This window comes from Desulfitobacterium sp. PCE1, assembly GCF_000384015.1.
GTDB classification, from domain to species: Bacteria; Bacillota; Desulfitobacteriia; order Desulfitobacteriales; family Desulfitobacteriaceae; genus Desulfitobacterium; species Desulfitobacterium dehalogenans.
The window spans coordinates 2,970,617-3,028,287 of record NZ_KB913023.1 but is presented as its reverse complement, the minus strand read 5'-3'; the positions used below and the strand labels follow the sequence as shown (position 1 = coordinate 3,028,287).

59 protein-coding genes, 1 pseudogene and 1 other annotated feature (2 of these 61 running past the window's edge) are annotated in these 57,671 nt (G+C 46.5%); of the genes and pseudogenes, 58 read left to right on the top strand and 2 right to left on the bottom strand.

Features of this window, described 5'->3' with window-relative positions; genetic code table 11:
• The 25 genes and pseudogenes from ilvN to trxA all read left to right on the top strand — a co-directional run.
• A protein-coding gene (gene ilvN, locus DESPCE1_RS0115150) for an acetolactate synthase small subunit (RefSeq protein WP_014794809.1) crosses the window boundary here: on the top strand, positions 1–10 show its final stretch. 485 nt of this gene lie to the left of the window's left edge; the window shows 10 of its 495 coding nt (coding positions 486–495); the start codon falls outside the window, past its left edge; the stop codon is at positions 8–10.
• A gap of 174 nt (positions 11–184) precedes the next feature.
• On the top strand, positions 185–1,120 hold the full coding sequence (locus DESPCE1_RS0115145) for a polysaccharide deacetylase family protein (RefSeq protein ID WP_019850946.1): 936 nt from the start codon (positions 185–187) through the stop codon (positions 1,118–1,120).
• A 348-nt stretch (positions 1,121–1,468) separates the two neighbouring features.
• Positions 1,469–1,627: a hypothetical protein gene (locus DESPCE1_RS23385; protein WP_014794806.1), complete on the top strand. Its 159-nt coding sequence runs from the start codon at positions 1,469–1,471 to the stop codon at positions 1,625–1,627.
• A gap of 792 nt (positions 1,628–2,419) precedes the next feature.
• Entirely contained in the window at positions 2,420–2,851 is a 432-nt protein-coding gene (locus DESPCE1_RS0115125) for a hypothetical protein (protein ID WP_242831413.1), read from the top strand.
• 209 nt (positions 2,852–3,060) lie between these two features.
• Complete coding sequence (gene recJ / locus DESPCE1_RS0115120) at positions 3,061–5,469, top strand: single-stranded-DNA-specific exonuclease RecJ (protein WP_019850944.1); 2,409 nt, start codon at positions 3,061–3,063, stop codon at positions 5,467–5,469.
• A 21-nt stretch (positions 5,470–5,490) separates the two neighbouring features.
• Positions 5,491–6,012 carry an adenine phosphoribosyltransferase gene (locus DESPCE1_RS0115115; RefSeq protein ID WP_014794803.1) on the top strand — a complete coding sequence of 174 codons (522 nt, stop codon included), beginning with the start codon at positions 5,491–5,493 and terminating at the stop codon, positions 6,010–6,012.
• Between the two features lie 29 nt (positions 6,013–6,041).
• Positions 6,042–8,222 carry a bifunctional (p)ppGpp synthetase/guanosine-3',5'-bis(diphosphate) 3'-pyrophosphohydrolase gene (locus DESPCE1_RS0115110; RefSeq protein ID WP_014794802.1) on the top strand — a complete coding sequence of 727 codons (2,181 nt, stop codon included), beginning with the start codon at positions 6,042–6,044 and terminating at the stop codon, positions 8,220–8,222.
• Between the two features lie 2 nt (positions 8,223–8,224).
• On the top strand, positions 8,225–8,674 hold the full coding sequence (dtd, locus tag DESPCE1_RS0115105) for a D-aminoacyl-tRNA deacylase (protein ID WP_019850942.1): 450 nt from the start codon (positions 8,225–8,227) through the stop codon (positions 8,672–8,674).
• A 55-nt stretch (positions 8,675–8,729) separates the two neighbouring features.
• Positions 8,730–9,347 carry an MBL fold metallo-hydrolase gene (locus DESPCE1_RS0115100; RefSeq protein ID WP_014794800.1) on the top strand — a complete coding sequence of 206 codons (618 nt, stop codon included), beginning with the start codon at positions 8,730–8,732 and terminating at the stop codon, positions 9,345–9,347.
• Positions 9,344–10,903 (top strand): coproporphyrinogen dehydrogenase HemZ, encoded by a 1,560-nt coding sequence (gene hemZ / locus DESPCE1_RS0115095; RefSeq protein ID WP_019850941.1) that lies wholly within the window; start codon positions 9,344–9,346, stop codon positions 10,901–10,903. Before DESPCE1_RS0115100 ends, hemZ begins: the two co-directional genes overlap by 4 nt.
• 499 nt (positions 10,904–11,402) lie before the next feature.
• On the top strand, positions 11,403–11,876 hold the full coding sequence (locus tag DESPCE1_RS0115090) for a ribonuclease H-like YkuK family protein (RefSeq protein WP_019850940.1): 474 nt from the start codon (positions 11,403–11,405) through the stop codon (positions 11,874–11,876).
• Positions 11,877–11,896: 20 nt separating this feature from the next.
• Positions 11,897–12,487, top strand: a pseudogene (locus tag DESPCE1_RS0115085) (PIN domain-containing protein); the annotation flags it as partial.
• Positions 12,488–12,504: 17 nt separating this feature from the next.
• Positions 12,505–12,729: a phosphatase PAP2 family protein gene (locus DESPCE1_RS21510; RefSeq protein ID WP_019850938.1), complete on the top strand. Its 225-nt coding sequence runs from the start codon at positions 12,505–12,507 to the stop codon at positions 12,727–12,729.
• Positions 12,730–12,898: 169 nt separating this feature from the next.
• Positions 12,899–13,423, top strand: coding sequence for an RNA polymerase sigma factor (locus tag DESPCE1_RS0115075; protein ID WP_014794796.1), 525 nt, complete (start codon positions 12,899–12,901; stop codon positions 13,421–13,423).
• Positions 13,420–14,733: a DUF4179 domain-containing protein gene (locus DESPCE1_RS0115070; protein ID WP_019850937.1), complete on the top strand. Its 1,314-nt coding sequence runs from the start codon at positions 13,420–13,422 to the stop codon at positions 14,731–14,733. Before DESPCE1_RS0115075 ends, DESPCE1_RS0115070 begins: the two co-directional genes overlap by 4 nt.
• Positions 14,734–14,875: 142 nt before the next feature.
• Positions 14,876–16,702 (top strand): MutS family DNA mismatch repair protein, encoded by a 1,827-nt coding sequence (locus tag DESPCE1_RS0115065; RefSeq protein WP_019850936.1) that lies wholly within the window; start codon positions 14,876–14,878, stop codon positions 16,700–16,702.
• Positions 16,703–16,820: 118 nt separating this feature from the next.
• Complete coding sequence (locus tag DESPCE1_RS0115060; protein ID WP_019850935.1) at positions 16,821–18,029, top strand: EAL and HDOD domain-containing protein; 1,209 nt, start codon at positions 16,821–16,823, stop codon at positions 18,027–18,029.
• A 169-nt stretch (positions 18,030–18,198) separates the two neighbouring features.
• On the top strand, positions 18,199–18,879 hold the full coding sequence (locus tag DESPCE1_RS0115055) for a response regulator transcription factor (RefSeq protein WP_014794792.1): 681 nt from the start codon (positions 18,199–18,201) through the stop codon (positions 18,877–18,879).
• Positions 18,876–20,618: a cell wall metabolism sensor histidine kinase WalK gene (locus tag DESPCE1_RS0115050; protein ID WP_019850934.1), complete on the top strand. Its 1,743-nt coding sequence runs from the start codon at positions 18,876–18,878 to the stop codon at positions 20,616–20,618. Before DESPCE1_RS0115055 ends, DESPCE1_RS0115050 begins: the two co-directional genes overlap by 4 nt.
• An 82-nt stretch (positions 20,619–20,700) precedes the next feature.
• Positions 20,701–21,819: a hypothetical protein gene (locus tag DESPCE1_RS0115045; protein ID WP_019850933.1), complete on the top strand. Its 1,119-nt coding sequence runs from the start codon at positions 20,701–20,703 to the stop codon at positions 21,817–21,819.
• Between the two features lie 24 nt (positions 21,820–21,843).
• Entirely contained in the window at positions 21,844–22,302 is a 459-nt protein-coding gene (locus tag DESPCE1_RS0115040; protein WP_014794789.1) for a DIP1984 family protein, read from the top strand.
• A gap of 931 nt (positions 22,303–23,233) precedes the next feature.
• Positions 23,234–24,511, top strand: a complete 1,278-nt coding sequence (hisS, locus tag DESPCE1_RS0115030) for a histidine--tRNA ligase (protein ID WP_019850931.1) — start codon at positions 23,234–23,236, stop codon at positions 24,509–24,511.
• Positions 24,508–26,286: an aspartate--tRNA ligase gene (gene aspS, locus DESPCE1_RS0115025; protein WP_019850930.1), complete on the top strand. Its 1,779-nt coding sequence runs from the start codon at positions 24,508–24,510 to the stop codon at positions 26,284–26,286. The genes hisS and aspS overlap by 4 nt, the downstream gene beginning before the upstream one ends.
• Positions 26,287–26,415: 129 nt before the next feature.
• Positions 26,416–26,694 (top strand): metal-sensitive transcriptional regulator, encoded by a 279-nt coding sequence (locus DESPCE1_RS0115020; protein WP_028305591.1) that lies wholly within the window; start codon positions 26,416–26,418, stop codon positions 26,692–26,694.
• A gap of 72 nt (positions 26,695–26,766) precedes the next feature.
• Complete coding sequence (trxA, locus tag DESPCE1_RS0115015) at positions 26,767–27,096, top strand: thioredoxin (RefSeq protein WP_014794784.1); 330 nt, start codon at positions 26,767–26,769, stop codon at positions 27,094–27,096.
• An 87-nt stretch (positions 27,097–27,183) separates the two neighbouring features.
• Here trxA and DESPCE1_RS0115010 read toward each other — a convergent pair whose 3' ends face one another.
• Positions 27,184–28,482 (bottom strand): replication-associated recombination protein A, encoded by a 1,299-nt coding sequence (locus DESPCE1_RS0115010; protein ID WP_019850929.1) that lies wholly within the window; start codon positions 28,480–28,482, stop codon positions 27,184–27,186.
• 359 nt (positions 28,483–28,841) lie between these two features.
• Here DESPCE1_RS0115010 and DESPCE1_RS0115005 point away from each other — a divergent pair, with 359 nt between their 5' ends.
• From DESPCE1_RS0115005 to DESPCE1_RS0114870, 27 genes are all read left to right on the top strand, one after another.
• Positions 28,842–29,282, top strand: a complete 441-nt coding sequence (locus DESPCE1_RS0115005) for an Rrf2 family transcriptional regulator (protein ID WP_014794782.1) — start codon at positions 28,842–28,844, stop codon at positions 29,280–29,282.
• Between the two features lie 60 nt (positions 29,283–29,342).
• Complete coding sequence (gene nifS, locus DESPCE1_RS0115000; protein ID WP_019850928.1) at positions 29,343–30,542, top strand: cysteine desulfurase NifS; 1,200 nt, start codon at positions 29,343–29,345, stop codon at positions 30,540–30,542.
• A 15-nt stretch (positions 30,543–30,557) separates the two neighbouring features.
• Positions 30,558–30,932, top strand: coding sequence for a Fe-S cluster assembly scaffold protein NifU (gene nifU, locus DESPCE1_RS0114995; protein ID WP_014794780.1), 375 nt, complete (start codon positions 30,558–30,560; stop codon positions 30,930–30,932).
• 10 nt (positions 30,933–30,942) lie between these two features.
• Positions 30,943–32,070, top strand: a complete 1,128-nt coding sequence (mnmA, locus tag DESPCE1_RS0114990) for a tRNA 2-thiouridine(34) synthase MnmA (protein ID WP_019850927.1) — start codon at positions 30,943–30,945, stop codon at positions 32,068–32,070.
• Positions 32,071–32,138: 68 nt separating this feature from the next.
• Positions 32,139–32,633: a PRC-barrel domain-containing protein gene (locus DESPCE1_RS0114985; protein WP_014794778.1), complete on the top strand. Its 495-nt coding sequence runs from the start codon at positions 32,139–32,141 to the stop codon at positions 32,631–32,633.
• Positions 32,630–32,824: a hypothetical protein gene (locus DESPCE1_RS0114980; RefSeq protein ID WP_014794777.1), complete on the top strand. Its 195-nt coding sequence runs from the start codon at positions 32,630–32,632 to the stop codon at positions 32,822–32,824. The genes DESPCE1_RS0114985 and DESPCE1_RS0114980 overlap by 4 nt, the downstream gene beginning before the upstream one ends.
• Before the next feature lie 22 nt (positions 32,825–32,846).
• Positions 32,847–32,978 (top strand): hypothetical protein, encoded by a 132-nt coding sequence (locus DESPCE1_RS24045; protein WP_014794776.1) that lies wholly within the window; start codon positions 32,847–32,849, stop codon positions 32,976–32,978.
• 156 nt (positions 32,979–33,134) lie between these two features.
• A complete protein-coding gene (locus DESPCE1_RS0114970) occupies positions 33,135–34,169 on the top strand; it encodes an AI-2E family transporter (protein ID WP_014794775.1) in 1,035 nt (344 codons plus the stop codon).
• A 119-nt stretch (positions 34,170–34,288) separates the two neighbouring features.
• Entirely contained in the window at positions 34,289–34,537 is a 249-nt protein-coding gene (locus DESPCE1_RS21950; RefSeq protein WP_371200538.1) for a type II toxin-antitoxin system Phd/YefM family antitoxin, read from the top strand.
• A gap of 1,110 nt (positions 34,538–35,647) precedes the next feature.
• Positions 35,648–35,938 (top strand): hypothetical protein, encoded by a 291-nt coding sequence (locus DESPCE1_RS0114955; protein ID WP_014794773.1) that lies wholly within the window; start codon positions 35,648–35,650, stop codon positions 35,936–35,938.
• 1 nt (position 35,939) lies between these two features.
• Positions 35,940–36,131 carry a helix-turn-helix transcriptional regulator gene (locus DESPCE1_RS0114950; protein WP_014794772.1) on the top strand — a complete coding sequence of 64 codons (192 nt, stop codon included), beginning with the start codon at positions 35,940–35,942 and terminating at the stop codon, positions 36,129–36,131.
• A 197-nt stretch (positions 36,132–36,328) separates the two neighbouring features.
• Positions 36,329–36,557 (top strand) — a binding site (T-box leader).
• A 191-nt stretch (positions 36,558–36,748) separates the two neighbouring features.
• Positions 36,749–39,376: an alanine--tRNA ligase gene (alaS, locus tag DESPCE1_RS0114945; RefSeq protein WP_019850924.1), complete on the top strand. Its 2,628-nt coding sequence runs from the start codon at positions 36,749–36,751 to the stop codon at positions 39,374–39,376.
• Between the two features lie 83 nt (positions 39,377–39,459).
• The gene (locus DESPCE1_RS0114940) at positions 39,460–39,711 is read left to right on the top strand and encodes an IreB family regulatory phosphoprotein (RefSeq protein ID WP_014794770.1); all 252 of its coding nucleotides are present in this window, start codon (positions 39,460–39,462) and stop codon (positions 39,709–39,711) included.
• 57 nt (positions 39,712–39,768) lie between these two features.
• Positions 39,769–40,731 carry an aldo/keto reductase gene (locus DESPCE1_RS0114935; RefSeq protein WP_019850923.1) on the top strand — a complete coding sequence of 321 codons (963 nt, stop codon included), beginning with the start codon at positions 39,769–39,771 and terminating at the stop codon, positions 40,729–40,731.
• A gap of 15 nt (positions 40,732–40,746) precedes the next feature.
• Complete coding sequence (ruvX, locus tag DESPCE1_RS0114930) at positions 40,747–41,175, top strand: Holliday junction resolvase RuvX (RefSeq protein ID WP_019850922.1); 429 nt, start codon at positions 40,747–40,749, stop codon at positions 41,173–41,175.
• Between the two features lie 86 nt (positions 41,176–41,261).
• A complete protein-coding gene (locus tag DESPCE1_RS0114925; protein ID WP_014794767.1) occupies positions 41,262–41,567 on the top strand; it encodes a DUF1292 domain-containing protein in 306 nt (101 codons plus the stop codon).
• A 143-nt stretch (positions 41,568–41,710) separates the two neighbouring features.
• A complete protein-coding gene (locus DESPCE1_RS0114920; protein WP_019850921.1) occupies positions 41,711–43,018 on the top strand; it encodes a VanW family protein in 1,308 nt (435 codons plus the stop codon).
• Between the two features lie 92 nt (positions 43,019–43,110).
• Positions 43,111–44,136: an endolytic transglycosylase MltG gene (gene mltG / locus DESPCE1_RS0114915; protein WP_019850920.1), complete on the top strand. Its 1,026-nt coding sequence runs from the start codon at positions 43,111–43,113 to the stop codon at positions 44,134–44,136.
• Positions 44,137–44,183: 47 nt separating this feature from the next.
• Positions 44,184–45,476, top strand: a complete 1,293-nt coding sequence (locus DESPCE1_RS0114910) for a U32 family peptidase (RefSeq protein WP_019850919.1) — start codon at positions 44,184–44,186, stop codon at positions 45,474–45,476.
• An 84-nt stretch (positions 45,477–45,560) separates the two neighbouring features.
• Entirely contained in the window at positions 45,561–45,794 is a 234-nt protein-coding gene (locus tag DESPCE1_RS0114905; protein WP_014794763.1) for a DUF4911 domain-containing protein, read from the top strand.
• A 282-nt stretch (positions 45,795–46,076) separates the two neighbouring features.
• Positions 46,077–46,826, top strand: coding sequence for an RNA polymerase sporulation sigma factor SigK (sigK, locus tag DESPCE1_RS0114900; RefSeq protein ID WP_014794762.1), 750 nt, complete (start codon positions 46,077–46,079; stop codon positions 46,824–46,826).
• 176 nt (positions 46,827–47,002) lie between these two features.
• A complete protein-coding gene (locus DESPCE1_RS0114895) occupies positions 47,003–48,184 on the top strand; it encodes a thiolase family protein (RefSeq protein WP_014794761.1) in 1,182 nt (393 codons plus the stop codon).
• Positions 48,185–48,196: 12 nt separating this feature from the next.
• Complete coding sequence (gene buk, locus DESPCE1_RS0114890; protein ID WP_019850918.1) at positions 48,197–49,279, top strand: butyrate kinase; 1,083 nt, start codon at positions 48,197–48,199, stop codon at positions 49,277–49,279.
• Positions 49,280–49,290: 11 nt separating this feature from the next.
• Positions 49,291–50,208, top strand: coding sequence for a phosphate butyryltransferase (locus DESPCE1_RS0114885; RefSeq protein ID WP_019850917.1), 918 nt, complete (start codon positions 49,291–49,293; stop codon positions 50,206–50,208).
• 231 nt (positions 50,209–50,439) lie between these two features.
• Positions 50,440–50,922 (top strand): Lrp/AsnC family transcriptional regulator, encoded by a 483-nt coding sequence (locus DESPCE1_RS0114880; RefSeq protein WP_014794758.1) that lies wholly within the window; start codon positions 50,440–50,442, stop codon positions 50,920–50,922.
• Between the two features lie 20 nt (positions 50,923–50,942).
• Complete coding sequence (locus DESPCE1_RS0114875; RefSeq protein ID WP_019850916.1) at positions 50,943–51,707, top strand: AzlC family ABC transporter permease; 765 nt, start codon at positions 50,943–50,945, stop codon at positions 51,705–51,707.
• Positions 51,704–52,039 (top strand): branched-chain amino acid transporter permease, encoded by a 336-nt coding sequence (locus DESPCE1_RS0114870; RefSeq protein WP_019850915.1) that lies wholly within the window; start codon positions 51,704–51,706, stop codon positions 52,037–52,039. The genes DESPCE1_RS0114875 and DESPCE1_RS0114870 overlap by 4 nt, the downstream gene beginning before the upstream one ends.
• A 27-nt stretch (positions 52,040–52,066) precedes the next feature.
• Here the strand turns inward: DESPCE1_RS0114870 and DESPCE1_RS0114865 are convergent, their stop codons facing one another.
• On the bottom strand, positions 52,067–52,969 hold the full coding sequence (locus DESPCE1_RS0114865; RefSeq protein WP_019850914.1) for a phosphatidylserine decarboxylase: 903 nt from the start codon (positions 52,967–52,969) through the stop codon (positions 52,067–52,069).
• A gap of 177 nt (positions 52,970–53,146) precedes the next feature.
• Here DESPCE1_RS0114865 and DESPCE1_RS0114860 point away from each other — a divergent pair, with 177 nt between their 5' ends.
• From DESPCE1_RS0114860 to aroB, 6 genes are all read left to right on the top strand, one after another.
• Positions 53,147–53,677, top strand: coding sequence for a YqeG family HAD IIIA-type phosphatase (locus DESPCE1_RS0114860; protein WP_014794754.1), 531 nt, complete (start codon positions 53,147–53,149; stop codon positions 53,675–53,677).
• 79 nt (positions 53,678–53,756) lie between these two features.
• The gene (gene aroE / locus DESPCE1_RS0114855) at positions 53,757–54,581 is read left to right on the top strand and encodes a shikimate dehydrogenase (RefSeq protein ID WP_019850913.1); all 825 of its coding nucleotides are present in this window, start codon (positions 53,757–53,759) and stop codon (positions 54,579–54,581) included.
• Positions 54,582–54,599: 18 nt separating this feature from the next.
• On the top strand, positions 54,600–55,076 hold the full coding sequence (locus DESPCE1_RS0114850) for a prepilin-type N-terminal cleavage/methylation domain-containing protein (RefSeq protein ID WP_014794752.1): 477 nt from the start codon (positions 54,600–54,602) through the stop codon (positions 55,074–55,076).
• Positions 55,077–55,087: 11 nt separating this feature from the next.
• Complete coding sequence (aroC, locus tag DESPCE1_RS0114845; protein ID WP_019850912.1) at positions 55,088–56,236, top strand: chorismate synthase; 1,149 nt, start codon at positions 55,088–55,090, stop codon at positions 56,234–56,236.
• Between the two features lies 1 nt (position 56,237).
• Positions 56,238–56,855: a shikimate kinase gene (locus DESPCE1_RS0114840; protein WP_014794750.1), complete on the top strand. Its 618-nt coding sequence runs from the start codon at positions 56,238–56,240 to the stop codon at positions 56,853–56,855.
• Positions 56,836–57,671, top strand: the 5' portion of a protein-coding gene (aroB, locus tag DESPCE1_RS0114835) for a 3-dehydroquinate synthase (RefSeq protein ID WP_028305589.1). It continues 247 nt past the right edge of the window; 836 of the gene's 1,083 nt are visible here — the first part of the coding sequence; its start codon is at positions 56,836–56,838; its stop codon lies beyond the right edge, outside the window. The genes DESPCE1_RS0114840 and aroB overlap by 20 nt, the downstream gene beginning before the upstream one ends.

Sequence of the window (57,671 nt, the reverse complement as noted above, 5' to 3'; positions counted from 1 at the left end):
ACATGGATAGACCTAGAATAAAATCCCAATATAGAAAGACTTTTAAGTGGTGTGTTGGTTAAAAAGCACATCACTTTTTTATGGGTATCGGAAAAAGAGGGAGATTGAACTGCTGTAGAGAATATTCAACCAGGTGGAAAACGGGAGTTGTATTGACTCGATCATGCCCAGAGGAGTTGAGAAGGTGAATCACGTAAAGGGTAAGTTTATCCGTTTATTCTTTATTCTTGTTATTCTATCCACTCTAATTATCCCGGGATGTTCTTCAAGGTCCAGCGAAGCAGTGCCGCCAAAAGATAGGGCCAATGAGGAGATAATAAATCAAGAGCCAATAAATATGGTCAATGAAGATATTAAAACTGAAGAACCAATAGTGGAACCTGTACAAATCGAGACTATAGATCAAATCGCGGATCCCCCTGTGGAAAATAATGCTCAAGAGCTTTCACAAACTTTGAAACCGTCTATTCCTATTCTTTATTATCATTCTATTGACTATGAAGAGGGCAATGAACTAAGAGTATCTCCTGAGGAATTTGAAACTCACATGGAATTCCTCTCCCAAAACGGCTATGAAAGTATTACCCTGAATGACCTTTATCAGTATTTTTACGAAGGGAAAGTACTTCCTGAAAAGACCTTTGTCTTAACCTTTGATGATGGTTATGAAGATAATTATGCTCATGCTTTTCCTATTGCTGAAAAGTATGGGTATAGCGGAACGATTTTCATGGTGACTGGATGGATTGGGGGAACAGAATATTTAAAGGAGGAGCAATTACTGGAAATGAGCCGGGCGGGCTGGCAGATAGAAAGTCACACCATAGCCCATCCTTATTTAAATAGTCTTTCTAAAGAGCAAATCAAAGAGGAGCTTCTCACTTCAAAAAAGATTTTGGAAGAGATGCTCAGCGAGCCGAAAATTGCTTTTGCCTATCCTTATGGAGTTTATGACTCTTTAATCATTGAGTTATGCCGGGAAACGGGATATAAAATGGGACTGACCACGGACAGAGGATGGGCAGGACCGGAGGATTCTTTCCGAATTAAGCGCGTATATTGTTATGCTCAGATGGGTCTTGATGAGTTCAAAAGAAGAGTTGAAAATGCCAACTATTAAATAAAGCATCTCGAAAACAACCATATATTCTCTAAGCTGCCGATAGACCTAAAAGGATCGGCAGTTTTTATTTAGTTCATATACTAATTAAAAAAAGCAAATGGGAGATTTTGTGAATTATCGGCAGGACATCTCACATATTAATGGAGCGGCCATATCTTGTAGTGTAACCATATATTACCAACCTTGGAGGGAGATAACACTATGGAATTCGGAGCAGCTGGAGCTTGCGGACCTAGCGGGCCTAACTATTTTCAAGGAATCGCGGTGGTAGTTGTAATCATCCTTTTATTGATCGCAATGGGTATTGTGTTCTAAAAATTTTATGAATTAAAAGGAGGGTACTTTATGTACGGTTTAGGATATGGAGCAGGTTTTGGCGGCGCTGGTCTTTGCTGTGGCACTGGCGGAGGCTGGGGAGGCTGTGGCGTAGGCTGGGGCGTTGGAGTAGGAATTATTGCTATTGCAATCTTGATTCTTATCGCTTTGGGCGTAATCTTCGTCTAATCAAAAGCATGCGAAAGGCCACTTTAACAGGATCTATTGTCTTCGCTTATCGAGAGAGTGCAATTTAAGGAGGGTATCAAATGACAGGAACAAATTTGGGAGCAGGAATCGCAATCGTTGTAGTCATCATCTTACTTCTCATTGCTATGGGAATTGTATTCTAAGCAATTAACTCTAAAGTCCCCATAAGAAGCCTCCTCATTCGAGGGGGCCTTTTTTTGCACTATCAGAAAGTATATGCTTGCGCTATATACTTTCTAAGCATAAGGGCAACTAGGCAGCCGCCTTCGCCAGAGGCTTGGCGCCAGCCAAGTTTTCTTTATGATCAGACTTCTATGCAGCTTACTTGACATCCGCACCCTCATGCACCCTGGGGTCGGCAACCTTGCAATAGTGCCAAGAAAGACCGTTGGCGATAACCAACGGCCCTTCCCGGAATACTTATAATGAAGCTTATAGAAAAATAAAGGGGCAAGAAACCTACCTAAGAATAAAGAGATAATAAGCACACTTAAGAAAGCTGAGTGCCAGAGCGGTTTACCACCACCAGCGACGACGCCAAATACCCCAAGGGAATCCAAAACCGAAGCCCCACCAAGGAAAACCCCACCAACCCCACATAGCGCAATTCCTCCCTTAACAAAGATTTAAGATACAGTTTCAATACAAAATATGCTTAAATGGTTAAATATGCCAGTTGTCCAGGAATATATTTCCTATTGATTTTTTTACCATAATACGGGAGATACTAATTCAAAATGTCGTTAGAAAGGGGGATGGACCTTGGCTTTTGTGGTTCTGGTCTTGCTGGAATGGTTGCTTCTGCTGGCGGCTGCCTTGATATTCATAGGTGGAATTCGAGGAGCTTTGGCGGCCGCATTCATAATAAGTGGAATTCTCTGGTATACGCATCCGGATAATTTTTGGCTATGGGAAGTCCCCTTTATAATTGGAGTGTTCATAAGTATAGGAGCTCTTTTATATTTTGCAAAAAAAGCCCGTCAAAGCAATGTTGTGGCGGGTTTAGCTGGGGGTATAGCCAGTTTGGTGGTCTTTGGCGCTTTTTTTACCCCCATTCTTGCAGTGATAGTATGGGCTTTAATTGTAGGTACAGGGTTAATTCCTAAGATCAGGTTAAAAGAAGTGGTATGGGGAATTTCCCCGATTCTCTGGCGTGCGTTGATGGGCATCTTGTGCATTATCATCGGCAATGTTATGATTTGAAAATTCAATACATTTTGTTCTTGTCATTACTATTTAATTTTGTTATTCTGAAATAAGTTAATGTCAAAGTTTTGGACTTATCGCTGATTAGACTGTGGGACTTCTCCTGGAAGTCCTTTTTATATTTTGGTGTTAACCCCTTAAGGTCTCAATATAACATCCACAAAAGTGGAAAGGGTAAGGTATAATATTGCCTATGGAGGTGGAGCATGACAAAAAGAATATGGACAAAACCACGACCCCTTCCTGGGCTTCAAGATAGCAGCAGCTCACTCCCACAGCGCTTAGGGATTTCTCCGGTGGTTGCAGACATTTTAAGCCAGCGGGGCGTCGGGACGGAAGAAGAAATCCTGGAATTTCTAAGCCCCTCCTTACTCAATTTAAATTCCCCTTTTGCCTTTAGAGAAATGGCTAAGGCAGTTGAACGTTTAGAGCAGGCACGGGCTCAAGAAGAAAAAATCCTTATCTACGGCGATTATGATGTGGATGGGGTAACCAGTACGGCATTACTCTATAAAGTATTGACAGATTTAGGGTTTAAGGCGGTCGCCTATATTCCCAGCAGGATGGACGAAGGGTATGGATTACATAAGGATGCCGTATTAAAAGCTTCCCAAGCTGATGTTAAAGTGATCATTACCGTGGACTGTGGCATTACTGCCGTGGATGAAGTGGAGTATGCCCGGTCTCAGGGGATAGATATGATTCTTACCGATCATCATGAGCCGCCTGAAATCCTGCCCCAAGCCTATACTATCCTGAATCCGAAGGTTAAGGACTCTGGATACCCTTTTCGGGAACTCGCTGGAGTGGGAGTAGCTTTTAAGTTGGCTCAGGCCTTGTTAGAGACTTTAGATTGCGGTGGGACGGGAGCCTATGCTGTCCTGGAAATTTTAGATTTAGTAGCCTTAGGGACCATTGCGGACCTTGTCCCCTTAACCCATGAGAACCGTACCATCGTGGCCTATGGCTTACGGCAGATGGAGAATACCATTCATTTAGGACTGCGCACTCTACTTGAGGAGTGTGGTCTATGGGGGAAACCTCTTAAAGCGGGGCAGATCGCTTTTATGGTGGCGCCGCGAATTAATGCTGCCGGTCGGATGGATAGCGCCAGAGCCGGATTGGAGCTGTTGCTCACAGGCCATGAAGATCGGGCTGTCGAGTTAGCACGGTTTTTAAGCCGGGAAAACGCCTTGCGCCAGGACACAGAAAAGGATATCTTTGCAGAAGCAGTGAAGATTTTAGAGGAAGCTCCACTTCCCAGGGTTATTGTTTTATCGGGTAAGAACTGGCACCATGGGGTCATCGGAATTGTGGCTTCTCGCTTGGTGGAGCGCTATTATCGCCCCGTTTTCCTTGTCACGGAGGAAGAGGATATAGGAAAAGGGTCCGCCAGAGGGATAGGAGGCTATCATGTACTAGATGAACTGAAGGCTCAGGCAGAGCTTTTGGAGAAATTCGGTGGACATAGCCAGGCTGCCGGTTTCTCGCTGAAACCGGAGAATATCCCCCTTCTTCGCGAGGCTTTGAATCAAGCAGCTCAAAATTTCCCGGAGGATATGTTTTATGAACGGGTTCGTGTGGACCAATGCGTCCCTTTGGAGGCCCTTGATGCTTCCTTGATGCGCGATTTAGAGCATCTTGCCCCCTTCGGATTTGGTAATCCCAGTCCGGTTCTGGCCGGAAAGGATTATCCCCTCTATATGGCCGATCTAGTGGGGAAAGACCAGGCTCATTTAAAATGTATGTTCGGAACCCAAGGTGAATGGGAAGGAATAGCTTTTCGCAAAGGGGAAGAGTTAGGGAATATTTTAGGGTCTTCAACGGTGGACGTAGCTTTTGGTTTGGACTGGAATACTTTCCGAGGAACCCAGAATATCCAGCTGATGATTAAAGATATTCAACCCAAGGCCCCATGGCAGGAAGATAATGACCACTCAGCGGCTTTGCAGGAGATCGCTTTGGGACCGGAGGAAATGGCTGCAGGAAGCCCATCTTCTCAAGGCTTGAAAGTCATGGATTGGAGAGCTAAAAATCGGGAAGAATGGAGCAAAACCCTTGAAAGCTGGGGTGCTTCAGTCGCCCTTTGGGATTTTACCGGATCAGACCCTCAACGGCCTGAAACGGATCTCAAGGCAGATTGGGCTATGATTACAGGGGTTCCTTCATCGTGGAACGCAGTGAGGGAGATCATGAGGGAGACCCAAAACCAAGGTGGACAAGGCATGATCATTGCCGAGAGTAAGATTGAGGCCCTCGTCTTAAAAGAGCGAACGGGTTATTTATCTCGGGAAGATCTTGTCCAATTGTACAGAGTGTTATATGATTTGGCTATTAAGAATAATCCGTTCACCTGGCAGGTGGAGGGAATTCCCCTGTGGCAAGCCCGAACCGGCTTGAAAATCTTGGAAGAGCTGAATTTGCTCCGCTGTCTGCGCCATAGACCGGGTGCCATCCATATCGAGTGGATCCCCGCCAAGAAAAAGCTGGATTTGGAAGGGGCGCTGCGTTTTCGGAGTGCCAAAAAGCGCTGGCAGGAGACCATGGCGTTTAAAGAAGAATATTGCACTATGCCTTGGCCGGAGTTTCAGACAAGGCTGGGCCGGTACCGATAGAGAACTAAAGAATGGAAAGGTGTGAAGGCATTGGATTTTAGTGAGTATATTCGCGTCATCGATGATTTTCCCAAACCCGGTATTTCTTTTAAGGATATTACTACCCTCTTGAAAGACGGAGAAGCTTACCGAGCAGCCGTTGATGCCATTATTGAGAAAGTCAGGGAGTGTAAGCCGGATATCATTGTGGGACCGGAAGCCCGTGGCTTTTTATTGGGAGCTCCGGTAGCCTACGCCCTGGGCATTGGTTTTGTTCCCGTGCGTAAACCGGGCAAACTTCCCGGTGAGACCGTGGGAGAAACTTATGAACTTGAATATGGCAGTGATACTTTGGAAGTCCACGCCGATGCCATTCAACCGGGACAGCGGGTAGTCATTGTGGATGATTTGCTGGCTACCGGCGGAACCATTTCCGCCACGGCTCGTTTGCTTGAAAAGACCGGTGCCCAGGTGGTGGGAATGAGCTTTTTGATCGAATTAGGCTTTCTGGAAGGTCGTAAGAAGCTGGAAGGGTATAAAATATTTTCCTTGATTAAGTATTAAAGAAAAGGGCACAGGAGAGGAGCAGAATAATGTCGATTGGCGAGCTCATGGAAAAATTACATAAAGTGTCTCCGGAAGGGATCAAGCTTGTGGAAAAGGCTTATTCCTTTGCTGAAGAAGCACACCGTGGGCAGCTTCGCAATTCAGGAGAAGAATATATTCAGCATCCTCTGGAAGTGGCCAAGATTTTATCGGAACTGGAAATGGATGAGGCCACCATTGCGGCGGCATTCCTTCATGATGTAGTGGAAGATACCAAGTACACCATCGAAGATATTGAAAGAGAATTTGGCTCTCAAGTGGCTATCCTGGTCGATGGAGTGACAAAACTAGGGCGGATTGAGTACAAGAGCAAAGAAGAGCTTCAGGTTGAAAACCTGCGCAAGATGTTCTTGGCTATGGCTAAGGATATTCGGGTGATTCTGATCAAATTGGCGGATCGTCTTCACAATATGCGGACCCTGAAATTTCATTCTGAAAAAAAGCAAAAAGAGATTGCTCAGGAAACTCTGGAAATTTTTGCGCCCCTGGCTAACCGCCTGGGTATTTTTCGCATTAAATGGGAGCTGGAGGATCTCTCCTTCCGCTACTTGAAACCTCAAGAGTATTATGATTTGTCAGAAGGAATCGCTTTAAAACGGGCGGAACGGGAAGTCCAGATTAATGAAGTGATCACCCAGTTATCCAAACGCCTGACTGAAGTGGGCATCAAAGCGGATATATCAGGCCGCCCCAAGCACTTTTACAGCATCTATCGGAAAATGATTACTCAACATAGAGAGCTCAGCGAAATCTACGATCTAACGGCTGTTCGGGTTATTGTCGATTCAGTGAATGACTGTTATGGCGCTCTGGGAATCATTCATACGATGTGGAAGCCCTTGCCCGGCCGGTTTAAGGACTATATCGCCATGCCCAAACCCAATATGTATCAGTCCTTGCATACGACCTTGGTTGGGGCCCATGGAGAGCCCTTTGAGATCCAGATTCGTACCTGGGAAATGCATCGCACCGCTGAATACGGTATTGCCGCCCACTGGAAATACAAAGAGGGCGCAGGAAAACCTGTAGGTGGTAATTTTGAGCAAAAGCTTTCCTGGCTGCGCCAGCTGTTGGAGTGGCAGCATGATTCACGGGATGCCGGAGAATTCATGGAATCACTCAGAATAGACCTTTTTGCGGATACGGTTTTTGTCTTTACACCCAAGGGAGATGTGGTGGAGCTTCCCGCAGGATCCTGCCCGATTGATTTTGCTTACCGGGTTCACACGGATGTAGGACACCGTTGTGTGGGCGCGAAGATTAACAGCCGCATTGTACCTCTGGAAACCAAATTGACCAATGGCGATATTGTCGAGATTTTGACTTCAAAACAAAGCAATGGTCCCAGCCGGGATTGGTTGTCTTTCGTAAAAACATCCCAGGCCAAAAACAGAATTCGTGGGTGGTTTAAGAAGGAAAAGCGGGAAGAGAACGTTGCCCGGGGCCGGGAGGGAATCGAGCGGGAGGTACGCAAGCTTGGCTTAGATCCGACTCAAGTACTTAAATCCGATATTCTTTTGAAGATTGGTAAAGCTTACAATATAACCAGTGTGGAGGATCTCTATGCCGCCATGGGGGACGGCGCAGTTACAGTGAATAAGGTCCTTATGCGCTTAAAGGAAGACCTGACCAAGGATGAGCGGGAACGGCTTCAGTTGGAGGCCCTTCAGCAGGGAGAAGGTAAGTCTTCCAGTGGTTATGGTAAGGCGAGCCAAGGGGTAAGGGTCAAGGGAGTGGACAATATTCTCATTCGTTTTTCCCGTTGCTGTAACCCTTTACCTGGAGATGATATCGTGGGCTATATTACCCGGGGGAGAGGGGTCTCCATTCATCGCCGCGAGTGTGATAATATCAAATTTCATTCTCAGGAAGAACAAGCCCGGATGGTTGAAGTCATCTGGGATACGGAAGTCGAATCCATCTATCCGGTGGATTTGGAGATTTTCGCCTTAGACCGGCCGCGTTTGGTTACTGATGTGATGAATGTGGTAGTGGAGAGCCGAACGAATATTTTAGCGATTAATGCCCGAGTGGCTAAAGATAAGAGTACCCATATTCAATTGAGTATTGAGATTCGCAATCTTGGACATTTGTATAATGTCATGCAGAAGATTCGGCGGGTTAAGGATGTCACATCTGTGGAACGGGTACATTTAGGAGGACGTTAACTTTGCGCAGTGTTGTTCAGAGAGTGACCCAGGCCTCAGTGACTGTGGAGGGAGAAATCGTTGGCCGGATTGGAGCCGGATTGTTGGTTCTTTTCGGAGTAGGACAAGGAGATACCGTATCTGACCTGGACTGGATGGTGGATAAAATCGTCGGACTTCGACTCTTTGAAGATGAGGAAGGGAAGATGAACCGCTCTATCCAGGATGTAGGCGGGGAAATTCTCATGGTCTCTCAATTCACCCTTTATGGAGATTGTCGTAAAGGAAAACGCCCCAGCTTTTCCACAGCGGCACCTCCCGAGATGGCTAAAAACCTTTTCCAGCAGGCTGTGGAAAAAATGCGGGGCTATGGACTCCATGTGGAAACAGGGATCTTTCAGGCCGAGATGCAGGTGGCCCTGGTCAATGATGGGCCGGTAACCTTGCTTATCGATAGTGAGAAGAACTTCTAATTTTATTACCAATTATCTGAAAGTAGGAAAGTATGCTTTTGATGGAGGGATCTACATGATTGAGTGTCGTGCGGTAGGATCTATGGGGGCTAATTGTTATCTTGTGAGCTGCCCGGAAACCAAGAAGGCGGCTATCATCGACCCGGGAGCCAATGGTGCCGGGATTCAACGATGGATAGCTGAAGAAGGAGTTCAGGTGGAATATATCCTGCTTACTCATGGGCATTTTGACCATATTGGTGCCGTGGATGAATTACGTGAGCTTTATCAGGCAAAAGTAGGGATTCATAAAGAGGATGCCATTATGCTGACCAGCGGCGCTCATAATCTTTCCCGGATGTTGGGAAGATCCTATGACTATAAATCGGCAGATTTTCTGCTGGAGGATGGTCAGGTAGTGCAGGTGGGAAACCTGACCCTTACAGTGATCGCCACACCTGGACATACCCCCGGGGGAGTGTGTTTTCTGACCTCAGAAGGGCTGATCAGCGGAGATACTCTTTTTGATGGTTCCATCGGACGGACGGACTTTCCCGGTGGATCTTACCAAGAATTGATCGACTCCATTGTAAAGAAATTGCTTGTTTTGCCTGAGGACACTAAGGTATACCCGGGCCATGGACCGGAAACCACGATCGGGAGGGAAAAGCGGGATAACCCGTTTTTGCGATGAACATCATTTTAAAAAGCAATACTTTATCCCGCTCCGAATTGGAAGCGGGTCTTTCCTTAAGCCGGGCCTTTTTTCCGGAGGCCCAGGTGGAGTTTGAAGAGGAAGATAACCATCAATCAACGGTTTCAACGAATCTAAGTCGTGAAAATGATGCAGTCAATGATGAACTGGGTATTCTTCACATTGATATTCATTATCCGGATGCTCCCTGGCGAATTGAAGGGTATTTTAACTGCAAAACCGGTTCAAATTTTACTGAAGTCTCAATCACCCTCAATGAGGAACAGATAAAATTCCTTTTATCCCATCCCTATGTGGGAAAGGAAGGAAAACGAAAGCTCTTATTAAAGAGGGGGCTCCTCGCTCTTTTTTCTCAGAGAACAGGGCACACTCCCCCTTGGGGAATCCTAACGGGAATTCGCCCCAGCAAAATTCTCCATCGCTTAAAAGAGGCAGGATACCCTTTAGAAGACAGGGAGGGATCTCTGCGCGAGGTGTACGCAATCCGTGAGGATAAAGCCCAATTGCTTCAAGAAGTGGTGTCCATTCAGCAGCCTTTCCTGGAGACGATGAAGAACCATCCCATGGATGTGGCCGTCTATATCGGGATACCCTTCTGTCCTAGCCGTTGCTCCTATTGCTCCTTTCCCGCATATTCATTAAAGCAGAGCAGAGAGCCTCTAGAGCACTATTTGCAGGGGTTAGGGGAAGAGATCAGGGCGACAGGAGAATGGATGCGAACTGCAGGGCTTACGGCGGATTCCCTTTATCTGGGCGGAGGAACACCTACCATACTTACCATTGCGGAGATCCGTCGCTTGATCGCTTTAATGATGACCCATATTCCCCATAAAGAAGCCTTAGAGTTTACCGTGGAAGCAGGCCGGCCTGATACCTTGTCCCAGGAGAAGCTTTTAGCTCTCCGTGCAAGCGGGGTCAATCGATTGAGCATCAATCCTCAAACCATGCATAATCGAACGCTGCAGCGGATTGGCCGTGCCCATACAGTAGAGGATATCCTCAAAGTCTATGGACTTGCCCGTGAGATTCCCGGCTGGATCATTAATATGGACTTGATCATAGGGCTGCCTGGAGAAGGGGTTAGGGATATCCAGGAGACTTTGGAGCAGATCAAAGCGCTGGAACCGGATAATCTTACAGTTCACGCCTTAGCCATCAAACGAGGTTCCAAGGAACATGAGCAGGGCTTGACGCAGAATTTGGGCAGGGAACTGGAGGCTATGCAGGAAGTCGTTATGGCCGCTGCTCGTTCTATGGGAGCACAGCCCTATTATCTCTATCGCCAAAAGCAGATCGCCGGCAATCTGGAGAATATCGGATTTGCCAAGCCAGGCCTGGAATGCCGTTATAATATTGGAATCATGGAAGAGTACCAAGCGGTCATCGGCCTGGGAGCGGGGGCTTCCAGCAAAATTGTAAACCTGGCGGATTTTTCCCTGGTCAGTTTCCATCATCCGGCCAATTGGCAGGTTTACCTGGAGCGATGGGGAGAGACCCAAAGGAAGAGAGCGGAAGCACAAAAAATCCTTGGCTAAACTTAACTGAATCCGGCTTTTAGCTTAACATTATTATGCTATTTTAAGATTGACTAAGTCTCCGGGTGGCACCGGAGCTTGATGACCGGTTCTCCGGTCTTTTTTTTACCCTATATACAAAAGTTTAAAATTATATTTACTTAAGTTTAATAATGGATTAACATTAATAGTGTAATATTCCTTTAGCAGCTAGGAAAACGACTGAAGTCCACGGTAGTCGGTGAATTGGTAGGGGAGGGGTATTTATGCTTCATAACAGGAAAGAAAACAGGTACAAAGAGCACATTGTCAAAGCATTTTGTCCGTCTTTCTTATCCTTACTCTCTTCCGGTTTAAGGCGGGTGTCTGTTGAAAGATGTTCACAGCGCCGGGTAGCCATGTCCCGGTATCAGCATCATTATTATAAAGAATGAAAGCGAGTCTCCTGACGGTAGTTAGGACTCGCTTTCGTTTTTTATAGGGCAATCATTGCAGACAAAAGTCGGTGAGGAGGGTGATTATGTACAGCATCACTTACGGAGAGGTGACCTTCGAGGAAATGTATCAGCTGATCAGAAACTACACGGCTCACGGCAGTAAAATCGAATACAAGCTTGCCGTCGGGACGGACAGTCAGAATTTCTCCTATACCAAAGTGCCCATCACCATTGGGGTGCACAAGTTCGTCAATAATGTGGGCCGGGGCGGAATTTTCTTTTCGGAGATCAGAAAGATTATGAAAATAACCAACACCAAACAGAAAATTCTCTTTGAGACCGGCCTGAGTCTGGAGTATGCCAAAAAGCTCCAGGAACGCTTTGAGAAGGATAACATCTTCTGCGATATCGCCGTCCATGTGGATGTGGGCTGCAATGGCCCCACTGCCCAGTTCATGGATGAGGTGGTCGGCTGGGTCCAATCCTGCGGCTTCTTCTGTGAGGTTAAGCCTAACTCCTATATGGCTTCCAGTGTGGCCAACAGGCTCTCAAAATAAAACAGGGGAGGAAGGATACTATGAAGAAAACCTTTGTACTGGACACGAGCGTTTTGCTCCATGACCCCAATGCCATTTTCTGCTTTGAGGACAATGAGGTTGTCATCCCCTATGCCGTCCTGGAAGAGCTGGAGCATAAAAAAAGATCGCTGGACGATGTTGGGCGCCTGGCCCGCCAGACTATCCGTTTTCTTGATCATTTGCGCGAAAGAGGGCAACTTTCCCAGGGAGTTGACCTCCCGGAGGAAGGGAGGTTGAGAATCGAGCTCAACCATTCTTCCGGAGCCATCCTGCCCCTCTTTTCCGATCTTTCCCTGCCGGATAACCGGATCCTCGCCGTGACCCTCAATCTGGCCAATGAAGAGGAACGCCCGGTTATTCTGGTCACCAAGGATGTGGCAATGCGCGTCAAGGCGGATGCCCTGTCCATCCAGACCGAGGATTTTTATAATGATAAAATCGACTATACCCTTTTAAATGAAGAGGTTCTGATCATAAATCTCAAGGATGCCGAAGTGGCCGAACTTTACGAAAAAGGCTCGGTTTTCCTGCCGGACAAGGCAGCACCCAATAGCTGCGTCAAAGGAGTTCTTACGGATCAGACGGAAATTCTCTGGACGGAGTAGTGATGGGTACAAAGCCTCTCCGGGATGCATCCTTTCCCTCCGGACATTCCACCGCCATCTTCTGTATAGCTACCGTGCTGGTTCTGGCTATTCCCTCCTCATTCATCCTTTTCTATAGCCTCGCCTCCATCGTCGCTTTCTCCAGAGTTTATCTGGGTATGCATTATCCGTCGGACATAATGATCGGCGCAAGCCTGGGGACCATAACGGCCCTCTTGATGGGGTAGAAGCTTTGCATGTTTGGCTATATATGGCATAATAAACGTACTCAGGAATGTAATGATTAATAACAACCCTGCCCTGAACTGATTTTAGGGCAGCGGTTGTTTTTCGTATGTGATATGCGAACTTTTTTCCAGGTTAAATACTCTTACTTATAGAAAGAGAGGTGGCGAAGTGGAACAAGAGGCTATAGACAGAGTGAAACAAGCCCGAAAAGGGGATAAAGAAGCCTTGATTCAACTGATCATGAGTCGGAAGCAGGACTATTATCGTCTGGCTTATATCTATATGAAGGATCAGGAAGATGCTTTGGATGCTATGGAAGACATGATCCTCAAGGTGTTCGAAAATATCAGGGGTCTAAAGGATGAAACGGCATTTTATAGCTGGAGTAAAACTATTTTAGTTAATTGCTGCAAACAAAATTTGCGTCAAAAGAAAAAAGTTATCTTGCTCCAGGAGCTGCCTGAAGGATCCTATGAAGGGTCATTTCATGAGCATGAAGAACAAATGGCCTTTGAAGCCTATTTGACCCAATTGAAGCCACACTATCAGGAGGTTCTAAGGCTGCGATTTCTACTGGATATGGATTATCAAACCATCGCTGACCTATTAAAAATTCCCCTGGGTACAGTGAAATCAAGAATGCACACAGGGCTGCAAAAGTTAAAACAAAGGATGGAGGTGGAACAGGGATGAAGAATATTGAGGAATTATTCGAAAGGGGCAAGGCTCAAATGGATAGCACCCAAGTGCCGGATGAACTGGAAATGAGGCTGCGCTATGCCCTGGAAAAAGCGGAGCAAAAGCCCTTGTCCTTTTATCAACGCCATGCCAAACAAATGAAGATCGCCGTGGCTCTTGTCTTCGCTCTTCTTATCAGCTTTAATTATGATGTCATTGCTTCCTATGGCAAGCAACTTTTCGGCTATGATCAAGTGATGGACGGAACCCTGAGAGAGCTGAATAATCTAGGCAAAGGCCAGCTGATTGGCAAAAGCCATACCTTTCCTAATGGAGTGTCTTTGACGGTGGATTATGTGATGCTGGATGAAAACCAACTCCTTCTTTTCTACACGGTAAAGGCTCCGTCAGGAGATGCAAGTGAAGCCTTATTCCCCGTTATGTCCCTGAAGGGCTTCTTCGGAGAGAGCCGGTTTATAAGTTCTCAAGGTTTAATCAATGAAGAAGAGTCGGAGGTAAAGTATATCGCCAGCTTTGAGCCCACGTCCCTTCTGACCAGAAGGCTAACGCTCAATTTTGCCCTCAATGAACCAGGAGTAAGTACTCCTGCTGAAATCACTTTTGCCTTGGACAGAAATACAGCTATGGGGCACATTTTAAAGAAAGAGCTTAATCAAGCTATCACTGTGGATCAAACGAAACTAAAATTCCTGTCCATTGTGGCTTCCCCTACCCAAACTGTGATTAAGGGATCTGCCCAGAGCATTTTGGGCTTAGCTATAGATACCCTAAGTGGTGAGCGCTTTAGGCCAATGGATATCAATCTCCGCTTAATTGCTAATGGTGAAGCGGTAGAAGCGAAAGGGAGAGGACTGAGTACAGACATGAAAGGCATCACCTTCCAGACCAATTTTGATGCTTTGCCTGTCCCTTTAAAGGAGCTAAAGCTGGAACTGGTGAGTTTTAGTGCGGATCACGATGTAAATCAGCAGTATAACCTGAGCAGGGAGGAGAAGAATCAAGTCCTGGATATTCTCGGACAGCTAGTGGAGATTAATTCGATCGAAGCAACCAACGGTGAGACCTTGATCACCTTAACCAGTGAAGAAAGCCTGGTTCTGACCAAAGTCTATCTCCTTGCCGATGGAAAGAGGATTGCTTTAGAGGAGACCATCAATGATGACTACGAAAAAAGCTTGGACGGCACAATTAAGCACCAAAGGACTCTGCGTTTCCCAGGAACGGGAAAAGATCTCCAACTGGAGGTTCTGCGGATGACCTACAGTAAGAATTATAATAAAGTGATAGATATCCCTTTAGACTAAACTAAGGGGTGCTGGAACACCGCTCAAGGATCATCTGAGGCTTTAGGTCAAGGATGATTCTTTTTGCATCGGTTAATGATATAATAGCAGTATGAATATGGAAATATGAATTCCTATTATAAAAAAGTTTAGGAGGCATAGTGTGAAGGATCCGCAAAGCATTTACGAAAAAAGAAAACAAACCTATGAAGACTTAAGTAAGAAACAGAAGCAAACAGCGAATCAGTTAAGCAATTATCGGCTGTTTTCCTTTTTATTGGGCTTCACTGTCGCTGTTTTTCTATACCTAAAAGTCAGTGGTGTTTCAGGAATAGTGACAGGGATCCTCACTCTGGGGTTTTTCCTTTACCTTGCTGCACGCCATCGCCATGTCCGTACACAACTGCGATATTCAGAGATTCTCACCGGCCTTAATCAAAAGGGAATCCAGCGTTTACAAGGGGAATGGGTGAAGTTTAAGGAGCAGGGAGTAGAATTCAGTGAAGAAAAACACCCCTATGCCATCGACTTGGATCTTTTTGGTCAGGCGTCCATCTTTCAATGGATTAATTCTGCACAAACTCCCTTGGGAAGAGTGACCTTAAGCCAAGTTCTCAAAACTCCCTTTAAAAATCATGAAGAACTATTAAAGAGGCAGGAAGCTATCGCAGAATTAGCCCGAAATTTAGGATGGCGTCAGCGTTTTGAGACGGAAGGAGTCGTTGCATCCCAGCAGTTTCAAGCAGTGGAGCCCTTTATCCTTTGGGCTAAGGAAAGAGAAGAGGCTTATTTAAAGCCTGTCCTTAAGCTGGCCGTAACGGTTCTTCCAGCTATAACTTGCATCATGGGGGCCCTCTATGTGTTTTGGGGTGCAGTGCCCTGGCAGGTTCCCGGACTATTGGTTGCTGTCCAAATCGTTCTGCTCCAGTTGTATAATAAAGAGCGTTCCAAAGTTCTATCCATGGTCTATAAACATGAAGCCAGTCTGAAGACCTATGCCGATATGCTAAAGCAGCTTGAGAAGAAGAAATTCCGCTCAGCAGAGCTTCAGAGATTTCAGCATATTCTGCGTGATCAGAAAGGGCAATCTGCCTATGAACAGATTCAGAAGCTCTCAAAGATTGTGGAGAGAATCTCCAATCGTGAAAATGCCATGTTCATCTTTATCAATATTCTTTTACTTTGGGACTATCATTGCATGATTGCCCTTGAAGAATGGAAGAGCAAATCCGGCGGCCTCCTGAAAAGCTGGCTGGAGGTTATTGCGAGATTTGAGGAATTATCCAGCCTGGCCACCATTCCTTTTGAGAATCCGGATTGGGTATTCCCTGAGATAGTAGAAAAAAGCGCTGAACAACAACGGGGGCTGATGGCCCGTCAAATGGGTCATCCCCTCCTTACCCGTAAACGCGTGACCAATGATTTCACTCTAAAGGAACCCTCGGGGATCGCCCTCATCACCGGGTCCAATATGTCGGGAAAGAGTACTTTTTTACGCACTGTGGGGACGAATCTTCTTATTGCCTATACGGGTGCGCCGGTGTGCGCTCAGGAATTCCGCTGCTCCATTGTGGAGATATGGACCTGTATGCGTGTTAGTGATAATCTTGAGCAAAGCATTTCCTCCTTTTATGCGGAAATATTACGGATCAAGCAGATTGTGAAGGCGGCCAAAGGGAATGAACCGGTCTTCTTCTTGCTGGATGAGATTTTTAAGGGAACCAATTCCCATGACCGCCACCAGGGAGCCATCGCATTAATTCAGCAATTGCAGAAAGAAGGAGCATTAGGACTGGTATCGACCCATGATCTGGAGCTCGGTGAACTGGAGAGAGAAAGCAAGGGAAGGATCAAAAATTACCACTTTCGTGAATACTATCAGAACAAGGAAATATATTTTGATTATAAACTCAGGGGAGGAATATCCACCACACGCAATGCCTTATATCTGATTGGGCTGGCCGGGATTGAAATTGAAGATAATAAGTAATTTTTATAAATTTATTAGGATAAATGGACAAAAATAGAGGGTTTAAGGATTTAGACTTAGAATAACTAAGTATTTGGTATTATTGCAGGAAGTAAGACTGCGAACAATGGAGGAGCTCATGGATGTTTTTGTAGCTCGTCAGCCAATCCTAGACTCACAGGGACATATTCATGCTTATGAACTACTGTTCAGGGAAAGCATGGACAATTACTTTAAGAGCGGAGATGGGGACTCAGCCACAAGTTCACTGATATCCAGCAGTTTTTTTCTCATGAATTTTAATAAGCTGACCATGGGCAAGCCGGCCTTTATCAACTTTACTGCCAATTTGCTCAAGGAGGGAATGGCGACCTTACTCCCTAAGAACCAGGTGGTCATCGAGATTCTTGAAGATGTGGACCCGGATCCGGAAGTTATAGCAGCTTGTAAGAGCCTTAAAGCAAAAGGATATCAAATCGCTTTGGATGATTTTGTATTCAGGCCGGATTATCGCTCCTTGATCGAACTGGCCGATATTATTAAGGTGGATTTTCGGGCCACTCAGGGCTATGAACTGCAGGCCTTGATCAAACGATTAAATGAACTCAATATACGTTTCTTAGCTGAAAAAGTAGAAACTCTTGAGGAGTATGAGAAGGCTAAGGATTTTGGCTATGGATTGTTTCAGGGGTATTTTTTCAGCAAGCCGAATATTGTTCAGGGTAAAGACATTTCCGCAAATAAATTGAATTACTTAAGATTATTGCAGCAGGTTAATTCTCCTGATGTGAACATAGAGGAACTGGAGAAAATCATACGAGCAGATATCTCCCTTACTTACAAATTATTAAAATTTATCAATTCCTCAGCCTTTGGTCTGAACTCTCAGATTTCCTCCATCAAGCAAGCCTTAACCCTATTAGGGCCTAAAGAGGTAAAAAAATGGGCCTCCGTTATCGTGATGGGTAAAATCACCGACGGAAAACCCGATGCCCTTGCTATTCAATCCTATGTCAGAGCCAGCTTTGCAGAAAAGCTATCCCCAAAAGTCGGCTTAGTGGGCATGGGCTCCAATGCTTTCTTATTGGGACTTTTCTCCTTGATCGATGCCTGCCTGGATCGCCCCCTTGCGGAGATTCTTCAAGAGCTTCCTATCGAAGCACCTGTCAAAAACGCTCTTTTAGGGCAACCCAATGGATACTGTTATTTGCTGGATTTGATCATTGCCTATGAGCAAGGGAATTGGTCTGTAGTGAACCGATTGCTTAATAAGTTCAGTATCGAGGAAGAATGTGTTCCTGAGTATTATTTGAAAGCTTTGGAGGAAGCACATGAACTGAACCAATAAGAATACGAATCAAGAAGAGGGAACCTTCGCCTCTTGCCTCAGGGCAAGGGCGGAGGTTCTTTTGGTTATCAGTTTGCTTTAACCTTTAACTATTAATGGTACATTGTAGAATAAGGACACAGAAAAGATAGATGGGTTTGATACACTCATACCTGAGGAGGGAAGATGGATGATCAAGATCCTTTTGGTGGAGGACGATCTGCAATTACAAGAGATCATAGAGGATTATTTCACCGCAAAAAGCGCCGGTGAAATCGAACTGGTCTGTGCGGCCGACGGAGCCGACGGATTGACTCATGCTCAGGAAAAGGACTATGATCTGGTGCTGCTGGACGTTATGCTGCCGGAAGTGGATGGTTTCACGATCTGTCGGGAACTCAGGCGTCACAGCGATGTCCCCATTATGTTCCTGACGGCCCGCCAGGCGGAAGCGGACAGACTTCATGGTTATGGTCTCGGTGGTGACGACTACATGGTAAAACCCTTTTCTCTGGCGGAACTCTATGCCAAGGCCAACTCTTTGATCCGGCGGGCCAAGGGTATGATACGGGATGACCTTATGAGCGTAGGAAGAATCAGCCTCGATCCTTACAGAGGTACAGCCTCCGTAGATGGAAGAGAGGTTGAACTAGCCCCGAAGGAATATGCTCTCTTAAAGTTGCTGATGGAGAATGCCGGGAAGATTGTCACCCGGGAGACTCTGCTAGTGAGGATCTGGGGCTATGATTTTTCCGGGAGCGACCGGGTGGTGGATAACCATATCAAAAAGCTCCGGCAGACTTTGGAAGAAGGGGCGGAACAGATTAAAACCGTGGTTAAAAGCGGCTATCGTCTGGAGGAGAGGAAATGAAAAAGAAGATCTATCTGCGCACTTTTGGCTGGCTGATGGGGATTTGGTTGGTATTTATGATCGGGTTTTCAATCTTTGTCATATCTGAGGAAGAAAACAAAATCAAGGAAGAGTTTATGGAGCGTTCAAGGATCATCGGTGTCAGTGTGGATCGTATTATTAATGATTTCAATGATGTCCAAGACAATGAGGGTAAAAAGACTGCTATCCAAGAAGAACTCAGCCGAACCCTCAATTCCTTTACTTCTTATCAGGGGTATGAAGCCGCTGTTTACACTAAGGAAGGGGAGCTGATCTCCAGCACCAATGAATATTGGACCTGCCAATATACTTCCCGCCAGGAGGGAAATACCTTTTATACAGACTATGCTGTACTTGATCCCAAAAAGTGGTTCAGTACTGAAGAGATTGCAGAAATGGAGGAGTATTTGTATGGCAGGCATCATCCAATAGAGGTTGGGGATCTCCAGGGTTATGGGGTGGGCCTTGAGGGATTTTGGCTTGACGGAGCCGAGGTTATCCCGGATACGATCAGAGTAACCAAGTTTTTGGCGGGCACCTTTAATGAGCAGGGGGAGGCTACCTCCGGCAGCGGGGAAAGGTTAGAAGAACCGATCTACCGCTCCGATTATGTAGATGCCGGGGAGTTGCCCTATTATGAACATGGAGGCATACAGGGGAATATTATCTTCTATCCTGACGGGAAATTGAGACTCCGCAGCGACGAACGCCAGCTTGCCTTGCGGGAGGCCTTGCTCGATAAACATGTCTTTGAAGAAACCATTGAGGCATATTATGCTTTTTATGCGCCTGAAAATGCGGCTAACCGCGGGTTTTCGCAGCCACCGGCCCTTGAGGTCAGGGAGGGTTTCACTTACCGTTTTATCACCCCTTATCTTTACCAAGGCACGGCTAAACTCCGGGAAGTTGGCATCTCTGTCGGTGACTATTGGGTCCTGACCGCCAATGAGTTTAATAGTTTGACCGGAGCTCTGCCCATTCTTATTCCGGTCTGGGTAAGCTGTTTTCTAATCTTCAGCTTTACCGCCGGGATCCTTTCGGCTCAGACCTGGAAGACCTTCCGCAGCCGTGAGGAGCTGGAGCAACAGCGCCGGGATATGACCAATGCCATCGCTCATGACTTAAAGACTCCTCTGGCCATTATCTCCGGCTATGCAGAGAACCTGGCTGAGAATGTCCACACGGAAAAGCGGGAGCATTATGCAGCGGGGATTCAGGAGAATGTCCGGCGCTGTGACCGTATGATCAAGGATATGCTGGAACTCTCCCGCATGGAGAGCGGCGGGGTGATTCTTGTCTTAGAAGAGGTTTCCTTACGGGAGATCACCAAGGAGATACTGTCCAGGTATGAGAATGTCTTTGTGGCAAAAGAGATTATGCTGACGGTAGATGGTACAGCTGGGATCAGGGCAGACAGGCAGCTTATAGAGCGAACCCTGGATAATTTCATCAGCAATGCCGCCGCCCATACAGCAGTGGGGGGTACGGTGAAGGTAAGCATTACGGCGGAGAGGTGGAGTATAACCAATACCGGTTCACCTATCCTGGCGGAAGAGCTTGATTCCATCTGGCGCGCCTATTATAGGCTGGATAAGTCAAGAATGGGCAGCGGTTCCGGCCTTGGATTGTCCATCGTCCGCTCGATCCTGGAGCTGCATGGCTTCAACTATGGGGCGGAAAATACGGAGGCAGGGGTGTGCTTCTGGTTTACATGGTAAAGAGTGAGGGATGAGGACTTGAGCGGTCCACGGAATATTGGTAAACTGTCCATAGATAGGATAGCTGTTAGGTGGTGGACAAATGAAAAGATTGCTTTTGATGCTTTTGCTCTTATCCTTTGCGCATTTAGCCGGCGGATGCAATGACACTATAGATACTACAGAAATCGAGCCGGCAAGCACTGCCTCTGGTCAAGAAGATCAGTATGGGCAAGGAGCTAATTCCGGGAACCCTGATCAAGCCCATCCTGATTCCGATGGGGAGGACACTGCTGCTTATGCCAGGTATCGGGGAGACTGGAAAATCAAAGTGAACCGGGATGAAGATCTCTATCGCATGACAGCTTTGATAGAGTACTATGGCTCAACGGGAATTCATATTGCGGAAGTCAATCAGCAGGAAATTCAAGGAAGTATCCACAGTGTAAAAGGAGCCCCCAGCTATCGGCAGGCTGAGGTAGCCTTTTCCGGTGTCATAGAAGAGGGCGTATTGTGCACTGCTTACGAGGATCTTGCCTGGGGATACGCCGGAACTATGGAGCTGAAATTTGAAGGGGATCATATCGTAGCTAAAATAACCAGAGATGGATTTGAGCCTTCTATGTGGGGAATACCGGAGGGAGAGTTCGTCTTCGTCAGAGCAGCAGCTACGGAGAGGGTAGAGTTGTCTGAATCAGAGAAGGCTGACCTGGAAACCTTCCTGCGTCCTACGGCAAAAGGGATCATGGAGCCGTTCGAGGAGGATGCTTTGACAGATAAGATCATGATCGATTTCGCCTGCCGAAGTCTCGCTTTGGGAATCATTGATCCCAGGGCATTTGAGGACAGGGTGGTTAGGGGAGCAGATATCGTCTTTGCGGAGTCGGTGCTGGATGATATCATCAACAGGTACTTTAACTCTGGGGTAAAAGAGCACAGAGCCTATGAAATTGGTACATACAAGAAGGGGAGATACAGTGTGCCGGCGTTGGGTGGAGTAACAGAATATCCCCAGCTGCAGCGATTGCTGAGAGATAAGGAACATCCCGATCGCTATTACGCCATAGTGGACTACCTATTGGAGTATCCGGGAGAAGGCAGAAAGCTCAACTACCAATACCTTATCAAACTTCATAAGAGCAATAACGCTAGTCATGGCTATAGTATTAAAGTCATCAAAGAGGTGGAAGATCCTATCAACTTCGCCTTGATAGATTATTAGCCTGAGAGAAAGGGGTTATGTGCTGTGAAACTAGCGGAAGCATTGATTCTGCGAGCGGATTATCAAAAAAGAATACAACAGCTGAGGAACAGGCTGGAGCATTGTGTTAAGGTTCAAGAGGGAGAAGAACCGGCGGAGAATCCTCAGGTGTTGTTAAGTGAGATTGAGGCCATCTTCAAGGAATTAACGGGGTTGATCCAAAGGATCAACAGAACTAATTGCCAGGTCAGGTTTGATGAGAAGCGGACTCTGGCCGATGCTTTAGTAGAACGGGATCTGCTGCTCAATAAGAGGGGAATTCTTGCTCAGGTTGCTGTGAATGCCTCCATCAAACATGATCGGTTCAGCCGCTCCGAGGTGAAATTTATCAGCACCATAGATGTTGCGGAGACCCAAAAGCAGGCGGACCAATTGTCGAGGGAATTCAGAGAACTGGATACCCGCATCCAGGGCATGAACTGGACTATCGATCTCATGGAATGATTATTTACAATGGAATAATTGCAGTGGTAGCTGATTTGGCAAAGGTGAGTACAAACCCACCAACTGGGCAAGTTGGATTTGATGGTAGTATTGGGGCGATACTGTGGTTCGACTCCACATTGAACAAGTTAAGCCCAGTAATGTGACACCAGTACAACTCATTGTTATTGTAACGACCGCGTACTGATTTGCGAATTCAGTGAGGGTGGGTATGGGGAAATAAAGGCATACAAAAATAAGATCGGAGTGCTCCGATCTTATTTTTGTTTTGTTGCTTTATCGATGCAGCGATCCGATTTGTTGGGGCTGGGAGTATTATCATCAGCATTAGGGGCATGGGTGCGGGTTTTGTCCGTTTGCTTGTCAGACATAATCAATGACCTCCTATCTTTGTTGTTTAGGTTTTCCCGGAAGTGCTTTGGACATGCAAACGTTTATATGATTTTTACTTTATATGAATTTCACTTTATATGATGCTCATAGTGAAAGCTTTGGCAGGGATTTTGACTACCATGATCTTTCTTTGGATAAACTGTAATAAGAAAAGGTGTAATAAGAAAACTGGTTTTGACAGATTGACAAATGTTCCTTCTCTCGTTAAGATATTGTAATATAACAGGTTTACATAATTGATATCTTGAATTTCTGAGAAACTCTTGGGAAGAGACTGTGCATCATCTCTCTACAGGGAAGGCTGGCCTGGACTGAAACCAGCCTGGGAGACGCTTAGGAGGACACCCCAGGTACAGAAAGGAAAGCGCTTGGTCTCGTTATCGGCTGCAAAAGTGGGCGGAGTAGAGATTGGAACTCTAAAAATCCGTCAATAAGGGTGGCACCACGGGAGCTCTCGTCCCTTGCTTCATGGCAAGGGAGGGGGCTTTTTATTGTTGTCATATAAGATGAAATAGATTCCAGGAAGGAGTTTAATGATATGGCTATTCAACGTCCGAAAGGAACACAGGATTTACTGCCCGGAGTAGTGGAACAATGGCAAGACCTTGAGGAGCAGATTCGGAAGATCTGTAAGGAATATGGGTATCAGGAGATCCGTACCCCTATGTTTGAAGCCACAGAGTTGTTTCAACGCGGGGTGGGTGAAACCACAGATATCGTCAATAAGGAAATGTACACCTTTCTTGATAAAGGAGATCGCTCCATTACCCTGCGCCCGGAAGGGACAGCCTCGGTATGCCGTGCTTATGTAGAGAATAAGCTCTATGGCGGTCCTCAGCCTGTAAAGCTCTACTACATTGGACCCATGTTCCGTTATGAACGTCCCCAATCGGGAAGATTTCGGCAATTTCATCAGTTTGGAGTAGAGGTCTTGGGAGCGGATAAGCCCATGGTGGATGCGGAAGTCATTACCCTGGTATGGGATTTGTACAGTCGTTTAGGGTTGAAGGGATTGGAAGTTCATGTGAACTCTGTCGGATGTCCGACCTGCCGCCCGGAGCATAAGAAAAAACTTCAGGAATTCCTGGCTCCGCGTCAAGAGCAGCTCTGTAAAGACTGTCAGTCGCGCTTTGAGAAGAATCCCTTACGGATACTGGACTGCAAGAACCCTTCCTGCCAGGAGATCACTCAGGGAGCGCCGACGACCTTGGACACCCTCTGTGATGAATGTGCGGAGCACTTTAAGGAACTTCAAAGCTTATTGAGCGCTGCCGAAGTCGACTATAAAGTCGATCCTCGCCTGGTGAGAGGATTGGATTATTATCGTAAGACCGCTTTTGAAGTGCTGGTAGAGGATATTGGCGCTCAAAGTGCCATCTGCGGAGGAGGTCGTTATGACGGCCTCGTCCAGGAGGTAGGCGGCCCCTCAACCCCCGGCATCGGTTTTGCCATGGGGATGGAGAGGGTGCTGGCGGCCCGGAAGCTTGCCCAGGCGGAACAGGAAGAGGTAGGGAAAGACTATTTGATGCTGGTGACCTTAGGGGACCAGGCTCAAAAAGAGGGCTTCGGCATCATCAGCCGTTTGCGGAAGAAGGGAATACCTGCCGGTATCGACCTGTTGGGGCGGAGTCTCAAAGCCCAGCTTAAGGCGGCAGACCGGGTTCACGCTCCCTACGCCGCTATTCTTGGCGAAGAAGAGCTTCATAAAGGAATCATTGTTTTGCGGGATCTCCGCTTGGGAGAACAAGTTGAATTACCGATTCAGGACTTTGAAGAGGATATGCTGAAGAGATATAGGGAGGATGGAAATCAATGACCTTATTAGCTAATCGAACCGAATCAGGAAGCTTAAGACTGAGCCATGCCGGAGAAGTGATTCACCTTTTAGGTTGGGTACAACGCCGCCGGGATCACGGGGGAGTTATCTTCGTAGATCTCCGCGACCGCTCAGGCTTTGTACAGGTTGTATTTAACCCCGATATGCCTGATTTTGCAGCAGCAGAACGCCTGCGTTCAGAATATGTGGTAGCTATTAAAGGAAAAGTGCGCCCGCGTCCGGAAGGAGCGACCAACCCCAATCTGGAGACCGGAGAAATTGAAGTCGTGGCTGAGTCTTTGACCATCTTAAATGGGGCAAAAACACCGCCTTTCTATATCCAGGATGATGTGGATGTGGATGAGATGGTTCGCCTTAAATATCGTTACCTTGACCTGCGTCGTCCGGAAATGCAGAAGGTCTTCAAGATTCGTCACCAAGTCACCCAAGTTATGCGGAATTTCTTCGACAGCCAGGGGTTCTATGAAATCGAGACCCCGGTGCTGATTAAATCTTCACCGGAAGGGGCCAGAGACTATCTCGTTCCCAGCCGTGTTCACCCCGGGGAATTCTATGCTTTGCCCCAATCTCCGCAGATTTTCAAGCAGCTCCTTATGGTCTCAGGCATGGAGAAATATTTCCAAATCGCCCGCTGCTTCCGCGATGAAGACTTACGGGCAGATCGTCAGCCGGAATTTACACAATTGGATGTAGAGATGTCTTTTGCAGAAGTAGAAGACATTCTGCCCATGATGGAAGAGTTGATGGTTCGTATTTTTAAAGAGACCACCGGCCGTGATATTCCTCATCCCTTCCCACGGATGACCTACAAAGAAGCCATGGAATTGTATGGCTCGGACAAACCGGACATCCGTTTTGGTATGGAAATGGTGGATGTGGCGGAATGCGTCAAAGACTCCAATTTTAAGGTCTTTACTGATACCTTGGCCAAAGGCGGACGGATTAAAGGTCTTTGTGCTAAAGGCTGTGCAGGGATGCCCCGCCGTGAGTTGGATGGCTTGGTTCAATTTGTCAGCATCTATGGCGCCAAGGGACTGGCCTATATCGTTTTGGCGGAAGAGGGAATCAAATCCCCCATCGCTAAATTCTTCACCGAAGAACAGCTTAACGACCTGATTGCCAAGCTGAAAGGAGAGACAGGGGATATCCTCTTCTTCGTGGCGGATAAGGAAGCGGTCGTCGCCGATGCTCTGGGGCATTTAAGACTGGAGTTAGGAAAACGGTTAGGACTTATACCCGAAGATGCCTTTAATTTCTTATGGGTTACAGAATTCCCACTCCTCGAGTGGGATGAAGAGGAGAAGCGCTTTATTGCCATTCACCATCCTTTCACTTCACCGATGACCGAGGATTTGCCCCTCTTAAAGACAGAACCTGGTAAAGTCAGAGCCAAGGCTTATGATATGGTTCTTAACGGAACCGAACTGGGTGGAGGAAGCATTCGCATCCATCAAAGAGAGGTTCAGGAGCAGATGTTTGACCTATTAGGCCTTACCCCTGAAGAAGCCAAGGCTAAATTTGGTTACTTGTTGGATGCCTTTGAATACGGTACTCCGCCTCATGGAGGGATTGCCTTCGGCTTAGACCGGTTGACCATGCTCTTAACGGACAAGGATACTATCCGGGATGTGATCGCTTTCCCCAAGACTCAAAGCGCATCGGATCTCATGATTCAAGCTCCATCTTCTGTTGACGAAAAACAATTGAAAGAATTACACATCAAAAGGGATATTCTGCCGGGTAAAACAAAATAATAGTAAAGATATCAGATGGAGCAATACACTCCATCTGAATTTTAAATGGCAAAACCTTTGACAAAAGAAGAGACTTTGCTTTATAATATGGGGTGTACCCCCTATGGGTATCAGAGAGGGGAACGTGTAGTGCAGGAAAACTCTGATTTAGCACAAAAAGAAGATATTATCCGGCGTTTAAAGAAAATTGAAGGCCAGGTTAAAGGTCTTCAACGTATGGTGGATAATGAAAAGTATTGTGTGGATATTCTAATTCAAGTTGCAGCAGTACGCGCAGCCATTAATAAAGTCGGCGTTTTAATCTTTGAAAACCATTCGCGGGAATGTTTGCAAAAAGCTGTGGAAGAAAACCACCAGGACGAATCCATCGATGAATTAATTACGGTTTTATCGAAATTTATTAAGTAGCTCATTATCTAATCTATGATGTTAATTCATAGTATCTAAGTTAATGCAAACGAATTTGAGGAGGGTATATTCATGGCAGGTGAAAATGTTAAGACCTTTACAGCAGCAAATTGGAATGAAGAAGTTTTGGGTTCTGACAAAGCCGTATTAGTAGACTTCTGGGCAGCTTGGTGTGGTCCATGCCGTATGGTTGCTCCGATCATTGAGGAGCTGGCAAATGAAATGGCGGGAAAGGTTGTCATCGGTAAGCTTAACGTGGATGAGGAGCCGGCAATTTCTGGTCAATACCAAGTGATGAGCATCCCCACCTTAGCTGTTTTCAAAAACGGGCAGTTGGTGGATAAAAGTGTTGGCTTCCGTGGTAAGGCCGATCTCGTCAAAATGATTGAGAAGCATGCCTAATAATTTAAGAAGCAAAAGAAATTTTTGTATCGGATAACCCAGGAAAGAAGACCAAAACGGTGCCATTCGGCACCGTTTTTAAATTAATCAGGAGTCCATTTTTCCGCGATTGCCGCGGTCCTGTCCCACTCCGGAAGGAGTAAAGAAATTCTCGCCCCGGACCTCTTCGGGTAAATACCCTTGCTCCACCCAATGACCGGGATAGTCATGAGGATAGAGATAATCTTTGCCATGGCCTAATTTTTTGGCTCCCGGATAATTAGCATCTCGAAGATGCTCAGGGACCTGACCTGTGGGATGGGAGCGGACATAGCCCGTGGCCCTGTCGATGGCCATAACGGTGCTGTTGCTCTTGGGTGCTGTGGCGATAGCCAGTACGGCCTGGGTTATAGGGATTCTAGCTTCAGGAAGCCCCACCCATTCCAGGGCATTGGCTGCCGCATGCGCTTGGAGCATCACCATAGGATCAGCCAGTCCCACATCTTCGGAGGCATGGACGATAATCCGGCGCACGATAAAGCGGGGATCTTCTCCCGATTCCAGCAGAACTGCCAGCCAATAGAGGGCTGCATCGGGGTCGGAGCCACGCATACTTTTGATAAAAGCTGAGATAATATCGTAATGATTATCGCCATTTTTATCAAAACGCATAGCTCTTTGCTGTATGGATTCTTCGGCTACAGACAAGGTAATACGACGCACTCCCTGTTCAGGAGGGGTGGTGAGTACGGCCAATTCCAAAGCGTTCAAGGCCCGCCGCAGATCCCCGTTGGCGAAATTAAGCCAATGCTCCCAAGCCTCCGGCCCAATGCTTACCGAGTAATTTCCCAGCCCTCGTTCCTTATCTGCCAGAGCTTGTGTCAAGCCGCTGCGAATATCTTCTGTCGTGAGAGGCTGGAGGCGAAAGAGGGTGGAACGGCTTAACAGAGCCGAGTTAAGCTCGAAAAAAGGATTTTCGGTGGTCGCCCCGATAAAGGTAATGGTCCCATTCTCCACTGCGGGGAGCAAGGCATCTTGTTGACCTTTATTAAAACGATGAACTTCATCACAGAAGACAAGGGTTTTCTTTCCATAGAGATGAAGCTGCTCCGTAGCCGTCTGAATGATCTCCCGGAGTTCTTTGACACCGGCAGCCACTGCATTAATGCGCACAAAGGCGGAGGAGGTTGTATTGGCGATGACTTGGGCCAGGGAGGTCTTACCTGTTCCCGGAGGTCCGTAAAGAATGAGGGAAGTGACCCGATCCGCTTCGATGGCCCGGCGGAGAAGTTTTCCCTTGCCGATGATTTCGGATTGCCCGATATACTCATCAAGGGTCCTGGGACGCATCCGCTCCGCCAGAGGGGCAACTTGATTAGGGTTAAAGGAAGCTGAAAATAAGTCCATATGAAACAATTCCTTTCTGAAAAGGCATTAACGATAAGAAGATAGAGCTTTGACCTAACCTTAGTATACTTTGTTTCTTAATTGAAGCAAAGAACCGTGAATAAGGGGTACACTAAGAAAGCCTCTACAACTCATTATAATCAAAATAGAGATATATCATAAGGGCTGTTGATGGTCATATGGAAATATATAGGTAAATGAAGAAAAACACTAAAAACCAATGATATTTCATAAAAAAATCTGAGCAATTTGCTCGGGATTGTCTTGACAAATCCCGAGTGTTTTTGTAAGATATCCATAAAAAGAGATGTTTCATATTACTTAGTGGACGATAGAATTACTGAAAAGGAGTGGGGGGTTTGAAGCTTTCTACGAAAGGCCGCTATGGTCTCACGGCCATGGTTGATCTAGCTTTAAATTCAGGCGAAGGGCCGATCTCCCTAAAAAGTATAGCTGATCGACAAGGATTGTCTGAGCACTATCTCGAGCAACTGATTTCCGGACTTCGTAAAGCCGGATTAGTGAAAAGCATTCGAGGAGCACAAGGTGGATATGTCTTGGGTAAGAAAGCAGAAAAAATTAGAATTGGCGATATTATTAGGGTTTTAGAAGGACCGATAGCACCGGTAGAGTGTGAAGCCAATGGAGATCCTGAATGCTGTCAGAAGTCGGATTATTGTGTGACGCGGACCATTCGGGAGAAGGTTCGTGACCCTATTGAAGATGTCCTGGATTCCATCAGCTTGGCCGACCTGGTTAAAGATCCTCAGACCATGAGTACGATTGCAGACTCCGGATAATGAAGCTTGCATTTTAATCAGTGAATAATCCATTAATCAAGTTTACTAGGAGGAACCACAATGCGCAGAGTATACCTTGACCATAGCGCTACAACTCCAGTCGATCCTGAAGTTGCTAAGCTCATGATGACTTATTACACAGAGAAATATGGAAATCCCTCCAGTGTTCACAGCTTTGGACGGGACGCCAAAGCAGCCTTGGAGAACGCCAGAGAGTCTGTTGCCAAGCTTCTGGGTGCACAACCTACAGAAATCACCTTTACCAGCGGCGGCACAGAGGCAGATAACCTTGCCATAATCGGAACGGCAGAGGCTCAGAGTAAAAAAGGAAAACATATCATCACTTCAGCTGTTGAACACCACGCTGTCCTGGAGACCTGTGAATTCCTGGAGAAGAATGGCTATGAGCTCACCATTGTTCCGGTGAATGAAGAAGGACTTATTGCTGTTGAAGATGTTGAAAAAGCCATTCGACCCGATACGATATTGATTACGATCATGCACGCCAATAACGAAGTGGGAACCATTCAGCCTATTGCTGAGATCGGGAAGTTAGCACGGGATAAAGGGATTGTCTTCCATGTGGATGCGGTACAATCCTTTGGCAAGATTCCCATCGATGTGGTAGCTATGAATGTGGACCTGATGACCGTATCCAGCCACAAGATTTATGGACCGAAAGGGGTAGGAGCTCTTTACATCCGCAAAGGTGTCCGGGTTATTCCCCGCATCTATGGCGGTGGCCAAGAGAAGAAACGCCGTTCCGGTACAGAAAACACTCCTGGAATCATCGGTTTTGGCAAAGCCTGTGAGATAGCTGCTCAGCGGATGGAAGAGGAAGCTGCCCGGGAAGCCAAGCTGAGAGACAGGCTTCTCGAAGGCATTATGGAAAAGATAGATTACGTGAAATTGAATGGACCTCAAGGAGAGAAACGCCTCCCTGGTATTTTGAATGTCAGCATTCAATTCATTGAAGGTGAAGCACTTCTTTTAAGCCTTGATATGATGGGCATTGCTGCTTCCAGCGGCTCAGCCTGCACCTCCGGATCTTTAGATCCCTCTCATGTCTTGCTGGCCATGGGATTGACTCACGAAATTGCTCATGGTTCCTTACGGTTCTCCTTCGGACGTCAGAGTACGGAGGAAGATGTGGATTATGTCTTAGAACAATTACCAAAAATCGTAGAACGGCTGCGGATGATGTCTCCGCTCTATGACCAGGCCAAACATAGCAAATGCAGTCAGGCAAAAGCGCAATAAAAGGAGTGAAGAGATATGTATACAGAAAAAGTAATGGATCATTTTATGAATCCCCGTAATGTGGGTGAGATTGAAAACCCTGACGGTGTCGGTGAAGTGGGTAACGCTAAATGTGGCGATATTATGCGTATTTATTTAGATGTTGATGGAGATATTATAAAAGACGTTAAATTTAAGACCTTTGGCTGTGGAGCTGCTGTAGCCACCAGCAGCATGGTCACGGAAATGGTTAAAGGCAAGACGATAGAAGAGGCTCTCAAAATTACAAATGCTGCTGTTGCCGAAGCCCTTGACGGACTTCCCCCAGCTAAGATGCATTGCTCTAACTTAGCTGCTGATGCACTGCACGAAGCTATTAAAGATTATCATCAGAAAACTTTAAAGGTATAGGGATGAGGAAATGACGCTTACCGAAAAGAAAAAGGTAGTGGTCGGTATGAGCGGCGGCGTGGACAGTTCCATGGCCGCCGCTTTGCTTAAGGAAGAAGGATATGAGGTCATCGGGATAACCCTCCAAACCATGCCCTCCGGAGGTCCTGATGATGTTGGAGGGTGCTGTTCCATTACAGCCATAGATGATGCCCGGCGGGTAGCCCACCAACTAGGTATACCTCATTATGTACTGAACTTTCGTACTATCTTTGAGGAAAATGTCATCGATTATTTTACGAATGCCTACCTCAGTGGTGAAACACCGAATCCGTGTACCATGTGCAACCGGGTAGTGCGCTGGGGAGAGTTTCTGAGGAAAGCCCGGGCTTTGGGGGCCGATTATCTGGCCACAGGTCATTATGCTAAAGTCCTCCAGGATCCCCAGACCGGACGCTACCTCATGAGCCGACCGGTGGACGTCTGGAAGGACCAAACCTATATGCTCTATACTTTGAGTCAAGACCAGCTCAAGCACACTCTGTTTCCCCTGGCAGACTATAAGAAAGAACACATCCGCGAGATGGCTGCGGAACGAGGACTACTTCGGGTCTCCCGGAAGCCTGATAGCCAGGAAATATGTTTTATTCCAGATGACGATTATGTCTCTTTCATTCGTGAGCGGTCTCCGGGGAAGATTAAGCCCGGCAATTTTGTTGACCAGAAGGGGAATATTCTGGGAAGGCATCAGGGCTTGGTCAACTATACCGTCGGCCAACGGAAAGGTTTGGGGGTAACCTTTGGTAAACCCATGTTTGTTCTCGGCTTTAATGTAGAAAGCAATGAAGTGATCTTAGGTGAGGATCAAGAGGTTTATGCACCTTCTCTTCTGGCTACGGACTTAAATTGGATAGCCATTCCTGACCTGGAGGGTCCCTTGGATGTTCAGGCAAAAATTCGTTATAAAGCACCTCTCGCTGAAGCGAAGATTATTCCTTTAAAGGATTTTGAAACACTGCCCGGAGCCATCGGTCCGGTGGTGCGGGTGGAATTTGGCACCCCTCAACGTGCTATTACTCCAGGACAAGCCGTGGTCTTTTATCAAGAGGATCTTGTCATCGGTGGCGGCAAAATTATCACAGGATCTTTTTATAAGTGAATGAATGGGCAAGTAAAATACTGGGCATAGTATCATAGAACCATAAAAGTTTCGAAGGGAGGGGAAAAATGCGACGAGCACGGGAAATCGTTGGTTTACCTGTATTATGTTTAAAAAACGGAAACCAGATTGGCTGGGTAAAGGATGTGGTTTTCGATGAAAGCAGCAGGAAAATTAGCGGTATTCTCTTGGAAAACGCTCACATTTTTCACTCCGAAAAGGGTTTGCCGCGAGAAGTTGTAGCTGCTGTTGGTAAAGATGCCTTAACTGTGAGAGACCATGTGGTTCAAAAAATTCAAGGGATTAAATGGTCGCAAAAAGTTGGCAATCAAGTTTTTACCCAAGGCGGGGAAGCAAAGGGCACGATTGAGGATGTCTTTCTTGATGATTCAGCAGAGAACATTGTGGGTTTCGAAGTTTCGGACGGCCTTTTTTCCGATCTTATGGATGGCCGTGGCGCAATTCTGCAAGCGGACGTAATGGTAGATGGGAAAGATGTCTTAATCGTTGAAGACCAGGTATCCCCCTGGGACCAGGGAAATGAAGGGGGTTCACTATCATGAATTGTCCAGTTTGTAGTGGTCGCGCTATCGGTAAGGTAGGAGTGGGTCAGTTTTATTGTTGGGATTGCTGTGTGGAATTTACCAGCTCTACGGACAAAGTCGTTATCTATGATTTAGCTGAAGACGGTTCTTTAGTAGCGTGGAATGATCCGGCAATCAACGAAGAGCTCAGTGAGGCTGTACTGGAGTAAAGAAATAAGGGAGGGATATACCTTGAGGTCAGGACAAGTTATTGGAGGAATTGTAGCAGGTAGTATCCTTGGGATGACCGTCGGTTATATGATGCGTCCAAAGAATAAAGCTATGTCTGCGATGCGTAAGGGTATGAAGATGATGAAATTCTAGTCTCTCTCCACAGTATCAACAAAGAAAATCATGTGTTTCTTGGAAAGATAAGAGCGTAAGAACGGATTGAAAGCCGGTTTACGCTCTTTTTGCATTTAGGGTATAAAACCTTTCGGAACGGGGTAAGACAATCTCAAAAGAGGGTTGGAGGAAACTATGAAGAAGGAAAAATGGCGCTGGGCTTTCCTCATTAGTATTATTTTGTTAGGATTGCTCCTGATCCTTTCAGTGCGTTCTATATTGGGCCCTTTTATCCTGGCTTTTGTCTTAGCCTATTTATTGGCTCCTGTGGTTGAGGCTTTGGTGAGGCGAGGGGTTGGACGTAAAATGTCCATCGCTTTTGTTTTTATTGGAATTCTCCTGACTCTTGCCTTGCTCATCTTTATTGTTATTCCTAAACTTTATATCGAGTTATCCAAGCTGACTCAGGTACTGCCGGAAACCATCCGGACCCTGGAGCAGGCCATTCAAGATTTCCGGGCCAATTTCAGAGCGACCGGGCTTCCCAATCAGGTGGTCAGTGTATTGGATGAACATTTGGGTGAAGGAGAATCCTTCCTTATCCATTGGTTGGAAGACTTTCTGGATAATCTGCCTAAGGCACTGACCTCGATGAGTCTTTTTATCCTGTCACCGGTTATAGCCATTTATTTATTGGCAGATTGGAATCGGCTTCGGGTAGGATTTTTGAGAATAGTTCCTCAGCGCAAGCGGGTAGCCTGGCAGAGAGTAGTTCAGGATATTAGTCATATTGTCCGCAGTTTTATCCGTGGTAACGTTATAGTAGCTTTGATTGTAGGAATTCTCTCTGGTGTCGGAGTAAAGCTGGTGGGAATGGATTATGCCTTGCTGATTGGGGTGATTTGCGGTGTCTTTGATTTGATCCCTTATTTTGGTCCCTTAATCGGTGCCGTCCCCTCGGTGCTCCTTGGCCTTATTCAATCCCCCATGATGGCCTTAAAAGTTGCCGTAGTTATCCTTATCGTTCAACAGCTTGAAAGCAGTATTATCTCACCGAAGCTCATGGGAGACAGTGTAGGACTGCATCCTTTGTGGATTATCTTTGCCCTCTTGGCAGGAGGAGAAATCGCCGGCTTTTGGGGGATGTTGTTTTCGGTCCCCTTTGCCGCAGTATTGCGGGTTATCATTCGTAATATCTACTTCTGGCTGGTTTCACCTGAGATAAAATGAGGGGATTGATCCGCACTCCGACCAACATAATGCGGTTTACCCCCTTGAACCCTCTTGTTTTATTTTGCATATTCTTGATAAAATTATATCAGAAATACGATATAAGGTGCGTGTGGACTATGATAATCAAACCATCGGCAGCATTGCGGAATGAATACTCTACGATATCAAATCTGGCAAAAGAAACAAAAGAACCTATATATATTACAAAAAATGGTGGGGGAGATTTGGTTCTCATGAGTATTGATGCTTTTGAAAAAAGGGAACAGATACAGATTTTACAGCTTCGTGCCAGGATTTACAGGCAGAACAGGAAAGAATCAGTGGAGCGGAAACCCTCAGTATTTCAGAAGCCAGAAGAAGATTAAGGGAGCGGGCAGATGAAGTATGACATTGGTTGAATGAACAAGGCTATCGGATGGTTATTTCTAAAAAGCATGCAGTGATTTATCGTAAGATTATGGATGTGATATATATTTACCATATCGCTGATACTCGGACAGAATACACGAAGTTATTTTATTGAGAGCCTGGCCGTGCGCCAAACTACTGAAATATTAACCTCCCTGTACAATTGAAGGTATAGGGAGGTTTTGGGTTTTGTGGAAGGAAGTCTCTTAATGGAGGTGGAATTATCAATTTAGGCAGAGAAGCTAAGTGTTGAAACGATTGGCAAAGGGGGAAGCCGAAATAAGCTTGAACGTCTCTACTCCCTCTATAAAGAGGAGATGTTTTATGTAGCTTATAGTAGACTAAAAGACTATCACCTGGCCCAAGGTACCCACTTATGCTGGAGAAGGGATTTATCCTTATCCGGATAGTGTGAAAGAAAATCAGTATGGTCCCTGCGGCCGGGGAAGAGACTATGTACATGGTCTATGACACTTGGATTCACGAAGGGATGAAAACCAACGAGTTTCCGGTGAAGGTGGATTATCGCTATAAGAAATAAGGACCGGTACACAAAGAATGTCCCAGAACGCGACAACGTTGTCCGTTCTGGGACAGGTTTCGAAGTGGATGATGGTGATGATTGTTTTTATGATTGAGACGAGCTGAATGATGCTACGGCTGCCCCCCATATAAGGGGGATTGGGGAATCTATAATTCATGTATAAGCGGGTGAAGTCATGTTTGTACCAAATACGAAAGGGCTTTCGTATTTGGTACGGACTGTGACTAACTCATAGACTACGGAATATCACAAAAGAAGGGTTTCTTTGATGACATTGCAAAATCCGTACAGGACGAAGTATTCTCTGGTGCGAAGAAATTTGTCTGTGCTAAAGAATAAAGGCGGTTAGCCCAGGAAATATTCAGAAACATAAAAAAGACTTCTCAAACAATAAATAGTTAAGAACTCTATTTCTAAAATGTCAAGAACTCTTGACATTTATTATTTTGCGCTCTATACTAAAAATGTCAAAGAAATTTGACATTTTTGGTTGAATGGCATGATATAGAAAGGAGTCAATTTTATGGAATTATCTGCACTAATTACTTTTGGTGTTGTCTTGCTGGTATTTATTGTTTTGGATATTGGTATGGTAGTATCATTGGTCAAACCGGGTGATGAACGCAATCAGATAATCGTATGGAAAGCCAGCACATATACCTTACTTGTAGCAGTGGGAGCAATGATTCTTGACGTCATTGAAAACCTTGTGACGGCACGGCCAGCGACGATAAACCCGTTCATCCAGTTGACAGTTACAGCCATAGTTTATTTTATTGCACTTCTGTTTTTTAAGAAAAGGCATAGTGGTTGATATGGAAAACATGATTAGGAATAGACGAAAAGAACTAGGATTGTCACAAGAGGAATTAGCCAAAAAATGTGGAGTTTCCAGACAGACAGTAAATGCGATAGAAAACAATAAATATGACCCGACATTGATGTTAGCATTTAATCTTGCAAAAGAATTAAATACAACAGTTGATGAACTTTTTAAACCCATTTAAAAGGAATTGGCAGCGCCTTATGGTACGAATCTTAGCAATTATGTAAAAGATAGAGAGAATGCCTCAACGCGACAACGTTGTCGCGTTGAGGGACCGGTTTTAGAGTGGATGATGGTGATAATTATTTTATGATTGAGATGAGCAGAAAGTTGACAAGAACCCAGGTCCTCCGCTATACTTTAGATTAATTTGTAAGATTTAAACTGATGACGGAATGAGTAATACCTAATTCCTTTGTAGAGAGGCTTTCGGAGGTGAAAGGAAGCCAAGGGATTTTGTATGAAGGCTATTCCCGAGGGCGAGGAAAAACCTTGACGAGGCATGCGTTAAATGCGATGACAGTAAACTGTCGCTAAGCGACTCATTCTGAGGAACCTCCGGATGAGTAAGCAGGGTGGTACCACGGTAATATAACCCGTCCCTGATTCAGGGGGCGGGTTTATCTTTTTTTACACTGTCAAGTATAAACTTGCGTTATATACTTTCTAAGCATAAGGGCAACCAGCGGCTTCACCTCGCTTGAGGTAGGCGTTTAAGGCACGGCGAAGCCGGGTTTTCTATGATTTTGTTCAAATTGGACGTTTAGATTATGATTCATTATTAAGGGAGGAATAATCATGTATACAGGTAACCAGCTCAGAGACATGTTCTTAAAATTCTTTGAATCCAAAGGTCATAAAATCTTACCCAGCGCATCCTTGATTCCTAAGGATGACCCCACCTTACTCCTTACCGTAGCCGGGATGGTTCCTTTTAAGCCTTATTTTATGCGCAAGGTCGAGCCACCTTTTCCTCGGGCTACCACATCACAAAAATGCGTCCGTACACCAGACCTGGAAGTAGTGGGTAAAACAGCCCGCCATCATACCTTTTTTGAAATGTTAGGGAACTTCTCCTTCGGCGATTATTTCAAATCCCAAGCCATTCCCTGGGCCTGGGAGTTTGTGACCGAGGTATTGAAGCTGCCCATCGATCAGTTGTGGATTACCGTTCATCCGGAAGATGAGGAAGCCAAGAACCTTTGGATCGAAAAGACGGGTGTTTCCCCGGAGCGGATTAAGTACGACCCGGAAAACCTATGGGCAGCCGGTCCTGTTGGACCGTGTGGGTATTGCTCGGAAATCTATGTGGATTTGGGAGAACAACGGAGCTGCGGCAAACCGGGCTGTGCCTTAGGCTGTGATTGCGACCGCTTCCTGGAGATCTGGAATCTCGTTTTTATGCAGTACAATCGGGATGAATCCGGTATGCTTACTCCACTGCCCAAGCAAAATATCGATACAGGGATGGGCCTGGAGCGGATTGCTTCCGTCATGCAAGGTGTGGCCTCCAACTTTGATACCGATTTATTCCTGCCTATCATTAATAAGGTAGCCGAGCTTTCCGGAACCCCTTACCATGATAATCCAAAAAGCGATACTGCGATGAAGGTGGTCGCCGACCATACCCGGGCTGTTTCCTTTATGCTTTCCGATGGCATCCGTCCGGGCAGCGAAGGCCGCGGATATGTGCTGCGTCGAATTCTGCGCCGGGCCATTCGCTATGCTCGTCTTTTGGGTATCGACAAACCCTTCCTGGAGCAAATCTTCCTGATCATTCAGAGAGACTACAGCCATCATTATCCCGAGCTTAAGGAAAATGAAAATTTCATCCTCAATCATTTACGCCTAGAGGAAAAAAACTTTCAAGCGACTTTAGAGCAAGGAACGCAAATTCTCCAGGAAAAAGTCAAAACCCTTCAAGAAGCCGGGGAAGCAGTTCTCAGTGGAGGGGATGCTTTCTATCTCTATGAAACCTATGGCTTCCCGGTAGAATTGACGGAAGAAATGCTCATCGAGCAAGGGATGAGCGTAGATATGGAGGCATTTAATGCTGCGGCTGAAGAGCATCGCCGTCTGGCTAAAGAGCAATCCCAGCAAATGAAGGCGGTTCAAGAAAGTGCCGCCATCTCGGAAAAAGCCAAGGCCTTGGGTACGACGCCCTTCCTGGGTTATCATGAACTGGCTGCCAACACTAAGGTGGAAGCCCTATTCCGGGATGGAGAAGAGGTTAAGGATGCCGCTGAAGGGGACGAGGTCCTGATCTTCCTAAGAGAGTCTCCTTTCTATGCGGAAAGTGGGGGGCAGATCTCAGACAGTGGCGTGATTCGCACCCAAAGGGCAGAGGCAAAGCTTATGGAAGTGAAAAAGGGTGTCACAGGTACCGTTTATCATCGCTTCCTGATCACACAGGGGGTTTTGAATACTGGAGATGAAGTAGAGGCTTTGGTGGATGAGCACCTTCGCCTGGCTACAGCCCGCCATCACAGTGCGACTCATCTTCTCCAATCAGCCCTTCGTACCGTATTGGGAGAGCATGTTCAACAAGCAGGCTCCCTGGTTACACCGGATCGTCTCCGCTTTGACTTTACCCATTTCTCTGCCTTGACTCCCGCTGAGTTACAGCGAGTAGAGGATCTTTTAAACGAGGCAGTCCTTGCCAATATGCCCGTTACAGCTGAGGAAATGAGCCTAGATGCGGCGAAAGCCAGCGGAGCCACTGCCCTTTTCGGAGAGAAATACGGGGACACCGTTCGCGTCGTCTCTATGGGAGATTACTCCATGGAGCTTTGCGGAGGAACCCATATTCATGCTACCGGAGATATCGGCCTGGTCAAGATTATCTCTGAAGGGGGTATCGGGGCGGGTTTGAGACGAATCGAGGCTGTAGCGGGAGCAGAGACTCTTAAATATATGCGTTCCCTCAATGATCAGATTCTCGATGCGTCTCAACTTCTCAAGGCTCAGCCCTCGGATCTTACCAAGCGAATCCAGGGGCTCTTAGTCCAAGTCAAGGATCTGGAGAAGGAAGTTCAGCAGCTTCATGCCAAAGTGGCAAAATCCGAAGTGGAATCTCTCCTGGAACAGGTTAAGGATATCCACGGGGTACCTGTTCTGGCGGCTAAAGTCTCCGCCCAGGATATGGACGCTCTCCGCAATACAGCGGACCTTTTAAAGGATAAGATGAAGACCGGTGTCCTCGTTCTGGGAGCAGCTGTGGAAGGAAAGGTCAACTGGGTAACCGTTGTCACCCCGACAGGTTTAAGCGGGCTTCATGCGGGGCAGATTATTAAGGAAGTGGCCAAAATCACCGGCGGTGGCGGGGGAGGCCGTCCCGATATGGCACAAGCCGGGGGAAAAGATGCGGCTAAATTAGGGGAAGCTCTTGATCAAGTTCCGGCCATTATAAAGAGCTATTTAAAATAAAAACTTTTTGACCCCGAAATAAAGGAAAATCCCTTCTTCGGAGAGAAATATTCACCTAACTGGTAAGCAAAGGGGGAACGCTAATGGATCGTTTAGAACACACTATGATGTTTAAATCTCAGGGGGGCGATATTTCACCCCAGGAAATTTTGCAGCAAGTGTATGTGGCACTGGAAGAGAAAGGATATGACCCGATTAATCAGTTGGTAGGATATTTAATGTCCGGTGATCCGGTCTATATCACAAGCCACAATCAAGCGCGCTCCCTCATACGGAAGCTGGAACGGTATGAACTTCTGGAAGAGCTTGTTCGTTCGTATCTGCAAAAGAAGTAGTTCTTGGGAAACCCTCACTTCAAGGTGAGGGTTTCTGTGCGAGGAAGTGAAGCAACTATGAAACAAGTCTCTCTGGGTTGGCATGGCCCTATGGTATCTGAAGTATGTTTTGGCAGCTTAGCCATTTCTCCTCTGCAAGGGCGTGTATCCTTTGCGGAGGGAGTGAGGGTTCTTCGCTATGCTTTAGAGCAAGGAATTGATTGGATCGATACGGCAGAAATATACGCTAATTATTCCCAGATCGCCCAAGCCCTTCAGTATCACCCGGAAGTCAGGATGGTGAGCAAGTCTTACTCGGTGACAGCTGAAGAAATGTCCGAAAGCATTGAAAGAGCAAGAAAGGAACTCAATCGGGATGTCATCGACTTTTTCCTCCTCCATGAGCAGGAAAGTGCCCTTACCCTGAAAGGACATCAGGGGGCCTGGGAGGAATTGATGAAAGCCAAAGCTGATGGAAGGGTGAAGTACATCGGTATCTCTACCCATGCTGTGGATGCGGTGAAGGCCGGTGCCCTCCTTCCAGGTATCGATGTGATTCACCCCATAGTCAACCGTCAAGGGTTAGGTATCATCGACGGTATCTTAGAGGAAATGCTGGAGGCCATCCGGTTTGCCTCTGAGCTGGGAATCGGAATCTATGCTATGAAAATCTTTGGCGGGGGGCATTTGGCGACCCATCCTGAGGAAGCCCTGGACTTTATCACTGACATTCCTTGGATCCAGGCCATGGCCTTAGGTATGTCCAGTGTAGAAGAAATAGATTTTAATCTTAACTATCTGGCAGGCCAGGAGATATCTGAAGAATTAAGACGATCCGTCACCTATAGGGAACGTAAGCTCTATATAGCGGATTGGTGTCAGGGCTGTGGCCGCTGTTGTGAAGCCTGCCCACAAAGCGCCTTATCCCTGGAGGAAGTTGTAGAAGGTGGGATGGTGCAAGCCACAGTGGAAGCCGGTCAATGTGTCCTTTGTGGGTACTGCGGAAGGGTATGCCCTCATTTTTGTCTAAAAATTGTCTAAGTCAGGGGTGAGCCAATGAGAGTTATGGGTCTGGACTTTGGTGAACGGACCATCGGAGTGGCGGTAAGTGATGCTATGCTCCTTACAGCCCAAGGGATAAAGACTATCCGAAGGTCGAAAAAGGAGCTTGAAGAGCTTAAAACGATCCTTCAGGACTATGAGGTGGACCACATTGTCCTGGGTTATCCGAAAAACATGAACGGTACTCTGGGACCTCGTGCCCAAGCCACTGAGGAATTTGCCCAAATTCTCAAAGAGGAATTCGGGTTGCCGGTCACCCTCTGGGATGAACGCTTAAGCACCATGGGGGCACAACGGTCTTTGCTGGAAGCAGATGTGTCACGAGTAAAGCGCAAGCAAGTGATCGACAAAATGGCAGCTGTTTTTATTTTGCAGGGATACCTGGATTATATAAGGCTAAAAAATGGGCAGAATAAAGGATAAGTGAAAAATCTGAAATATTCAGATGTATTTGACATTCTTCCCCTCGGGGAGTACAATGACTATATCTTTAATAAGAGGTGAATCAAATGACCGAACATAAGCATGGTCCTCATTGCGACCACGAGCATGACGTTGAAGAGTTTGACACAATCATTCTGACCGATGATGAAGGAAACGATCATGAATTTCTCCATCTCGATACGTTGGAAGTTGAAGGGTCTACATATTTTGTTTTAATGCCTATCAGTGCCGAGGAAGATGAAGAAGCTGATGAAGCCATCATCCTCAAACTTGGCAAAGATGCTGAAGGCAACGAAATGCTCCTCGACATCGAAGATGATGAAGAGTGGGAAAAAGTCGCAGATGCTTGGGAAAGCATGGAAGAAGAATAAACATAAGTTTTTGAAAGCAGTCGGGTTCGAGTTATCGAATCGACTGCTTTTTTATTTTTTTACTCAATATTTTTTGATCAAATTGCAGACCCTATAGAAAGGTAAAATAAATGATAAACTTTCTATGCTAAGGGGGAAAAACGATGAGCCTAAAGTGGAAGTGCTGTTCCTATCTTTTCTTACTGGCGTTGCTGGCCTTTACAGGCTGCACGACGAATGAAGCACGCCTGTTAAATCTTACCCCGGAAGCCGTTTCCACTGACCAAAACCAGTTTCCCCCAGGGTCACGTCTGGACGACTTGGCACTAGGGGGAATAACACCCCAGGAAGCCAAGGAGAAGATTCAGAGTTGGTCCAAGGACAAACTGGAAGAAAATCTATTCTTAGTGTACAATGAGACGGAGATTCAGTTTACTCCGGAAGAGCTTGGTATTACGCTTGATTTCGAAAGAACTTGGGAGAACCTCTCAGAGAACACCGGCAAACAGACTCACAGTGTTTTAGCCATTGATGATTTAATGGCTAATCAGGTTCTACAAGAGAAGCTTGCTGAATTTAGCCGCTCCGCTGTGGATGCCACCTTCAAAGTAGAGAACGATCAATTTAAGATTACCCCGGCCACTTCAGGGGAGGCCGTAAATGTGGACGCTTTTTTGGCTGAGGTTAAGAAAGCTTCGTTAGGTGATTTGCCCAGGAGAATCCCCATAACAAGTGTAGAGATTCCCGCTACGGTCACTACCGAGTCCTTAAAAGCGTTAGCTTTTGATGGTGTCATCGGTGAATATACCACCAAATACAATGCCGGTGATAAAAACCGTACCGCTAATCTCATAGCAGCCGCGCAGAAAATGGATAAAGTTCTTTTAAAACCCGGGGAAAGCTTTTCCTTTAATGGAACCATTGGACCGCGGACAGCGGAGACAGGTTTTAAAGACGCCTATATTGTCATCAATAATGAGTATGTCAAAGGAATCGGGGGAGGAATCTGTCAAGTATCCTCTACCTTATACAACGCTGCGCTGCTGGCGAATCTATCAATAGTGGAAAGACACCCTCATGCGGTTGTGGTTGCCTATATTCCTCTAGGCCAGGATGCTACGGTCAATTATCCCACCCTTGACTTGAAATTGCGCAATGATAGTTCATCCTATATCTATTTCCGTACCAAAGTAGAAGCGGGAAACCTCACCATTAAGATATACGGTAAAAAAACAGGAGCAAAGGTTCGCTTTGAGAAGGAGATCGAGAAGGAATTGAGTTATCATACTATACGCAAAATAGATCCTGACTTGCTTCCCGGTGCGGTGATTCAAGAACAAAGCGGAAGCAAGGGATATATCGTAAAGACCTGGAAGATTGTCACCGATGCTCAAGGTAAAGAGACGAAACAGCTCTTAAGCCGTGATAGTTATGCGCCCACCAATAGAATTCTTAAGATTGGTGCCGACTAAGGCAGATTAATAGGAGATTACACCGAGGGTCGGTATAGCCTTTAAGGGTGCAACTAATATGTAGTAGAGGAAGAGAAAGAGAGAGTGTGAAGATGGGAAGACGCTGGTTAAAAGGGTTATTCAGTACTTTATTTATTATAGTAATTCTTGCAGGGGTGGGAATTGCAGCCTGGTGGAATTGGGCTATACAACCCTACGCTGAGGAAGGAAGCAATGCAGCAGAAGTGCAGTTCATGATCGTCCCGGGAATGAATGCTTCCCAGGTAGCCCAGGAGCTGGAGCAAAAGCAGCTTATACGCAATGCTTTGGCTTTTCGCTTTTTGGCCAGTCAGCAAAATGTAGATTCCAAGCTTCTCGCCGGAGAATACCAGCTTTCTGCCCAAATGGCTCCTCAGGAAATGATCGATAAAATTCTTAAGGGACCTGCCGTGCATACTGAAAAAATAACTATCCCCGAAGGATATACCACGGCTCAGATTATTGATCTCTTTGTGAAGAACGGGCTGGGAACAAAAGATGACTATCAGAGGGTCATTGAAAGCGAGTCCTTTGGCTATTCTTTTCTTGCAGATATCCCTTCAGGGCCGCAGCGATTGGATGGGTTTCTTTTTCCTGATACCTATTTCTTTGATCCGGAGGCCAACCCCAAGGAAAATATCAATCGAATGCTTCAACGCTTTGAGCAGGAAGTAACCCCGGAAGTGATGACTAAATTAGCGGAAATGAATCTTACTCTGCGGGAGTGGGTGAATCTTGCTTCCATTGTGGAAAAGGAAGCAGGTAAGGATACGGACCGTCCGATTATTGCCGGAATCTTCCTTAACCGTCTTAAGATCGATATGGCCCTTCAGTCCTGCGCCACCATTCAATATGTATTGGGAACTCAAAAGTACATTCTCTCTCTGGAGGATATCCAGGTGGAGTCCCCCTATAATACCTATAAATACCCAGGATTACCCCCCAGTCCCATCTCCAGTCCGGGGCATGCTTCTCTGAATGCGGTGCTCAACAGTACAGCGTCGAACTATCTTTATTTCTTAGCTACCCCAAGCGGAGAAACGATTTATGCGAAAACTCATCAGGAACATTTACAGAATCAGGCTAAGTATATGAAATAGAAAATAAGAGTGATTTTGTGTTTAGAGAGAGGTTGAAGATAACCGTTATGATAGATCAAAACAGACTGAAGAAACCCGAACTCCTTGCACCGGCAGGAGATTATGAAAAATTGAAATTCGCCATCGCCTATGGAGCCGATGCGGTCTATATGGGCGGGCCTGCCTTTGGGCTTCGAGCTTATGCAGGAAATTTTACCATGGAGCAAATGGGGGAAGCTATTCGCTATACCCACGATGCCGGCCATAAGCTCTATGTGACGGTGAATATCTTTGCGCATGAGCAGGATTTTGAAGAATTGGCTGAGTATTTAAAGCAATTGGAATCATTAGGAGCCGATGGAGCCATTGTCTCAGACCCCGGCATTATCGCCCTGGCACAAGAAACAGCTCCCCGCCTTCCGCTGCACCTCAGTACTCAGATGAATAGCACCAATTCTTACAGCATGAACTTTTGGCTGAAGCAGGGAATTGAGCGGGTTGTTCTGGCCCGGGAGTTGACCATTGAAGAGATTCAAGCTGTAGGGGAGAAGGTCCCCGGGGAACTGGAAATGTTCATTCATGGAGCTATGTGCATGTCCTACTCCGGAAGATGTCTTCTGTCCAATTATCTCACCGGAAGAGATGCCAACCGAGGAGAATGTACCCAGCCTTGCCGTTGGGGATACGGTCTCGTGGAAGAAAAACGGCCCGGTCAGGTATTTCCCGTGGAGGAAGATGAGCGGGGAACCTATATATTTAACTCCCATGATCTTTGTCTGCTGCCGTATTTGCCCATGCTTAAGCCTTTAGGAATCGAAAGCTATAAGATCGAAGGCCGCATGAAGAGCATTCATTATGTATCCAGCACGGTGAAGGTTTATCGGGAGGCCATTGATACCCTTTGGGAACAGGGGGAAGAGGAGTTTGAAGGCAAACTCCCCGGCTGGCTGGAAGAGATGGATAAGGTCAGTCATCGTGATTACTCTCCGGGATTCCTCTTTGGCAAGCCTGGAGCAGAATCTCACAATATTGAGAGTTCTAATTATATCCGGGATTATGAGTTTGTAGCCTTTGGCTTAGCTTCAGATAATCGGGAACATCCCCAAATTCCGACCTCAGTCAAAGATGAATTCAGTCAGGGTTATTGGGTAGAGCAGCGTTATCATTTCAAAAAAGGGGAGATGATCGAGGTCTTCTCACCCAAGGAAGAGCCCTGGTCCTTTGAAGTCAGAGGAATCTATACGGTGGAAGGGGAAGAAGTAGATGTTGCCCGACATGCCAAGGAGATCCTCAAGCTGGAGCTGCCCAGACCGTTACCGCCTTTTGCTATCTTGAGAAGGGCGAAGAAGGATAAGAAATAGGTCCACGCTTCTGCCATGCTGAGGGTAGGGAAGTATCTAATAAATTTTTTAAGTGGGTTATAAGGTTTGGAAAGGAAATTATAAATGAATAGAGAAATACCTTATGCTGATTCTGACGTGCTTATCAAGGCTCAGGTCCCCAGATCAGAAATCCAGATGTTGGTGAAATATGTGGAAGGTCTCGGGCATTTAGGAGTGGTCACCACTACGGATCGTCAGGCCGGGGAAGTGCTGATCCAGGCGACTCAATATACCTGGCCGGATCTAAAAAAGGCTCTGGAGGCTATGCCATTTGAGATTGTCTTCAAAAATGAATAGAAAGTAAAACGAGAATGCTGAGCGATCGGATTAAAATGACCCAAAGGGTCATTTTTTGCACTATCAGAAAGTATAAACTTGCGTTATATACTTTCTAAGCATAAGGGCAACCAACGGCTTCGCCTCACTGGAGATATGGGTCAAAGGCACGGCGAAGCCGGGTTTTCTTTATTATATAAACTTGATATCATAAAAATGGGTTTGAATTAAAAAGGCCAGGCAGAAATTGGACTCCTTTTGCATAGGTATTAAAACGTAGGCGTGAAAGGAGTGGCTTAAACCATGTTGACAGAAATCCTTGTTGTCAGTGTTGCTTTAACTGTCTTGAAGGGGGTAACCCTTCTTGTCTCCTATATCAATAATAATGCTTTTCCTCATCCTCTTAATGAGCAGGATGAAACACACTACCTTAAAGTTCTCAGAGCCAGCAAAAGTCCGGAAGCTACTCTCAAAGATCTTACCAAGGCCGAGTATGCCCGGAATAAGTTGGTAGAGCATAATTTGCGGTTAGTGGCCCATTTAGTCAAGAAGTTTGATGGGACGGGGGAAGACAGTGACGATTTGATTTCTATCGGTACGATTGGCCTGATTAAAGGAATTGACACCTTTGACCCTGGGAAAGGGACGAAGCTCGCCACCTATGCGGCCCGCTGCATTGAAAATGAGATTCTCATGCACCTTAGATCCCTCAAGAAATCCCGCGGTGAAGTCTCTATCTATGATCCCATCGGTGTGGATAAAGAGGGGAACGAAATCTCGCTTATGGATGTTCTGGCGTCGGAAGGGGAGGCAATATCGGATCGGATCGAAAATGAATTTGAGCAGCGAATTCTTCTGGATAAAGTTAAAAATTTGACTCGTCGGGAGCGGCATGTTTTGCAGCTTCGCTATGGCTTAATGAACAGCCCTAGAAGAACTCAACGAGAGATAGCTAAAGCTTTGGGCATCTCCCGGTCCTATGTCTCTCGCATTGAGAAGAAAGCCATTCAGAAGTTGATGGAGCAGATGGAGGACCATGATCCGAAAAAATAAAAGAACCCGTACGTACCCGCTAGTTCTGCTTTAGTGAATGGCGGGTTCTTGATTTTTTTGGAGGAGTTTAAACCAAAAAGAAAAAAGGAAAAAAGACAAAGTGGTAGAATATTAGGAATATTCGTATAAACAAACGCCTTTAAAGGCGAAAAAGGGATTAGAGGAGGGGTTTATCCATGCATGAGGTTGTCATTGTCAGCGGTATGAGAACACCGATCGGAGATTTTAATGGAATGTTAAAGGATTTCAGGGCTGTGGATTTGGGAATTGTGGCTCTCAAAGGGGCACTGGAAAAGGCAAAGCTAGAGCCATCTCAGATCGAAGAGGTAATCGCAGGTCAGGTTTATCAAGCCGGCTGCAAAGGGAATACAGCCCGCCAGGTAGCCATGGGGGTCGGTTGCCCGGTGGAAACAGTGGCGGCAACGATCAATCAGCAATGTCCCTCCTCCATGCGGGCAATGGAGATGGTCAGCCAGGAAATTATGCTGGGCAAGATCCATATGGGGGCGGCAGTGGGGATTGAGAGCATGACCAATGTCCCTTACCTCCTCTTAAAAGCTCGGGGAGGTTATCGGATGGGTTCCGATACCCTTTATGACGGCCTATTATACGATGCCTTAATCGACGCATTCTACGACTATCACGTGGGGGTTACCGCTGAGAATCTGGCGGATCTTTATAGTATTTCCCGGGAAGAGCAGGATGAATTTGCCGTGGAAAGTCACCGGCGGGCTTGCCAGGCCATACAGGAGGGGAAGTTCAAAGAAGAGATCGTTCCTGTGGAGCTTGTGACGAAAAAAGAAACCAAAATTTTCACAGAGGATGAGCATCCGCGTTCTGATGCTACCCTGGATGGTTTAACTAAGCTAAGGCCGGCCTTTAAAAAGGAGGGAACGGTTACAGCGGGGAATGCCTCCAGTCTTAGTGACGGAGGGGCGGCCCTGATCTTAATGTCCAGGGAGAAGGCTGAAGAGTTGGGACTGAAACCCCTGGCCCGGATTGTGGCAACAGCTTCCGCCTCTGTAGATCCCAAGTTCATGGGAATCGGCGTGGTGCCCGCGGTGAAGCGCGCTTTACAGTATGCAGGGATGAGTATTGGCGATATTGATCTCTGGGAAATCAATGAAGCCTTTGCAGCCCAGGTCTTAGCCTGCAACCGCGAACTTAAGCTGGATCTGAACAAACTTAATGTCAACGGGTCGGGGGTTTCTCTCGGACATCCAGTGGGGATGACCGGTGCCCGGCTTATCTTGACCTTAATCCAAGAAATGAAACGGAGAAAGAACCAATTCGGCTGTGCTTCACTTTGTGCCGGGGGAGGGCCGGCCATGGCTGTAATTATCGAGGCATTGGCTTAAGGAGGCATTGGCTTGGGTGACAGAATATTACGGATCTTAGCCGTCAATCCTGGTTCCACCTCCACTAAAATTGGCTTATATGAAAATGAACGGTGCATTCTGGAGAAGAGTATCCGTTATAATCGCTCCAATCTGGAAGGGTTCGCCGGCATTTTAGAGCAAAAGGCAATGCGTAAGACCTTTGTCATGGATTCCCTTGAAGAAGCGGGTATACCTTTAAATTCCCTGAATGCAGTGGTGGGCCGTTGTGGAATGGTCAAGTCTGTAGAATCAGGAACCTACTTAATTAACGATAAGCTTCTTCATGATTTAAGCCATGGGGAAGCGCTGCAGCATGCTTCAAGTCTAGGGGGAATTATTGCTTATGAACTTGGTCGGAGTTTGTCCATACCGGCTTATGTAGTGGACCCTGTTACGGTGGATGAAATGATTCCCGTGGCAAGAGTTACGGGAATAAAGGATATAGCCAGAAGAAGTATCTTCCACGCCTTGAATTCCCGGTTTGTAGCCAAGCGTTTTTGTCGGGAACGGCAAAGAAAATATGAGGAATGCCACCTTATTGTCGCTCATCTTGGGGGAGGAATCACGGTGAGTGCCCATCTTAGGGGCAAAACAATCGACGTTAATGATGGTTCCGCCGGAGAAGGCCCTTTTTCCCCGGAAAGAACCGGAGGACTGCCGGTCTCAGCCATTATCAATCTCTGCTTTTCCGGTTTATATACAAAGGAGCAGCTTCTGGCCTTGGTCATGTCCAACGGTGGCATGCAAATGCTCTTAGGAACCAATGATCTCCGGGAAGCGGAAAGAAGGATCGACGATGGAGATGATGAGGCCCTATTGGTAGTGGAGGCCATGGCTTACCAAGTAGCGAAGCAAATCGGAGCTATGGCTGCTGCTCTGGAAGGAAACGTCGATGGAATCGTACTTACAGGCGGTCTGGCCTATAGTCAGCGTTTCACCCGATTAATCCGGCAACGAGTAGAAAAAATGGGCCCGGTGACTGTATACCCTGGGGAAGATGAACTTCAGGCTATGGTGGAGGGTGCCTTAGCTGTATTGATTGAGCAAGAGCAAGTTAAACACTATGGAACATAAGGAGATAGGCTATGTTTGAGCAAATTTTAAAGGAAAGCAAAAAGTCCCCCCAAAAGATTGCAGTAGCAGCCGCCCAGGACAAGGCTGTTTTGGAAGCGGTTTTTAGCGCGAAAGAGAAAGGAATTGCTCAGCCCATCCTGGTCGGGGCTGAAGGGCAGATACGCCAAATCGCTGAGGAAATGGGTGTGGATCTTGCTGATACTCCCCTTGTCCATGAACCTAATGCCATGAAGGCCGCCTTATATGCCAGCAATCTGGTCAGGGAAGGTCAAGCCAATCTATTGATGAAAGGGATACTGCAAACCGCTGAAATTCTTAAGGCTGTCCTGGATAAGGAAAAGGGCTTGAGAGAAGCTACAACCTTAAGTCATATAGCTATTATCGAGGCTGCAGGTTTTGACCGTTTATTGTTCATTACTGATGCAGGAATGAATATTGCCCCGGATCTGAAGCAAAAGGCCGATATCATCCGCAATGCGGTGACTGTAGCTAAGGCTTTGGGAGTGCAGAGGCCTAAAGTTGCGGCCATCTCTGCATTGGAAATTGTGAATCCCAATATGCCGTCTACTCTGGACGCGGCTATTCTGACCCAGATGAATCGGCGGGGGCAGATCAAGGACTGTGTGGTGGATGGACCCTTTGCTCTGGATAATGCCTTAAGCTTGGAAAGAGCGGAACATAAAGGAATCCAGGGCAGCGAAGTCGCAGGTCGCGCCGACATCATTCTGGTGCCGAATATCGAGACGGGCAACGCTATCTATAAATCAGCCACTTGTATGGCCTCTTTCCGTTCCGCAGGCATGGTCGTGGGGGCAAAAGTACCGATTATCCTGCCCAGCCGTGCGGATAATCCTGAAGCGAAATTCCTATCGATTCTGTGCGCTTCCCGTGTGGCGGCTTATTTGGCAGAACGCAAAGGGCAAGGGTGATCATAAGGAGATAGCAAGAAAACACCAGCCGTGCTTTTCTTTAAAATCGTCGACGCTGACGATTTTGAGGAAAAGCACGGCTGCTCTTATTACAGTAATGGATGCGGTGTTTTACTGAGGAGGTGCGGGCGAATAATCTTTTTTGCTTGTCAGAATTCGAAGAATAATATATATTAAAATGTAAAAGAACAGAATTATATTTTGAGATGGCTCCTGAAAGGAGAATTAAAATTGGAGACTGACTTTGATATACAGGATAAAGCGATTATTCATGCTTTGCAGGAAGATTCCTCCATTTCTAACTTAGAATTATCAAAGAAAATTGGTTTATCTCCTTCCGCATGTCTGGCACGAACGAAAAACCTGAGAGAACAAAGGGTTATCAAGCAGTATACGGCATTTGTTGATGAAAAAAAGATCGGTATTGAATTAATCGCGTTTACAATGGTGAATCTTTCCCCGCTCAACCGGGAGATTGCCAATAATTTTTTAGCTACAATTAACGAAATACCCAATGTTCTCGAATGCTATACGGTTACCGGCAGCCGGGACTTTTTATTAAAGGTGGTAGCGAAGGATATCGCAACGTTCCGGGATTTTATTATCGATACGATTATGGCCATTCCAGGGGTGGATAAAGTAGAAACCAGCATTGTCATGAATACGGACAAACGCACGCTAACCATACCCTTGGACTTGGATCAGGTAAAATAGTGGAAGAGGAGTAATCCAGAATGCAGGAAAAGAGAAAAGCCCTGAAAGCCGCCTTTCCTTATACCCTACCCGTTATGGCCGGTTATCTATTTCTCGGCATGGCCTTTGGTATTCTTTTGAATAGTAAGGGATATCACTTTGGCTGGGCCATACTTATGAGCGTTTTTATCTACGCCGGCTCCATGCAATATGTGGCCATAAACTTGCTTACCATGGCTTTCAGCCCTTTAAATGCCTTTCTTATGACTCTGATGGTTAATGCCAGACATTTATTTTACGGACTTTCCCTTTTAGGAAAATTTAGCGAAGGGGGAAAGAAAAAGCCCTATCTGATGTTTGGGCTGACGGATGAAACCTTTTCCATTCTCTGTGCCGCGAACCCTCCTCAGGGAGTGGACCGAGGGTGGTTTATGTTTTTCGTCACTTTGCTTAATCAGAGTTACTGGGTTTCTGCCTGTGCATTGGGTGGAATTTTAGGCTCCATGGTGTCCTTTAATACGAAAGGAATCGACTTTGTCATGACGGCCTTGTTTGTTGTCATCTTTCTTGAACAATGGAAATCGCAAAAGCAGCATGCACCGGCTCTGATCGGAATAGGAGCGTCAGTTTTTTGCTTATGGGTGTTTGGACCGGTAAACTTCATAATTCCTTCAATGGCTTTGATTATTGCCGTTTTTTCACTGTTCAGGAGACCTCTGGAGAGCTTGGATAAGCTTAATAGGTTCGATATTCTCGATGGGGACGACGGCACAGGAAAAGTTCTTAAGGAGGAAAACGTCGTATGATACTCACCGCTCAACAGTCACTCATTATTATCGTCGTGATCGCTCTGGGGACCTTTCTCACCAGGTCCTTGCCCTTTCTTTTATTCCCATCCGGCAGGGAAACTCCCCCTTTTATCCTTTATCTGGGGAAGGTGATTCCCTTTGCTGCCATTGCTATGCTAATCGTTTACTGTCTAAAAAATGTATCCCTCCTGACCGCCTCATATGGGCTGCCTGAAGGGATTGCAATTGGGTTTATTGTCTTGATTCATCTCTGGAAGAATAATGTGCTTCTGAGCATCGGCGGGGGAACAGTGCTCTATATGGCCTTGGTACAATTCGTATTTGTGTAAGAGGGGGTGCCGCGGCAGCATGGCCGCCTACCCTGAAAAAGACCCACCCCGGACACCGACTTTTTCACCAAAGAGAACGTAGGTCTCATAACCTAATTTCGTTTGCTCAATAATTTCCGGGTCGATCCTAACCTTATTTTCTTCGAAAAAAAGCAGAACGGTGGAGCCGCCGAACTTAAAATAGCCTTTTTCATCTCCTCGAGCCACTTTTTGATGGGGAGTGTAAGTCTGAATGATGGAGCCTACAAAGGTAGCCCCTACTTCAATGGTAAGAATATCTCCAAAATGATCAGAATGGAAAATGCTCCATTCTCTTTTGTTTTCGCAAAAAAGCTTTTCAACCTTTTGCAAGGCAACGGGATTAACTGAATAGTAAGCTCCTTTAATACGGTGAGAGGGCTCACAGATACCGCTGTCGATAAAATGAAAGCGGTGGTAATCCGTAGGGCATAGCCTCAGAATTAAGCAAGTGCCTCTATTGTATTTTAACGCCACCTCTGGGCTTTTAATCAGTTCTTGAAGGCTATAGGTAATACCTTTAACCTGAACCAAACGGTCTAAATTAATATGTTCATAAGCCAGTAATTTCCCATCCCCCAAAGAGATGAGGGAGTCCTTATGTGGGTCAATAGAGCGGGCTGAAGGTTTTAGCTTACGGTAAAAGAAATCATTAAATGAGGAAAATTCTTTTACGTTCTTCTCCGCAATGGATAAGTCCAAATCAAATTTATGGACAAAAGGATGGATTTTCCGCCGGCTGATTCGCTGATCCAGATACCAGCCATAAAAGCTGGAGCACATTTTTTTCTTGACTACCGCTTCCAGAAGTCTCATCCCTACAGGAGAGGTATAAGTCCAGCGAATCATTTTCTCTCCGGCCACTTTTTCTGTCTGATAGGTTTGGGTTTTTCGGTCATAATATTTAATCAAGCAATTTCAACTCCTATACAGGACATTTTATGATATTTTCTCAGGTTTCACCAGAGGTTAGTGAATGAATATATTGTAAAAGAACCTCGATATTTTCTAAAGCCCTATTCCATTTAGCTTGCCCAGAGTAAAACTCTGGGATATAATAAGTAAAAAATGCCATGTGGGGAGGACACTATGTTTGATCTCTTCAAACCGACTTTTCAAGCGGATTCACTGGATAGTATACCCGTGGACGTTTTGAAGAGGGATGGTATTCGCGGGCTTATTATAGATCTTGACAACACGATGACGCCCTGGAATGACTTAGAAGTTGGACCAAAAGTTGTAGCATGGTTTGAGAAACTTAAAGCGGCAGGGATTCAGGCATGTGTCGTATCCAATAATAAGCGCAAACAACGGGTGGCCGTTGTAGCGGATCGTTTAGGAATACCTTTTGTTTTTCGGGCAACGAAACCACGTCGTAAGGCTTTTCAAGCAGGAATGAATATTTTGGGGACCGGGATTTCGGATACCGCTGTTATTGGGGATCAATTGTTTACTGATATCCTGGGAGGGAATCGTATGGGAATGTATACGATTTTGGTTCTTCCCATTAATGATAAGGAATTTATCGGTACACGGTTCTTGCGCAGAATGGAGCGGGTCTTGGTCTGGTTGATGAAGCGTTATGAAACGTCGGAGCCCCATGGTACAAAGGTACGCTAAACGAGGAATTTCATGACGAAGATGACGGAATGGGAAAACCATTCCGTTGTGCTATCCAAAAGATTTGGGGGGTGTAGGCTTGGTAAAGCATTTTGCAGTGATTGGCTGCCCGATTGCTCATTCCCTATCTCCGGTGATGCATAATGCAGGATACAAGGCTTTAGACTTAGCCGCAGACTATCAAAAGTTTCAAGTAAGCCCTGAAGATTTGGGCGAGGCTGTACTTGGTCTTAAAGCCCTGGGGTTCAGCGGCTGGAATGTGACCGTCCCCCATAAAGAAGCCATCCTCCCTTTTCTGGATGAACTGACTGAGGAAGCCAGGCGGGCTGGAGCGGTGAACACCGTAAAAGTGCACAAGGGTCGGTTGATCGGCCATAATACCGACGGTTCAGGTTTTGTTCGTTCCCTGCAGGAACATATGGAGCTCGGTGAGGGCAAGAAAATTGTTCTCCTGGGGGCTGGAGGTGCTGCTAAGGGGATTGCCATGGCCCTGGCACCTTTCGGAGTCCTGCTTTGCATTATGAATCGCACTCCTGAGCGAGGGGCGGAACTGGTGGAAAAAATACGGGAGTGGGGCGGACAGGCACGCCAAGAGGTATGGGGAAGGGGAGAGTGGCTGACACAGGCGGATTGTGTTATCCAAACGACCAGCCTGGGATTAAAAAAGGAAGACTACCCTTTTTCACTGGAAGGGATACATCCAGGTACTTTGGTGGTGGATATCATCTTTAACCCCTGGGAAACTCCTTTTTTACAGTCGGCAAAAGTCTTGGGCTGCAAGATTGTCAACGGAATGGATATGCTTCTTTATCAGGGTGTCAATGCCTGGGAATTTTGGCTGGAAGATAAGGCCCCTGTAGAATCCATGAGGAAGGCTTTGCATCAGGCCTTGGCTCAGGTGTAGCAGAAGGAGCGAGCATGAATGAGGAGAAAGAGTCAGCCTAAGGACGGCCAATCTGACAAAGCAAGGGGTTTTACCCTCCTTGAGGTCCTTCTGGTCCTGACCCTTTTGGCAGGGGTAGGCTTTGTGCTTTTGGTGAAGCTCCCTGTGGAGGCGGAAAACCGTAATTTGTCTTTAGCCAGCACTCAACTCATTCAGGAACTGCGGGATGTAAGGGCAAGCGCCCTAGCCGAAAATACCTGGTATGAAATCCGCTTTTACCCAAGCAATAATACCTATCGCATTTTTAGAGAAGGTGTGTTGGAGAAAACTATCGCACTTCCGGAGAAAATTAGTTTCGCCAATCAACCGAATACTGTGCGCTTTTCAGCAGAGGGAGTCCCTATATTTCTAGGGGGGCCAATCCTAAGCGGCAGTATATTCTTAACCAATGGAAAAGACACCAGGTACGTCATTACAGCCTTGATTACGGGAAGAGTTCGGGAAGAAATCAGGTGAGGAGGTAAGGAATGCGTTATTTGACAGCAGGTGAATCTCACGGACTAAAGCTTGTAGGAATCCTCGAAGGGGTTCCCTCAGGGGCTAAGATAGATAAGGAAAAGATCGATCAAGCATTGCAAGAACGGCAAAAGGGTCCCGGCCGTGGGGGGAGAATGAAGATTGAGAAGGATCAGGTCACTATTCTTTCCGGAGTCCGGGGGGGGCTGACCACAGGTGCGCCGATAGCCTTAGAGATTATCAACCGGGACTGGTCCAATTGGGAAAAAATTATGGCCTGGGACGATGAAGCGGATTTGGAAAGTCGTAAAGTCATCACACCACGACCGGGTCATGCGGATTTGACGGGACATTTGAAATATCGGACAGAAGTGCGCAATGTACTGGAGCGGGCCAGTGCCCGGGAGACAGCCATGCGGGTCGCCATCGGGAATATTGCCTTGCAGATCTTGGAAGCCTTAGGGGTGGAGATGGGCGGGCAGGTCCTATCTGTCGGAAAAATCCATATGGACAGCGAGGATACCCCTGAGTATTGGGAACGGGTCCAGGCTTCCGAATGGAAGGTAGGAGATCCCAAGGGTGAAGAAGCGTTATATGCCCAATTGCAAGAGGCTCGGAACAAAGGAGAATCATTGGGGGGCATACTTCGGATCCAAGTGAAGAACCTGGTACCGGGCTTAGGCTCCTATGTCCAGTGGGATAGAAAATTGGATGGCCGGTTGGCTCAGGCTGTCTTATCTGTCCAGGCGATGAAGGGAGTATCCTTTGGCATGGGCTTTACAGCAGGCCAACGCTTTGGGTCCGAAGTCCATGATCCCATCGGTTATGACAGCGGGCGGGGGTATTACCGCTATAGCAATAATGCCGGCGGGATTGAAGGCGGAATGACCAATGGGGAACCGGTGATGATTGAAGCAGTCATGAAGCCAATCCCTACCTTATACAGTCCTTTATCAACGGTTAATCTGGAGACGAAAGAAGTCATGGAGGCCAGTGTAGAGCGCAGTGATGTGTGTGCGGTTCCTGCCGCCCTGGTGGTTCTCAAGCATGTAGTGGCTTGGGAAATACTTCAGGCTGTCCTGGAAAAATTCCCTTCCGATACATGGGATGAGCTGTATAAGGCTTGGCAGGATTATAAACGATTTGTGAGTGAGCAATAGTATGAGCAATGACTTTTCTAATAATGAGATGAACCCCTATAAAAACAATCCCCCGGAGTTAGAACCTGAGGGACCTCCACATGCCGTACCAAAGGATAATATTGTTCTTGTGGGGTTTATGGGTACCGGCAAAAGCACCGTGGGCAGGCGCTTGGCCAAACTCCTGGAACGGGAGTTTATCGATACGGATGTGGAGATCGAAAGATTAACGGAAATGACTGTATCAGAAATTTTCCGCCGGCATGGAGAAACCCGTTTTCGTTCGGAGGAGCGGCTTTTGGTGAAACGCTTGGCTGAACATAAAGGGTATGTTATTGCTACGGGGGGAGGAACCGTGTTGAATCCTGAGAATTGGCAGGATTTAGCACGAAGCGGTGTTATTATCGGCTTATATGCGCCGCTGGATGAGATCTACAAACGGATTGGTTATCGCAACGACCGCCCTCTCTTAAGAGGAGACCGCCAAGAGGTTGAACTGCTGTGGGCAAAGAGACAGCCTATTTATGACCAAGCGGATTGGACCATCGATACCACCCATAAAGGAATTGAAGAAGTGGTAGAAGAAATTTTCAGCCTATATGAAGGAGGTTTTATGAATGATGCAAGGACAGAGGATTGATGTTGTCTCTGTGAAGCCCTATCCTGTTTTCCTGGGGGCCAGGCTGGAAGATCTGGGTGAGTATCTGACCACCCGTATCGGGGCTGGGGAGCATCTTTTAGTGATTACTCATCCTAATATTGCGGCTGACTATATGGATACCTTGAAAAAAGGATTAGGTGCCTTTAGTGTAAATACTCTGATTGTACCTCAAGGTGAGGACGAAAAATCCTTGAACCGTCTCAGCGATTTAACCAGTGAAGCCATTGCTTGTGGTGCGGATCGCAAGACTGTGGTCTTGGCCTTAGGCGGAGGGGTTATTGGAGATTTAGCCGGCTTCTTTGCCAGCATGTTTATGCGGGGGATACGTTATGTTCAGATTCCCACCACTCTTCTGGCTATGGTGGATAGCAGCATCGGTGGTAAGGTCGCGGTAAATCATGCTGCAGGGAAGAACCTGCTGGGGGATTTTTACCCACCTTTGGCTGTATGGACTGATTTTAGTACATTAGAGACCTTGCCTTGGGAAGAAATGCTCAATGGCTTGGCAGAGACTATCAAGCATGCTGTCATTGCTGATGGAGAACTTCTCTCCTTTATCGAAAAACACCAGGAAGAAATCAAAGCACGGAAGCCTGAGTTGTATAAGGAATTGACTTCTCGCTCCTCAGCGGTAAAAGTCAGGCTGGTTTCTGAGGATGAGACAGAACAAGGGAAGAGGATGTTTCTTAATTACGGTCATAGCTTTGGCCATGCTCTCGAGGCTGAGATGGCCTATCAAGGGATTACGCATGGACAGGGTGTCAGCATCGGCATGGTAGCGGCTGCGCATCTGGC

Excerpts from the sequence above, each read along its gene's own strand:
- DESPCE1_RS0115090 (WP_019850940.1), top strand. The coding sequence starts at position 11,403 with ATGTACAGCATCACTTACGGAGAGGTGACCTTCGAGGAAATGTATCAG.
- DESPCE1_RS0114970 (WP_014794775.1), top strand. The coding sequence starts at position 33,135 with ATGAAGAAGGAAAAATGGCGCTGGGCTTTCCTCATTAGTATTATTTTG.
- DESPCE1_RS0114905 (WP_014794763.1), top strand. The coding sequence starts at position 45,561 with ATGAATAGAGAAATACCTTATGCTGATTCTGACGTGCTTATCAAGGCT.
- nifU (WP_014794780.1), top strand. The coding sequence starts at position 30,558 with ATGTATACAGAAAAAGTAATGGATCATTTTATGAATCCCCGTAATGTG.
- recJ (WP_019850944.1), top strand. The coding sequence starts at position 3,061 with ATGACAAAAAGAATATGGACAAAACCACGACCCCTTCCTGGGCTTCAA.
- DESPCE1_RS0115045 (WP_019850933.1), top strand. The coding sequence starts at position 20,701 with ATGAAAAGATTGCTTTTGATGCTTTTGCTCTTATCCTTTGCGCATTTA.
- sigK (WP_014794762.1), top strand. The coding sequence starts at position 46,077 with ATGTTGACAGAAATCCTTGTTGTCAGTGTTGCTTTAACTGTCTTGAAG.
- DESPCE1_RS0114935 (WP_019850923.1), top strand. The coding sequence starts at position 39,769 with ATGAAACAAGTCTCTCTGGGTTGGCATGGCCCTATGGTATCTGAAGTA.
- mnmA (WP_019850927.1), top strand. The coding sequence starts at position 30,943 with ATGACGCTTACCGAAAAGAAAAAGGTAGTGGTCGGTATGAGCGGCGGC.
- DESPCE1_RS0114895 (WP_014794761.1), top strand. The coding sequence starts at position 47,003 with ATGCATGAGGTTGTCATTGTCAGCGGTATGAGAACACCGATCGGAGAT.
- DESPCE1_RS0114850 (WP_014794752.1), top strand. The coding sequence starts at position 54,600 with ATGAGGAGAAAGAGTCAGCCTAAGGACGGCCAATCTGACAAAGCAAGG.
- ruvX (WP_019850922.1), top strand. The coding sequence starts at position 40,747 with ATGAGAGTTATGGGTCTGGACTTTGGTGAACGGACCATCGGAGTGGCG.
- DESPCE1_RS0115050 (WP_019850934.1), top strand. The coding sequence starts at position 18,876 with ATGAAAAAGAAGATCTATCTGCGCACTTTTGGCTGGCTGATGGGGATT.
- DESPCE1_RS21950 (WP_371200538.1), top strand. The coding sequence starts at position 34,289 with ATGATAATCAAACCATCGGCAGCATTGCGGAATGAATACTCTACGATA.
- hisS (WP_019850931.1), top strand. The coding sequence starts at position 23,234 with ATGGCTATTCAACGTCCGAAAGGAACACAGGATTTACTGCCCGGAGTA.
- aroC (WP_019850912.1), top strand. The coding sequence starts at position 55,088 with ATGCGTTATTTGACAGCAGGTGAATCTCACGGACTAAAGCTTGTAGGA.
- DESPCE1_RS21510 (WP_019850938.1), top strand. The coding sequence starts at position 12,505 with ATGGGTACAAAGCCTCTCCGGGATGCATCCTTTCCCTCCGGACATTCC.
- DESPCE1_RS23385 (WP_014794806.1), top strand. The coding sequence starts at position 1,469 with ATGTACGGTTTAGGATATGGAGCAGGTTTTGGCGGCGCTGGTCTTTGC.
- DESPCE1_RS0115060 (WP_019850935.1), top strand. The coding sequence starts at position 16,821 with ATGGATGTTTTTGTAGCTCGTCAGCCAATCCTAGACTCACAGGGACAT.
- DESPCE1_RS0114955 (WP_014794773.1), top strand. The coding sequence starts at position 35,648 with ATGGAATTATCTGCACTAATTACTTTTGGTGTTGTCTTGCTGGTATTT.
- DESPCE1_RS0114980 (WP_014794777.1), top strand. The coding sequence starts at position 32,630 with ATGAATTGTCCAGTTTGTAGTGGTCGCGCTATCGGTAAGGTAGGAGTG.
- DESPCE1_RS0115100 (WP_014794800.1), top strand. The coding sequence starts at position 8,730 with ATGATTGAGTGTCGTGCGGTAGGATCTATGGGGGCTAATTGTTATCTT.
- alaS (WP_019850924.1), top strand. The coding sequence starts at position 36,749 with ATGTATACAGGTAACCAGCTCAGAGACATGTTCTTAAAATTCTTTGAA.
- DESPCE1_RS0115110 (WP_014794802.1), top strand. The coding sequence starts at position 6,042 with ATGTCGATTGGCGAGCTCATGGAAAAATTACATAAAGTGTCTCCGGAA.
- DESPCE1_RS0114860 (WP_014794754.1), top strand. The coding sequence starts at position 53,147 with ATGTTTGATCTCTTCAAACCGACTTTTCAAGCGGATTCACTGGATAGT.
- DESPCE1_RS0114985 (WP_014794778.1), top strand. The coding sequence starts at position 32,139 with ATGCGACGAGCACGGGAAATCGTTGGTTTACCTGTATTATGTTTAAAA.
- DESPCE1_RS0114870 (WP_019850915.1), top strand. The coding sequence starts at position 51,704 with ATGATACTCACCGCTCAACAGTCACTCATTATTATCGTCGTGATCGCT.
- DESPCE1_RS0115070 (WP_019850937.1), top strand. The coding sequence starts at position 13,420 with ATGAAGAATATTGAGGAATTATTCGAAAGGGGCAAGGCTCAAATGGAT.
- DESPCE1_RS0114840 (WP_014794750.1), top strand. The coding sequence starts at position 56,238 with ATGAGCAATGACTTTTCTAATAATGAGATGAACCCCTATAAAAACAAT.
- nifS (WP_019850928.1), top strand. The coding sequence starts at position 29,343 with ATGCGCAGAGTATACCTTGACCATAGCGCTACAACTCCAGTCGATCCT.
- DESPCE1_RS0114940 (WP_014794770.1), top strand. The coding sequence starts at position 39,460 with ATGGATCGTTTAGAACACACTATGATGTTTAAATCTCAGGGGGGCGAT.
- DESPCE1_RS0114920 (WP_019850921.1), top strand. The coding sequence starts at position 41,711 with ATGAGCCTAAAGTGGAAGTGCTGTTCCTATCTTTTCTTACTGGCGTTG.
- DESPCE1_RS0114875 (WP_019850916.1), top strand. The coding sequence starts at position 50,943 with ATGCAGGAAAAGAGAAAAGCCCTGAAAGCCGCCTTTCCTTATACCCTA.
- hemZ (WP_019850941.1), top strand. The coding sequence starts at position 9,344 with ATGAACATCATTTTAAAAAGCAATACTTTATCCCGCTCCGAATTGGAA.
- trxA (WP_014794784.1), top strand. The coding sequence starts at position 26,767 with ATGGCAGGTGAAAATGTTAAGACCTTTACAGCAGCAAATTGGAATGAA.
- mltG (WP_019850920.1), top strand. The coding sequence starts at position 43,111 with ATGGGAAGACGCTGGTTAAAAGGGTTATTCAGTACTTTATTTATTATA.
- DESPCE1_RS0114885 (WP_019850917.1), top strand. The coding sequence starts at position 49,291 with ATGTTTGAGCAAATTTTAAAGGAAAGCAAAAAGTCCCCCCAAAAGATT.
- DESPCE1_RS0115010 (WP_019850929.1), bottom strand. The coding sequence starts at position 28,482 with ATGGACTTATTTTCAGCTTCCTTTAACCCTAATCAAGTTGCCCCTCTG.
- DESPCE1_RS0115055 (WP_014794792.1), top strand. The coding sequence starts at position 18,199 with ATGATCAAGATCCTTTTGGTGGAGGACGATCTGCAATTACAAGAGATC.
- DESPCE1_RS0114910 (WP_019850919.1), top strand. The coding sequence starts at position 44,184 with ATGATAGATCAAAACAGACTGAAGAAACCCGAACTCCTTGCACCGGCA.
- aspS (WP_019850930.1), top strand. The coding sequence starts at position 24,508 with ATGACCTTATTAGCTAATCGAACCGAATCAGGAAGCTTAAGACTGAGC.
- DESPCE1_RS0114950 (WP_014794772.1), top strand. The coding sequence starts at position 35,940 with ATGGAAAACATGATTAGGAATAGACGAAAAGAACTAGGATTGTCACAA.
- DESPCE1_RS0114925 (WP_014794767.1), top strand. The coding sequence starts at position 41,262 with ATGACCGAACATAAGCATGGTCCTCATTGCGACCACGAGCATGACGTT.